The 57,091-nt window shown below is 45.2% G+C and carries 60 protein-coding genes and 4 pseudogenes (1 of these 64 cut by a window edge); 38 read left to right on the top strand and 26 right to left on the bottom strand.

What is annotated here, in order from left to right; genetic code table 11:
* The 8 genes from NYG90_RS03300 to NYG90_RS03335 all read right to left on the bottom strand — a co-directional run.
* Nucleotides 1–1,128: hypothetical protein (locus NYG90_RS03300; protein WP_285264699.1), on the bottom strand; the 1,128-nt coding region annotated here is incomplete at its 3' end.
* Between the two features lie 314 nt (nt 1,129–1,442).
* Nucleotides 1,443–1,646 carry a type II toxin-antitoxin system HicA family toxin gene (locus tag NYG90_RS03305; protein ID WP_285257799.1) on the bottom strand — a complete coding sequence of 68 codons (204 nt, stop codon included), beginning with the start codon at nt 1,644–1,646 and terminating at the stop codon, nt 1,443–1,445.
* Entirely contained in the window at nt 1,639–1,857 is a 219-nt protein-coding gene (locus tag NYG90_RS03310) for a type II toxin-antitoxin system HicB family antitoxin (protein WP_115011687.1), read from the bottom strand. The genes NYG90_RS03305 and NYG90_RS03310 overlap by 8 nt, the downstream gene beginning before the upstream one ends.
* Nucleotides 1,858–2,326: 469 nt before the next feature.
* Entirely contained in the window at nt 2,327–2,482 is a 156-nt protein-coding gene (locus NYG90_RS03315; RefSeq protein ID WP_285264700.1) for a hypothetical protein, read from the bottom strand.
* A 561-nt stretch (nt 2,483–3,043) separates the two neighbouring features.
* Nucleotides 3,044–3,916 carry a hypothetical protein gene (locus NYG90_RS03320; protein WP_285264701.1) on the bottom strand — a complete coding sequence of 291 codons (873 nt, stop codon included), beginning with the start codon at nt 3,914–3,916 and terminating at the stop codon, nt 3,044–3,046.
* 8 nt (nt 3,917–3,924) lie between these two features.
* Nucleotides 3,925–4,467 carry an LPP20 family lipoprotein gene (locus tag NYG90_RS03325; protein WP_285264702.1) on the bottom strand — a complete coding sequence of 181 codons (543 nt, stop codon included), beginning with the start codon at nt 4,465–4,467 and terminating at the stop codon, nt 3,925–3,927.
* 10 nt (nt 4,468–4,477) lie between these two features.
* Nucleotides 4,478–4,954 (bottom strand): LpoB-related protein, encoded by a 477-nt coding sequence (locus tag NYG90_RS03330; RefSeq protein ID WP_285264703.1) that lies wholly within the window; start codon nt 4,952–4,954, stop codon nt 4,478–4,480.
* Nucleotides 4,951–5,463: a hypothetical protein gene (locus NYG90_RS03335; protein WP_285256905.1), complete on the bottom strand. Its 513-nt coding sequence runs from the start codon at nt 5,461–5,463 to the stop codon at nt 4,951–4,953. The genes NYG90_RS03330 and NYG90_RS03335 overlap by 4 nt, the downstream gene beginning before the upstream one ends.
* Before the next feature lie 177 nt (nt 5,464–5,640).
* Here NYG90_RS03335 and NYG90_RS03340 point away from each other — a divergent pair, with 177 nt between their 5' ends.
* The 5 genes from NYG90_RS03340 to NYG90_RS03360 are packed head-to-tail and all read left to right on the top strand — an operon-like array spanning nt 5,641 to nt 8,627.
* A complete protein-coding gene (locus NYG90_RS03340; protein WP_285256906.1) occupies nt 5,641–6,132 on the top strand; it encodes a copper chaperone PCu(A)C in 492 nt (163 codons plus the stop codon).
* A 3-nt stretch (nt 6,133–6,135) separates the two neighbouring features.
* The gene (locus NYG90_RS03345; protein ID WP_285256907.1) at nt 6,136–6,699 is read left to right on the top strand and encodes a hypothetical protein; all 564 of its coding nucleotides are present in this window, start codon (nt 6,136–6,138) and stop codon (nt 6,697–6,699) included.
* Nucleotides 6,700–6,724: 25 nt separating this feature from the next.
* The gene (locus tag NYG90_RS03350) at nt 6,725–7,279 is read left to right on the top strand and encodes an SCO family protein (RefSeq protein ID WP_181814259.1); all 555 of its coding nucleotides are present in this window, start codon (nt 6,725–6,727) and stop codon (nt 7,277–7,279) included.
* Between the two features lie 8 nt (nt 7,280–7,287).
* Nucleotides 7,288–7,827 (top strand): thioredoxin fold domain-containing protein, encoded by a 540-nt coding sequence (locus NYG90_RS03355; protein WP_285264704.1) that lies wholly within the window; start codon nt 7,288–7,290, stop codon nt 7,825–7,827.
* Nucleotides 7,824–8,627 (top strand): pyridoxine 5'-phosphate synthase, encoded by an 804-nt coding sequence (locus tag NYG90_RS03360; RefSeq protein ID WP_285256909.1) that lies wholly within the window; start codon nt 7,824–7,826, stop codon nt 8,625–8,627. The genes NYG90_RS03355 and NYG90_RS03360 overlap by 4 nt, the downstream gene beginning before the upstream one ends.
* Before the next feature lie 55 nt (nt 8,628–8,682).
* Here NYG90_RS03360 and NYG90_RS03365 read toward each other — a convergent pair whose 3' ends face one another.
* Entirely contained in the window at nt 8,683–9,072 is a 390-nt protein-coding gene (locus NYG90_RS03365) for a hypothetical protein (RefSeq protein WP_285256910.1), read from the bottom strand.
* Nucleotides 9,073–9,141: 69 nt separating this feature from the next.
* On the opposite strand from NYG90_RS03365, the gene NYG90_RS03370 reads away from it, so the two are divergent.
* Nucleotides 9,142–9,633, top strand: coding sequence for a hypothetical protein (locus NYG90_RS03370; protein WP_115012051.1), 492 nt, complete (start codon nt 9,142–9,144; stop codon nt 9,631–9,633).
* Between the two features lie 12 nt (nt 9,634–9,645).
* On the opposite strand, the gene pseC is transcribed toward NYG90_RS03370, so the two are convergent.
* Genes pseC through accB form a run of 4 tightly spaced genes read right to left on the bottom strand, consistent with a single transcriptional unit; the run spans nt 9,646 to nt 13,417 of the window.
* Complete coding sequence (gene pseC, locus NYG90_RS03375; RefSeq protein ID WP_285256911.1) at nt 9,646–10,815, bottom strand: UDP-4-amino-4,6-dideoxy-N-acetyl-beta-L-altrosamine transaminase; 1,170 nt, start codon at nt 10,813–10,815, stop codon at nt 9,646–9,648.
* Complete coding sequence (locus NYG90_RS03380) at nt 10,815–11,537, bottom strand: hypothetical protein (RefSeq protein ID WP_285264705.1); 723 nt, start codon at nt 11,535–11,537, stop codon at nt 10,815–10,817. The genes pseC and NYG90_RS03380 overlap by 1 nt, the downstream gene beginning before the upstream one ends.
* A 56-nt stretch (nt 11,538–11,593) precedes the next feature.
* On the bottom strand, nt 11,594–12,940 hold the full coding sequence (locus NYG90_RS03385; RefSeq protein ID WP_285264706.1) for an acetyl-CoA carboxylase biotin carboxylase subunit: 1,347 nt from the start codon (nt 12,938–12,940) through the stop codon (nt 11,594–11,596).
* Nucleotides 12,941–13,417 (bottom strand): acetyl-CoA carboxylase biotin carboxyl carrier protein, encoded by a 477-nt coding sequence (gene accB, locus NYG90_RS03390; protein ID WP_285256913.1) that lies wholly within the window; start codon nt 13,415–13,417, stop codon nt 12,941–12,943. It lies immediately after the preceding gene.
* Nucleotides 13,418–13,551: 134 nt separating this feature from the next.
* Here accB and dcd point away from each other — a divergent pair, with 134 nt between their 5' ends.
* Nucleotides 13,552–14,118 (top strand): dCTP deaminase, encoded by a 567-nt coding sequence (gene dcd / locus NYG90_RS03395; RefSeq protein WP_115012056.1) that lies wholly within the window; start codon nt 13,552–13,554, stop codon nt 14,116–14,118.
* Between the two features lie 108 nt (nt 14,119–14,226).
* Here the strand turns inward: dcd and NYG90_RS03400 are convergent, their stop codons facing one another.
* From NYG90_RS03400 to NYG90_RS03435, 8 genes are all read right to left on the bottom strand, one after another.
* On the bottom strand, nt 14,227–15,015 hold the full coding sequence (locus NYG90_RS03400; RefSeq protein WP_285264707.1) for a histidinol-phosphatase: 789 nt from the start codon (nt 15,013–15,015) through the stop codon (nt 14,227–14,229).
* A gap of 3 nt (nt 15,016–15,018) precedes the next feature.
* On the bottom strand, nt 15,019–15,351 hold the full coding sequence (gene rsfS, locus NYG90_RS03405) for a ribosome silencing factor (protein ID WP_115012058.1): 333 nt from the start codon (nt 15,349–15,351) through the stop codon (nt 15,019–15,021).
* 19 nt (nt 15,352–15,370) lie between these two features.
* Nucleotides 15,371–17,188 carry a nicotinate-nicotinamide nucleotide adenylyltransferase gene (locus NYG90_RS03410; protein ID WP_285256916.1) on the bottom strand — a complete coding sequence of 606 codons (1,818 nt, stop codon included), beginning with the start codon at nt 17,186–17,188 and terminating at the stop codon, nt 15,371–15,373.
* Nucleotides 17,172–17,618 carry a nickel-responsive transcriptional regulator NikR gene (gene nikR, locus NYG90_RS03415; RefSeq protein WP_434062727.1) on the bottom strand — a complete coding sequence of 149 codons (447 nt, stop codon included), beginning with the start codon at nt 17,616–17,618 and terminating at the stop codon, nt 17,172–17,174. Before nikR ends, NYG90_RS03410 begins: the two co-directional genes overlap by 17 nt.
* Nucleotides 17,608–18,429, bottom strand: coding sequence for a glutamate racemase (gene murI / locus NYG90_RS03420; RefSeq protein ID WP_285256918.1), 822 nt, complete (start codon nt 18,427–18,429; stop codon nt 17,608–17,610). The genes nikR and murI overlap by 11 nt, the downstream gene beginning before the upstream one ends.
* Entirely contained in the window at nt 18,416–19,717 is a 1,302-nt protein-coding gene (rho, locus tag NYG90_RS03425) for a transcription termination factor Rho (protein WP_115012062.1), read from the bottom strand. The genes murI and rho overlap by 14 nt, the downstream gene beginning before the upstream one ends.
* Nucleotides 19,718–19,881: 164 nt before the next feature.
* Entirely contained in the window at nt 19,882–20,517 is a 636-nt protein-coding gene (sodB, locus tag NYG90_RS03430; protein WP_285256919.1) for a superoxide dismutase [Fe], read from the bottom strand.
* A gap of 275 nt (nt 20,518–20,792) precedes the next feature.
* Nucleotides 20,793–22,688 (bottom strand): DUF1561 family protein, encoded by a 1,896-nt coding sequence (locus tag NYG90_RS03435; RefSeq protein WP_285256920.1) that lies wholly within the window; start codon nt 22,686–22,688, stop codon nt 20,793–20,795.
* Nucleotides 22,689–22,935: 247 nt separating this feature from the next.
* On the opposite strand from NYG90_RS03435, the gene NYG90_RS03440 reads away from it, so the two are divergent.
* From NYG90_RS03440 to NYG90_RS03475, 8 genes and pseudogenes are all read left to right on the top strand, one after another.
* A complete protein-coding gene (locus NYG90_RS03440; RefSeq protein ID WP_115012065.1) occupies nt 22,936–23,619 on the top strand; it encodes a F0F1 ATP synthase subunit A in 684 nt (227 codons plus the stop codon).
* Between the two features lies 1 nt (nt 23,620).
* A complete protein-coding gene (locus NYG90_RS03445; protein ID WP_115012066.1) occupies nt 23,621–23,830 on the top strand; it encodes a hypothetical protein in 210 nt (69 codons plus the stop codon).
* A gap of 27 nt (nt 23,831–23,857) precedes the next feature.
* Nucleotides 23,858–24,017: pseudogene (gene tatB / locus NYG90_RS10575) on the top strand (Sec-independent protein translocase protein TatB); the annotation flags it as partial.
* A gap of 815 nt (nt 24,018–24,832) precedes the next feature.
* Nucleotides 24,833–25,597, top strand: a complete 765-nt coding sequence (gene tatC / locus NYG90_RS03455) for a twin-arginine translocase subunit TatC (protein ID WP_285256922.1) — start codon at nt 24,833–24,835, stop codon at nt 25,595–25,597.
* Entirely contained in the window at nt 25,597–26,931 is a 1,335-nt protein-coding gene (locus NYG90_RS03460) for an S-adenosylmethionine:tRNA ribosyltransferase-isomerase (protein ID WP_285256923.1), read from the top strand. Before tatC ends, NYG90_RS03460 begins: the two co-directional genes overlap by 1 nt.
* A gap of 7 nt (nt 26,932–26,938) precedes the next feature.
* Nucleotides 26,939–28,120 carry a 16S rRNA (guanine(527)-N(7))-methyltransferase RsmG gene (gene rsmG / locus NYG90_RS03465; protein ID WP_285256924.1) on the top strand — a complete coding sequence of 394 codons (1,182 nt, stop codon included), beginning with the start codon at nt 26,939–26,941 and terminating at the stop codon, nt 28,118–28,120.
* The gene (locus NYG90_RS03470; protein ID WP_285256925.1) at nt 28,108–28,401 is read left to right on the top strand and encodes a PP0621 family protein; all 294 of its coding nucleotides are present in this window, start codon (nt 28,108–28,110) and stop codon (nt 28,399–28,401) included. The genes rsmG and NYG90_RS03470 overlap by 13 nt, the downstream gene beginning before the upstream one ends.
* A gap of 20 nt (nt 28,402–28,421) precedes the next feature.
* The gene (locus tag NYG90_RS03475) at nt 28,422–28,877 is read left to right on the top strand and encodes a hypothetical protein (RefSeq protein WP_285256926.1); all 456 of its coding nucleotides are present in this window, start codon (nt 28,422–28,424) and stop codon (nt 28,875–28,877) included.
* Nucleotides 28,878–29,132: 255 nt separating this feature from the next.
* Here the strand turns inward: NYG90_RS03475 and NYG90_RS03480 are convergent, their stop codons facing one another.
* From NYG90_RS03480 to NYG90_RS03490, 3 genes are all read right to left on the bottom strand, one after another.
* A complete protein-coding gene (locus tag NYG90_RS03480; RefSeq protein WP_285264708.1) occupies nt 29,133–29,918 on the bottom strand; it encodes a MetQ/NlpA family ABC transporter substrate-binding protein in 786 nt (261 codons plus the stop codon).
* A 38-nt stretch (nt 29,919–29,956) separates the two neighbouring features.
* Nucleotides 29,957–30,625 (bottom strand): methionine ABC transporter permease, encoded by a 669-nt coding sequence (locus NYG90_RS03485; protein WP_285257085.1) that lies wholly within the window; start codon nt 30,623–30,625, stop codon nt 29,957–29,959.
* A 308-nt stretch (nt 30,626–30,933) separates the two neighbouring features.
* Nucleotides 30,934–31,953: a methionine ABC transporter ATP-binding protein gene (locus NYG90_RS03490; protein WP_181814260.1), complete on the bottom strand. Its 1,020-nt coding sequence runs from the start codon at nt 31,951–31,953 to the stop codon at nt 30,934–30,936.
* A 308-nt stretch (nt 31,954–32,261) separates the two neighbouring features.
* Between NYG90_RS03490 and NYG90_RS03495 the strand changes: the two genes are divergently transcribed.
* The 22 genes and pseudogenes from NYG90_RS03495 to NYG90_RS03595 all read left to right on the top strand — a co-directional run bounded on the left by NYG90_RS03495 (nt 32,262) and on the right by NYG90_RS03595 (nt 54,462).
* On the top strand, nt 32,262–33,005 hold the full coding sequence (locus NYG90_RS03495) for a (Fe-S)-binding protein (protein WP_115012074.1): 744 nt from the start codon (nt 32,262–32,264) through the stop codon (nt 33,003–33,005).
* A 13-nt stretch (nt 33,006–33,018) separates the two neighbouring features.
* The gene (locus tag NYG90_RS03500) at nt 33,019–34,464 is read left to right on the top strand and encodes a LutB/LldF family L-lactate oxidation iron-sulfur protein (protein ID WP_285256927.1); all 1,446 of its coding nucleotides are present in this window, start codon (nt 33,019–33,021) and stop codon (nt 34,462–34,464) included.
* Nucleotides 34,457–35,170, top strand: coding sequence for a LutC/YkgG family protein (locus NYG90_RS03505; protein ID WP_285256928.1), 714 nt, complete (start codon nt 34,457–34,459; stop codon nt 35,168–35,170). The genes NYG90_RS03500 and NYG90_RS03505 overlap by 8 nt, the downstream gene beginning before the upstream one ends.
* A 38-nt stretch (nt 35,171–35,208) precedes the next feature.
* Entirely contained in the window at nt 35,209–36,366 is a 1,158-nt protein-coding gene (locus tag NYG90_RS03510) for a metallophosphoesterase (protein WP_285256929.1), read from the top strand.
* Nucleotides 36,367–36,513: 147 nt separating this feature from the next.
* Nucleotides 36,514–38,931 carry an outer membrane protein assembly factor BamA gene (bamA, locus tag NYG90_RS03515; RefSeq protein ID WP_285257086.1) on the top strand — a complete coding sequence of 806 codons (2,418 nt, stop codon included), beginning with the start codon at nt 36,514–36,516 and terminating at the stop codon, nt 38,929–38,931.
* A 15-nt stretch (nt 38,932–38,946) separates the two neighbouring features.
* Nucleotides 38,947–40,008, top strand: a complete 1,062-nt coding sequence (locus tag NYG90_RS03520) for a dehypoxanthine futalosine cyclase (RefSeq protein WP_285256930.1) — start codon at nt 38,947–38,949, stop codon at nt 40,006–40,008.
* Nucleotides 40,009–40,070: 62 nt separating this feature from the next.
* A complete protein-coding gene (locus NYG90_RS03525; protein ID WP_285264709.1) occupies nt 40,071–41,342 on the top strand; it encodes a M16 family metallopeptidase in 1,272 nt (423 codons plus the stop codon).
* A complete protein-coding gene (locus tag NYG90_RS03530; RefSeq protein WP_285256932.1) occupies nt 41,332–41,670 on the top strand; it encodes a hypothetical protein in 339 nt (112 codons plus the stop codon). The genes NYG90_RS03525 and NYG90_RS03530 overlap by 11 nt, the downstream gene beginning before the upstream one ends.
* Nucleotides 41,667–43,094, top strand: a complete 1,428-nt coding sequence (gatB, locus tag NYG90_RS03535) for an Asp-tRNA(Asn)/Glu-tRNA(Gln) amidotransferase subunit GatB (protein WP_285264710.1) — start codon at nt 41,667–41,669, stop codon at nt 43,092–43,094. The genes NYG90_RS03530 and gatB overlap by 4 nt, the downstream gene beginning before the upstream one ends.
* 302 nt (nt 43,095–43,396) lie before the next feature.
* Nucleotides 43,397–46,756, top strand: coding sequence for a helicase-related protein (locus NYG90_RS03540; RefSeq protein ID WP_285264711.1), 3,360 nt, complete (start codon nt 43,397–43,399; stop codon nt 46,754–46,756).
* Entirely contained in the window at nt 46,753–47,226 is a 474-nt protein-coding gene (locus NYG90_RS03545; protein WP_285256935.1) for a hypothetical protein, read from the top strand. The genes NYG90_RS03540 and NYG90_RS03545 overlap by 4 nt, the downstream gene beginning before the upstream one ends.
* A complete protein-coding gene (locus NYG90_RS03550) occupies nt 47,207–47,440 on the top strand; it encodes a hypothetical protein (RefSeq protein WP_285256936.1) in 234 nt (77 codons plus the stop codon). The genes NYG90_RS03545 and NYG90_RS03550 overlap by 20 nt, the downstream gene beginning before the upstream one ends.
* Entirely contained in the window at nt 47,437–50,532 is a 3,096-nt protein-coding gene (locus NYG90_RS03555) for an Eco57I restriction-modification methylase domain-containing protein (protein ID WP_285264712.1), read from the top strand. Before NYG90_RS03550 ends, NYG90_RS03555 begins: the two co-directional genes overlap by 4 nt.
* A 193-nt stretch (nt 50,533–50,725) precedes the next feature.
* Entirely contained in the window at nt 50,726–51,400 is a 675-nt protein-coding gene (locus tag NYG90_RS03560; protein WP_181814262.1) for an NYN domain-containing protein, read from the top strand.
* Nucleotides 51,401–51,446: 46 nt separating this feature from the next.
* Nucleotides 51,447–51,563 (top strand): annotated as a pseudogene (locus tag NYG90_RS10580) (class I SAM-dependent DNA methyltransferase); the annotation flags it as partial.
* Nucleotides 51,564–51,824: 261 nt separating this feature from the next.
* Nucleotides 51,825–52,403: pseudogene (locus NYG90_RS10585) on the top strand (TaqI-like C-terminal specificity domain-containing protein); the annotation flags it as partial.
* Nucleotides 52,404–53,038: 635 nt separating this feature from the next.
* Nucleotides 53,039–53,358, top strand: a pseudogene (locus NYG90_RS03570) (type II toxin-antitoxin system RelE/ParE family toxin).
* A complete protein-coding gene (locus NYG90_RS03575; protein ID WP_285256939.1) occupies nt 53,355–53,621 on the top strand; it encodes a helix-turn-helix domain-containing protein in 267 nt (88 codons plus the stop codon). Before NYG90_RS03570 ends, NYG90_RS03575 begins: the two are co-directional and overlap by 4 nt.
* A 49-nt stretch (nt 53,622–53,670) precedes the next feature.
* Complete coding sequence (locus tag NYG90_RS03580) at nt 53,671–53,805, top strand: hypothetical protein (RefSeq protein ID WP_285256940.1); 135 nt, start codon at nt 53,671–53,673, stop codon at nt 53,803–53,805.
* A 116-nt stretch (nt 53,806–53,921) separates the two neighbouring features.
* Nucleotides 53,922–54,188: a hypothetical protein gene (locus NYG90_RS03585; RefSeq protein WP_115012088.1), complete on the top strand. Its 267-nt coding sequence runs from the start codon at nt 53,922–53,924 to the stop codon at nt 54,186–54,188.
* Nucleotides 54,185–54,307 (top strand): type II toxin-antitoxin system RelE/ParE family toxin, encoded by a 123-nt coding sequence (locus NYG90_RS03590; RefSeq protein ID WP_285256941.1) that lies wholly within the window; start codon nt 54,185–54,187, stop codon nt 54,305–54,307. Before NYG90_RS03585 ends, NYG90_RS03590 begins: the two co-directional genes overlap by 4 nt.
* 8 nt (nt 54,308–54,315) lie before the next feature.
* Entirely contained in the window at nt 54,316–54,462 is a 147-nt protein-coding gene (locus NYG90_RS03595; RefSeq protein ID WP_285256942.1) for a type II toxin-antitoxin system mRNA interferase toxin, RelE/StbE family, read from the top strand.
* A gap of 148 nt (nt 54,463–54,610) precedes the next feature.
* Here the strand turns inward: NYG90_RS03595 and NYG90_RS03600 are convergent, their stop codons facing one another.
* Nucleotides 54,611–54,988, bottom strand: coding sequence for a type II toxin-antitoxin system VapC family toxin (locus tag NYG90_RS03600; protein WP_285256943.1), 378 nt, complete (start codon nt 54,986–54,988; stop codon nt 54,611–54,613).
* Nucleotides 54,972–55,250, bottom strand: a complete 279-nt coding sequence (locus tag NYG90_RS03605) for a hypothetical protein (protein WP_285256944.1) — start codon at nt 55,248–55,250, stop codon at nt 54,972–54,974. The genes NYG90_RS03600 and NYG90_RS03605 overlap by 17 nt, the downstream gene beginning before the upstream one ends.
* A 629-nt stretch (nt 55,251–55,879) precedes the next feature.
* Here NYG90_RS03605 and gltX point away from each other — a divergent pair.
* Nucleotides 55,880–57,091 carry the 5' portion of a glutamate--tRNA ligase gene (gene gltX, locus NYG90_RS03610; RefSeq protein WP_285257088.1) on the top strand. 108 nt of this gene lie beyond the right edge of the window, so 1,212 of the gene's 1,320 nt are visible here — the first part of the coding sequence; the start codon lies at nt 55,880–55,882; its stop codon lies off the right edge, out of view.

The raw sequence follows: 57,091 nt of genomic DNA on the forward strand, positions 1-57,091 counted from the left end.
GTTAGCAAAGGCAGAATCTGTGCCATTGACAAATGTGCTGCCACTGCCGCCAGCTTTTAGCACGACATTGCTAAGTGTGCCGCCATTGTGGGTGAATGTGCCACCGGAGAGATTAGCAGTAGTGATTTGCCCAGCATATTGAGTAAATGCTCCGCCTTGGAGATTGAGTGTGCCTATCTGTCCGCCATCACCTGATGGACCAAAGCCACCGCTAACAGGTCCATAGCCTTGGTAGTAGTGCCCGCCGGTTATGTTGGCGACTCCTACTTCTTCGGTTTTTTGATAGACACTACCGCCGCTTTGATGAAGGGTATTTATCACAATAGAGCCGGGAGCTTCTTGTATGACTAGCTGGCTATCGGCTCTGTTTTGGTTGAGTGTTTGGATTGTTAGGGAGCTATCACCATTTGTAGTAAGGCTTAGACGATCAGCAGCGTTGTTGATAGTATCAATACTGCTATTGCCGCCTAGCTTTACTTCAAACATTACATCACCGATGACATCAAGGGTTGTAACATTGAGATTGTTGCTATTAACCAAATTGAGCCAAGGAGAATCCCCCTCGCCAACCTTTTTAAGATTGAACGCAAGGTGATCCACTCGTGCATTGTCTGCAAACCAAAATCGTTTGCCGCTAAAGCCTCCGGGACGATAGGCAACAGCTACGCTTGCGTAAGTGTAATGCGATACATCTCCATAGCTGCCTCTATCGCCAAAATTCCAATTACCACTCATCGAACTATTTGTGGCACCTTGTTTATTAGTAGTCTGCCACATAATGTTATAGCAGTTGTTGTGGTGTCGCCCATCAACATAGCCGCGACAGGTTCTGCTCTCAAGTTGCGAGAGAAGATTACTTGGGTCATTTGCAGGTATGGTGGATGCCGACATTACACCACTAAGGGCAAAAAAGCACGCTAGGCTTAAGCTTAAGCGAGTAGGCTTTCTGTCATTGCGAGACACTGCGGCAGCAGTGGCGTGGCAATCCAGCGCTTTTTTGTCATTGCGAGACACTGCGCTAGCAGTGGCGTGGCAATCCATAGAATCTGCACTAGCAGAATAGTCATTGCTAGCATTGCTAGAATCCGCTTGCGCGGATTTGTGGATCGCCACGACTTGCTGGCGCAAGTCTCGCGATGACGGAGAGAGGGTGTTGGAGCTAGAATCTAAAGCGGATTGACCAGGAGTATTTAGAGAGAGATTATTTCCCCCCCCCCCGTTTATTATGCAGAGGATTATGTGCGCTAAGTGCTTGCATGGTATCTCCTTGGATAAAAATAGTCAAAATATGAGAGCCACATTGTAGCCAAAATCAAAAAAAAAAAAAAAAACGGCTTTTGATAATTTGATTATAAATTTAGGCATTATTTACACATTGTTTGCAAAAGTGGATTCTAGGGGGTAAAAGTTTGGGGGTGAAAAAAAGGGGGGTGGCAGACTATCTACTCTCTAGCAGATTCTATAATGGCAAAAAGCTCTTTAATGATTTTTGGGTGTAAAGTCTTACCTGTATGATGTGGCAGAACCATTCTATAAGAGTTTTTTATATAGATTCTGTGGCTACCCTTTTGTCTTGCGATAATAAAGCCTTCTTGAAGCAAAAGCTTTTCAGCCTCTTTTGCTGTAAGTTTTGGTAGTTCAGGCATTGGCTAGTTCTATGGGGATAATGGCTGTATCTTTAGCCTGTATATGTCTAATCTCATCTAGCTGCAAACTCTCCATATACAATGCTGCTGCTTCTTTGATATTGCTAATGGCTTCTTCATAGCTATCCGCTTGAGTTACACAGCCACTAAGCTCAGGCACAAAAGCAAAGTAACCATTCTCATCTTTTTGGATAATGGCATTTAGAATCATACAAACTCCTTATGGCGAAACTGAAGCGGATTCTAGCATAAGTTTTATTATTCAAGTCAAAAACTTCAAGTCAAAAACTTATGGATAAGACATAAGACAAAGCCAAGTTTGGATTCCAATGTGGGATTTTAAAATGTGGTAGTATTGCGATTAGAGATTGCCCAAAAGGCAAAAAAAATAAGAGAGTGCGACCTCTCTTAGAGTAACCTACTTCGAGAATAAAGGAGGTTGCAATGAGTAAGATTTGGCTAAAATCTTAGTCGGCATTATACTGCTATGTATAGTGGTAGTCAAGTGCTACTAGGATAATCCATAGCCTACCTTGATCGTTAAGGAGATGGGCTAGTCTTACTCTACTCTCTTACTTAACGCGTGCTTCACTCTTGTTTGATTTGTTTTGCTTTCTTTGCTTTACTGCTGCTTGGACTTGGCTTTCTTTGCTTGTTTGGCTTTGTTGTTATTTTTGTTTTTATGGATTACTAAAGAAGCTGCGCTTTGCCACGCCACTAAAGTGTCTCGCAATGACTATAAAAAGGGCGTTATATGAAAAAGTGGATTCTAGGTGGCAGCAAGTAATCCCACTCAAAAGGCAGGGGCATAGCCCCCACGCCTTAGCGTTTAACATTTAGCCTAAATCTTAGCCCAAAGAGCTTGAAATTTAGATACAATGCGAACCTAAGGCGTTTGCTATGTTTTTTCATAACAAAGCCTTTTGAAGTGGATTTGCCCCCTATCTTGGGGGCGTTGTATTATAACACTCTCTCTCAAACTCTGCTACGACTTTGCTACAAATCTGCTTGATTCTTGTGTTTTACTCTTGACTTTGTGTTGGATTATTAAGAAGCTGCGGCTTGCTTTTTGGATTGCCACGCTTTGTCTTGCGCCAAAGCTCGCAATGACGGGAAAAAGCGTTTAGGTTAAAAAGTGGATTCTAGGGGATTGGTAGGATTGTATGCTAGAATCCACTTTTGAAAAACAAAAAACACAAAATACAAAACGAGGATTCTAGGGAAGTCTGCTTGCGGAAAGATTTTTGAGAATTGTCATTGTGGGATTCTAAGATTTAGATGAAAAGTGGGGGCGCGGCGGCAAGCGAGCGAGACAAGACTTGTGGTCTATCGAGCGAGAAAGCCGCAGGCTCCAGCATTTAGCTAAAAGCTGAATCCCACGGCTAGCGCGCTCTATATCATTTACCATTGATCCACGCGCTTAGGAGTTTGTAGGCTCTGGTATCAGCCCTTTTGCTAAACTCACTTATAGCAGCGGCACGATCTTTAGCATATCTATCATCAAAGCTACCGGTATAGATACTATTGCCCCGGCAGTCTAGCAGCTCTATTTGAAGTGCTACTTGAGTATTGTCATAATCGCCATCAATGAGCAAATCGACTTTCACAACAGAAGCGCGATCATCATTTGCGGGCGATACCTTAAAAAACTTGCTAAACTCCTTACTAAGCTTGCTTTGCAAAATTCTAGCTTCACTAAAGCTTTCACTATACTCTATCACTGCTGCTGGCTTCTCTAGGAGCAGTTTATTTAGCTCGGCGATTTTGACATCGCCTATACTGCTGCCACCAGAGGCATTTAGCACATCGCGGTAGTGTATCGCCCTATCAAGCGCGCTTTGCAGCTCTCTTTGGTGCTTTGGATCAAGACTGCAAGTAGCATCATAGGAGATAGATTCTAGGGCTTGGCGTTGCTTTTGTGTGTAGCTTTTGATGAGATCGCTTTTGCGGATTCTCACTTCTGCACTCCACGCGTTGCCCTCTTGCTTTGTTTCAAAAAACTTCTCCACATCTAGCTCTATATCCTTAGATATGGCATTAGTGTTTAGCTTGGCACTTGAAGTGATCGTGCTATCGCTTCGTATTTTGCTTGACTCATAGCTTGAGCTGACGCTTATTAGCACCTGCTGTGAAATATCGTGCAAGGCATTGCGCTTGGCTTCTGCTTCTGTGAGCCCGACTCCTTTGCCGATGAGTAGATCCTGCCCTAGTGGGTTTGTGGCACTATATGCAAGCCCCACAAACGCCGCGCATATAAGCAGCCGCTTCATATGCATTCCTAGTTAGCTGGTGCAGTTAGGATAGACTGCAGCATAGAGTCTGTCGCACTATCGATATATTTGCGATATTTTTCCTCTGCATTTTTATCCATTTGTAGCAGCACCCAATATTCATCTTTATCACTTACAAAGGCTTCTTTTTGCGAAGTGCCGGGCAGTTTGTTTGCCGCGCCTTGTTTGAGCTGGTTGAGAGAGTTTGTAACTCTTTGGTGGTTCATTTTGTTATCTGCTAGCTCGCTATGAGTTTGTATGGTTTTCTCATATTTGCTATCGACATAGGCATAAATCTTTAGAATCATACTCTGCCTAGCAGCTGCCATAGCTTCTTGCCTAGCGAAGTCCAAATCCCCACCTACAATAGGCGCGCTCCCTACTGCTTCAAAGTCCCCTACACTGCCGGATTTGCCTAGCACCCACGCAGGCGCACCCTTTAGCCCGTGCTTCTCTTGCGCGACTTTGCCAATGCCACCGCTAGCACAGCCTACAATGCCTAATCCAGCAACCGCTACAACACTTGCTAATACAATACTTTTAATTTTCATTTTTGCTCCTTTATTTTAGTTTGACGATTTGCTCTTCAGCGTCCCATAGCTCTTCGCCGGTGTGCCTGTCTGTTAGATTAAAGATCAAAAAGTAATCTCTCTGCTCTTTTTTATTGACTCGAGTTACCTTTTCGATGATTTTGCCACCTAGGCTGATTTTGGCTAGGCGTTGGCTGCCCTTTTCAGCGACATCAAGCTGGTTTATCTCTTCATTATCTCGTTGTTTATGCGTATTGATTCGAGTATTTACACGCCTTCCGCTTCCAGCACTTGTCCGTGAAATTTTATACTTTTTCGCATTTCGCAAATCTCGCGTGATAAGAGCCGCTAATCGCTCGACATCAAATTCTTGCATAGTGTCATTGATAATATCTCCCACTTCTAAAAACTCGCTGCCATCGGCATTTACGCCATAAGTTTCTAGGAAGTTATCCACAAGCTTTTTGGCACTCACTTCAAGATCTTTGCTATCTAGCCCAGCACTCACAAGACCCCTTTCTTTAGGATCAAGAACGGAAACCTCTTTCCCACCACCTGCTTTTGCTGCTTTTCTATCTTTTTGGCAAATGTCTCTTTTGCTTGATTTTGCTTATCGTGGGCGCGGTTTAGTGCTGGGCGTGCCTTTTGCGCATCATCTTGGCTGCCGTAGTTATATGCTGTGTATAAATCTAGCAGCACGCTCTCATACACATAAGGGCTATAGCCTGTGTTTAGTAGCTTTTCTTGCGCTTTTTCTATGCCTTCATCAGCACTTTTTAGCAGCTTTGCCGCCTCCTTGCTCTCCCCTAGCCAAAAGGCATTGACACCACTTTGATAGTCCCATAGCACACCCTTGCCACCTTTGGCGATTTTGAGCGCATTTTCCTTATCTCCTTGGTAAAACGCTTCATTAAACTCCGCCATATTGACCTTGCCGCCGCACGCACTTAGCAGCAGTGCCGCACACACACTAAGACCAACGCCTAAAGCACCTTGTAATGCAACTTTTGTCTTCATTTCTATCCTTTCATTTTCTTTTCAAGCCTATTTCTAGGGAACTTGAATTGCAATATTGTCGTTTTTTTTTTTTTTTGAAGATTTGCTTAAATGGCAAGGATTTTGACTAAGTGGCTTGCTTGATTTTTAATAGGCTTTGTTATACCATAGCCACCTACCCAGAATCTAGGAGTGTGTATGAAAAGACAGGCAAAACTCTCACCAATTTTTCTCGCCCTAACGCTATGGCTCGGGGCTTTGCACTGCAGTGACGCAGCTAAGCAAGATAACGCTCAAAATAACGCCATTGAAGCCAAGGATTTCTACGCATTTGCCACAATTGATGGCTCAAATATTAGCGCAGCCTTTGGCACATTAAGCAACACAAGCGAGCAGCCCATAGCACTGCAAAAGGTCATCATCAAAGGCAAAATCAAAGGCGTAGCAGAGCTACATCAAACAACCAATGATAATGGTATGATGAAAATGCTCCCGGTAGATTCTATTGCAATCCCTGCCAAGCAGAGCGTAGAGCTTGCTCCGGGTGGGCTACACATTATGCTAATCAATCTTCCAAAACCCCTTGAAGCAGGCAAAACAATCGCTTTAAAGCTTACCTTTGATGATGGCACGACACTAGATCTACAAGTCCCAATCCAAGCGCGTCAGGCACACAAAGGCGGGCATTAGCCAATGGCTTATAGAGATAAGCACCTAACCAAAAAGGGCATTATCACAATCATCGTGCTATGCCTATGCGCACTTGTCATTTATCTCATCTGGGGCAAAGGCTCTTTATATCTCTTGCAATCTAGCCCTGAGCCTAAAGCCACGATAAGCAAAGAATCCACTCAAGACAAGCAAGAAGACAACACACCCAAAAAGCAAGATAAAGAGTCGCGTCTATGTATGCTTAATGATGGCAAATGTCAAGTGATATTTATGCAAGATTCTGGCGAGCAGCAAGAGCATATCAAGGTCTCCATAGAAGCCATACCGCGCAATATTATCTCCCTAGAGTCTGTCGTATTTCGCGTAGAAGGCGCAGAGCTATCAAATCTTACCGGTAAAATCATCGGGCTAAATATGGATATGGGTGAAACTATCGTGCGCTTTAATAAAGTCGATGATCTATTGTATGAAGGGCGTGCGATTATGGCTAGCTGCACACAGGAAGTAATGCAATATCGTATGTATCTAAGCACCCAAGATGGCGCAACAGAAGCGGTGGATTTTGATGCCAAGCGCAAAGAATAGCCACAAACACACAAAAGGTAAAGCTATGTCAAGAGCCATTGGTATCGTTGCTGTGGTGGTGTTTGTCGTGGGGCTTGGTGTGTGGAGTGTGCAGAAATACCACTCCTATCACTTCAAAGCCCAAACCACAAATGGCGAAGTCTCTATGGATACATTCTTGGGCAAATACAAAATCGTGTATTTTGGCTATATGTCTTGCCCAGATGTCTGCCCAGCGACTTTGGGGCTTCTGCAAGAAAGCTTGCAAGATCTACAAGATGAAACAGACCTTAGCGATGTGGTGGTGCTCTTTATCACGCTTGATCCTAAGCGCGATAGTCTAAAAGCCCTAGATTCTTATGTCAAGCATTTTTACCCCAATGCCTATGGCTTGCGCTTTGATGAGCAAACTTTGCAAGAAGTTACCAAACGCTATGGAGTCAAATATGAGATAATCCCCCTTAAAGATTCTAAGCTTGGATATAGTATCGCTCATAGCTCTTCACTCTATCTCTTTGACAAGCAAGGCTTCTTGACACAAGAAGTAAGCAACCTTGCCACGCTCAAAGATGATTTGCTAAGCTTTTTTGCTAATCATTAAGGCATAAAATGCGCTGGCTTGGGATTGTGCTTGTGCTATGCTTCTTAGCTAGCTGCGATGATCACAAAGGTGAAAAAGTGGATTCTACTAACTTAACTAGCCTTAGTGCGCTAGAATCTACACGCTTAGATTTTGACACAAAAGACTCTAAGCGTGTAGCCCTGCTCTTTTACTCCGCTACTTGCCAGCCGTGTAAAATCCTACAAGACAATCTCTCACACAAAAGCCTAGAGAATCTAGCTAGCTCCTATGCGATCTATCCTATCGATCTCTATGCGAAATCCCCCATCACCGCGCCCTTTAACACGCCTATTGATATAAAATCACTGCGCAAGATTTTGCATATTTATGCCACACCTACGATGGTGTTTTTTGACACGGCGCATTCAGTGGTATTTACACATATCGGTGTGCTTGGAGTAAATGACCTAGCATTATTATTCACACTTCTACCTACACTCCCAAGCACCCTGCAAACTCAAGAATCCAAGCAGCAATGGATCGCATCTCATCTTACGCAATCTCGTGCTAGCAAAGGAGCATTATGAAGCTACCGGATTTAGGATTAAACATCGATCATATCGCCACACTTAGACAGGCTAGGCGTATCCACCAGCCAGACCCGCTTGAAGCGGTTTTTATCGCCAAAAATGCCGGTGTGCAGCAGATCACCTTGCATTTGCGTGAAGATCGCCGCCATATCCACGAAGATGATGTCGCGCGTATCATCACAAGCTCTCCGCTGCCTGTGAATGTCGAGTGTGCGAGCGATTTAAGCAAGGGCGGAGTCGTGGAGATCCTGTGTGCTTTGCGCCCGCATAAAATCACCCTTGTCCCAGAGAAGCGCGAAGAAATCACCACCGAAGGCGGACTAAATATGCGCTCTAGCACGCTTGCTGAGACAATAGAGCGCTTTAAGCACCACAATATCCCTGTGGCAGTCTTCATCGAGCCAGATAGAGAAGCAATCCACCTAGCCAAGGAGCTAGAAGTTGATGGCATAGAGCTACACACAGGCGTGTATGCCCACTGCTATGATCTTTTGCACTCCTGCTTGCCACATAGCCATAACACCACGCAAAGCCCACAAACACGCCAGCTAGCTTTGCAAATAACCCAAACCCTGCAAGCCCTAGAGTCCGCCGCCACACTCGCGCACTCTTTGGGGCTAGAAGTGTTTGCTGGACACGGGCTAAATTATGAAAATATCGCGCCTATACTTGCTCTCCCATATATTAGCGAGCTAAATATCGGGCATAGCATTATCGCGCGTGCTGTTATGGTAGGACTCTATCAAGCTATCAAAGATATGCAGCAAGCCATAGCAAGAGCTAAGGCGTGTCTCTAAGCTTTAAAGATATTTGATTCTTTATGCGCTTGTGCTTATCAAGCCTAGACCAAGCCTACCAGCCCCTAAGTAATGCGTGGCATTTCATACAATTGTGATTTAGCTCTTGGAATGCTTCATAAGCGCGCACTTTGTCATTATCGCGCAAGAATTTTTCTAGTGCCACGCGATTTTCGATGATGTTATTTAAAAATGATGTAATAATGGGTGAGTAATTGAGTGTTTTTTCATCTAAAAACACTTCGATATTGAATTTCTGCAACGCGCTAAAATCCTCTTTATGCTTGCTAATCCCCTCTTTGACTATGTCAAATTTGTTTAAGAAGAATCCCTTTTGGATAAGATCAGAGTCTCTCTGTAAATACTGCATAATCTCTATGATATTGGATTCTAGTGCGCTAAGTGCATTGCACAATATCGCGACTAAGGCTATCTTGCGGAGCATTATTATCCTTTGTGTGGAGATTTGTTATTGTATAATGAAGTGTGTAAAAAAAGCTTGAAAAGGACCAAAATGCTTGGATATGTGGTAGCAATAGTGATAAATATTTGTATGGCGTTGGGGTTGTCTGCATTGCTCAATATGCGAGCAGGCATAAGCTTTGAAGTGGCATATTTCTCCACTTTACTTATCATCATAAGCTCTTATTATGCTCTACAAAAGCGACTAGCAAGAGAGCTGCGAGCATATACAAATCCGGATTCTACTCCAGATTCTACTCTGGTGCAATCCACAAGCCCTACACCCGATCAAAACCAAAGCGATAAGCCATCAAGCACAAATGCGCCTGTGTCAAAATTTATGCTAGGGGTTCAGCTATCATTTGGTCTCTATCGCTTGCTATCTTATATCATTGCTGGGCTTGCTGTGGTGATCTTAATTGACCTAGAAGCCTTTCATATCCTAGGCTATATCATAGGCGTGCTACTATGTCTAGGCAGTGTTATTATCCTGCGTGTGCATCACATTCGGCGAAGTTTTGAGAAACATTGGGGTGAAAATTAGCCCTAGTGGCAATTAGCAGCTCTTGCGTGCTTTGGCGCATAGATCAAGTATTGTGTCTATGCAGTATTGCACTTGCTCATCGCTCATTGCTTGATGACAGGGCAAAGACAGCTCCGCATAATACCAATCAAGCGCGTTTGTCCTGCTATCACGCCCACTGCTATCTTTGTGTAGCCCTTTTGCATTAGCATAGAGCTCATAGAGAAATATCGGCTTATAATGCACCTGCACGCCTAGCCCGCGTGCTAAGGCTTGAGCAAAAATCTCTTCTTTAGCGCAGTAAAGATCTTTATCAAGCAAGATGGGGTAGAGATGATTTGTGCTTGTGTGATTGCTAGGGATTATTGGGTGTGTGGGCGTGAAGTAGGGATTATCCGCGAATGCCTTATCATAGATTCTAGCTATCTCTTCTCTACGCGCCAAAAACTGCTCAATCTTGCCCAGCTGCGATAGCCCAAGAGTGGCTTGCAACTCGTTTAGACGGAAGTTAAAGCCTACTTGCGCCACTTCTGTATCCCAAAGCCGCTTTTTCACCACGCCGTGTGATCGTGTCAGCTTTGCTTGCTCATAGATTGTTTTGTCATTGGTGCTAATCGCGCCGCCTTCAGCAGTGGTGATAGGCTTAATGGCGTGGAAGCTAAAGATACTCACATCAGCAAAGCCCCCAATCTTGCGTCCATTGACACTACCGCCAAAGGCGTGCGAGCTATCGGCTATGAAGCGGAGATTATGCTCTTTGGCGATAGCTTGCAGGCTATCGACTTTAACACTATTGCCAGCAAAATCCACGCTCACAATCCCTTGCAGCCTATCTCTATCGCTAGAATCCACTTTTTCAATAATGCGCATAATGGATTCTGGCGTGATATTGCCATCTGCCCCAATATCAGCAAATATCGGCTCACAGCCACAAGCAAGCAGCATATTTGCTGTGGCGACAAAGCTTATGGGCGTGGTGATGACAAGGGCGTTTTGACTAAAGCAGGCGCGGTAAGCCGCATAGAGCGCAGAAGTAGCGGAGTTAAAACTCACCACATAGCGCACGCCTAGAAAATCTGCAAGAGCCTGCTCAAATGCCTCTACTGCTTGCCCTTGCGTGAGCAAAGGCGAGCGCAAAGCCTGTGCCACGCGGGCAATATCATCATCATCGATGAGTTGTGTGCTATAAGGGATAGTTTGCATTATCGTAGTAGGTGCAAAACCCTATCAAGCGTTACACCACTGCTGCCTTGGGCGGCTTTAAATTCTTGGGCATTAAGCTTGCTAGAATCTAGTTTTGCATAGCTAGAATCTGTCTTTTGCACAGAGTCTAATCGCTCATCAAGCGCACTTTGGACAAGCCTTTTTGCCTGCTTGGCATAGGATCTTTGCTCGCTTAAATCCTTAGCATATCGCTTAAGATTCTCTGGCTGCTTGACATCTAGCGTATTTGGCGAGAGCTTTTTGGCATTGAGATTGCTCTCTGGTATGTCGGCATAACTTTTTGTAAAGACATTTTCATCACCAAACATCGCTGTATCAAAAGTCTTTTGCATTTGCTCTTTTAGCCCATCTGCTTTGTTTGTGAGATCTTGCACAGCTTTGCTTTGTGTTTCAGTGCTACCTTGCAGGTCTTGGATCTTTAGGGCAAGCTTTTGGTAGGCTTTGTTTTGCGTCTGCAAGGAGTGGATAGATCGTATCATTACTTCAAGTGAGCCTATGGTGGTGTTGGCATTCTTGATCGTTGTGGCTAGATTTTTTGCAGATTCCTTGCCGAGCTTAGAGCTATTAGAGATCTCTTTTGTGGATTCTAGTGTCCCAGACTGCTCACCCTGCTTTGTGCTAGCCTTTGCCTGCTTGCTTCTTTGGGTGTCGCTATCTTTTATGAGACTTGTGGCTACTGCATTTGTGTTTGCTACTTTCACACTTCTCTCCTATGCGCACTTTTCTTCTATTGCAAAGTCTGCTACTACTCCATATCTTACTCGAGATATTTTGTGTGGATAGCAGACTTTAAGAAATCGGCATTACTCATCATTTTTAAATGGAAAGGTATGGTAGTTTTAATCCCTTCAATACTAAATTCTTTAAGCGCGCGGCGCATTCTAGCGATCGCCTTGTTGCGATCCTCACCCCAGACAATCAGCTTGCCAATCATTGAGTCATAAAACATCGGCACGACATAGCCGCTATATGCGTGGCTATCAAGCCGCACATTTGCCCCACCGGGTGCTATCCACTGCGTGATCTTCCCAGCACTTGGGTAGAACTTCACAGGATCTTCAGCCGTGATCCTACACTCTATGCTATGCCCTTTGCATTGGATCTCTTCTTGCTTTGGAAGCTGCTCACCCTCTGCTATGCGGATCATCCACTCCACTAAATCAAGCCCGCTCACCATTTCACTCACCGTGTGTTCTACCTGCAAGCGCGTATTCATCTCCATAAAGAAAAAGTCTTTGTTGTTAGAATCTAGCAGAAACTCAAATGTCCCCGCCCCCACATAGCCGATGTGTTTAGCGGCTTTTACCGCCGTCTCAAGCAGCCTTTGGCGCACATCATCACTTAGCACCACGGCGGGCGTTTCTTCGATGAGCTTTTGCTGGCGGCGTTGGGTAGAGCAATCGCGCTCACCGATATGCACGACATTGCCGTGTTTGTCAGCAAGAATTTGCACTTCGATATGTTTTGGCTTGTTGATGAATTTTTCCATATAGATTGTGCCATCGCCAAACGCACTTAGAGCTTCAGACTCTGCAGCTAGGTAGAGATTTTTCAGCAGTGATTCACTCTCTACGATCCGCATACCCCTGCCGCCCCCACCTGCCGCAGCTTTTAAGATCACAGGATAGCCGATTTGCTTGGCGACTTCTTGGGCGTGATTGGCATCTTTTAGCGCACCATCGCTACCTTCAATCACCGGCACGCCTGCATCTTTCATCACATCTTTTGCCTTAGATTTATCACTCATCATTACCATTACATCACTACTTGGTCCAATAAACTCTATCCCGTGATGCGTGCAGATCTCGACAAAGTGCTGATTCTCACTCAAAAAGCCATACCCCGGGAATATCGCATCGGCATCTACAAGAGCCGCAGTGCTCATAATCGCTGGGATATTGAGATAGCTCTCCGCACTTTTTGCCCCACCTACGCAAATTTTCGCATCGGCTACATCAAGATAATGCGTATCTTTATCCGCCACTGAATAAATAGCGATTGCCTGCTTGCCCATCTCCTGTATCGTCCGTATAGCTCGAAGCGCGATTTCACCGCGGTTTGCGATCAAAATGCGCTCAAGCTTTTTTGTAGCTACCTTTTTCATCTATACTTTTTCCACTTTGATAAGATGGCTACCAAACTCAACCGGCTGCCCATCGCCTGTTTCTATCGCTAGAATCTTGCAGTCAAACTCCGCTTCAATTTCATTCATAATTTTCATCGCTTCAATGATCCCTATTGTCTGCCCCTTTTTGATGACATCGCCGACTTTGACATAGGGGTCTGCATCAGGGCTTGGGCGATGATAAAATGTCCCAACCATAGGAGAAGTGATAAAATCCCCACCCTTGCTAGCACTCGCGCTAGATTCTGCTGGCATAGGGGCAGAAGTGGATTCTACTGCTTTAGGCACGCTAGCTTGTGGGGCAGGCATAATTGCTTGCGTCTCTAGAGCAACAGGAGCTGACACTGCATTTTTATCAAGCTTTAGTTCAAAATTTTCTTGCTTTAGACTAAGCCTTGCGATTTGCGAGCTACTATTGAAAATTTCAATAAGCTTCTTGATTTCAGCCAAATTCATCAAAAATCCTTTAAAAATGAAGTAAATTTTGTATAATAGCACACTTTTAAGCCCAAAATTGCTTAAAAATTGCGTTTTATATTGATGGCACTGCAAGACATTCTCACAACTAAATTTTAAGGCAAGGAAGAAATATGGGACTCAAATCAGATGCGTGGATACGGCAAATGAGCCTAGAGCATAAAATGATCGATCCATTCTGCGAGAAGCAAATCGGCAAAAATGTCATATCTTATGGGCTTTCAAGCTATGGGTATGATATTCGCGTGAGCGATAAGTTTATGATTTTTAGCAATGTGGATTCTATGGTCGTAGATCCCAAAAATTTTGATGAAAACAATGTCATCACCAAAACCGCTAAAGATGGCTTCTGCATAGTCCCGCCTAACTCTTTTGCCCTAGCACATACGATTGAGTATTTCAAAATGCCCCGCGATGTGCTGGCGATCTGCCTAGGCAAAAGCACTTATGCAAGATGTGGGATTATCGTCAATGTAACGCCATTTGAGCCAGAGTTTGAAGGGCATATTACCATTGAGATCAGCAACACCACGCCCCTACCTGCCAAAATTTATGCCAATGAGGGCATAGCTCAAGTGCTATTTCTCCAAGGCGATGAGCCTTGCGAAGTAAGCTATAAAGACAAAAATGGCAAATATCAAGGGCAAAGAGACATCACACTGCCTAGAATCTTGCGCTAATAGCCCATAAATTATATAAAAAGCTCTGTGCTTGCTAGCCCTGCTCCTAGCACAAGCTAGAATCCACCTTATCCCACACCATTCTCACGCGCAATTCTCGCACCAACTTCACAGCGCACACGCTATGGCACGCCTTTTGCGATAGATCATACACTCTGTATAGCCCACCGATCTAGCCAGCTCTAAGCACTGCTCATAGCCAGCCCCTACCTGCTCCAAGCTATGGGCATCAGAAGAAAAGGTGATAGGGATCTTATATGCAAAAGCACGCGATAAAATCTCCCTGCTAGGATAAGCTTGGGCGATTGTCTTGCGCAGTCCTGCGCTATTTATCTCTATACTCATTTGTGCTTTAGCGATAGATTCTAGGGCGGATTCTAGCTCATCGCTCACGCACTCTGGCATTGTGTATCCAAAGACCTTTAGCAAGTCCAAATGCCCCACGATGTGAAACAGCCCGCTATCAGCCATAGCCTTTATCGCTCTCAAATACTCTCGCCAGCATTGCACCATATCGCGCTTGGCATACTCTGCTATAAAGGCTGGATTATCAAAGCCCCAAGTATCTAAAAAATGCACCGAGCCTATGAGATAATCCACTCTCGCTTCTAGCACGCTTTTTTCTAGCAGATATTCCCTCCCTTTGATAAAATCCACTTCAAGCCCGCATAGCACTTCAATCGCGCCTTGCTCCGCTTGGGCTATCTCCCCAATCTCTGCAAAATAGGATTCTAGCTCATTTGCCCCCATACGATAGGCTTCATCAAACTTCATCGGCGCGTGGCAGGAGAATCCATACACGCCAACCCCAAGCTCCTTTGCTCGCTTGATAAACTCACTCGGGCTGCCACTTGCGTGCTTGCAGCGCGGCGTGTGATTATGCAAATCTACGCGCATAGCCTACCCACGCACAAAGTGATCGCGCAAGAACTCTTCAAGATTAAATCGCTTGCGCGTATTGTCTGTGAAAATATGCACCATAATCTCCCCCAAATCCGCGATGATCCAGTCTTCACTCTCCTCATCTGTGTGGTAAAACTTCTCATCTTTACACGCAGTTTTTAAGTGATCAAGCAAAGCATAAGAATGCTTGCCAGCTAGTGCCGTAGCAATCACCACACTATCGGTGATATACTCACTCTCTTCTACATCAAAGATCTCAATATCTTGGGCTTTTTTCTCATCAAGGGCTGCCGCTATGGCTTGCGTGCGTTTAGCTAATGCTTGATTCATCTTGCTCCTTTTGGCAAATTTAGTGGGTATTGTAGTATATTTTCTGCACGCTAGAGGCGATGCTTGGCGGGATCCAGTGCGCTACTTGCTCAAACTCTCCGCACGCTAGGGCGGCGCGGATTTGCGTAGAAGAGATGGGGAAGCCCTTCAAGCATAAGGGGGTATCAAATCGCCAAAGGCTAGAATCCACTTTTGGCGTATCGGTATTTTTATCGCTAGAATCCACTTTTTTACAAGGGCTATTTTTTCTGTCATTGCGAGTCGCTGTGATAGCAGCGGCGTGGCGATCCATAGTGTTTGCGGCAGCAAAAATGGGAGTATCACTAGAATCCACTTTTTGTAATGTTTGTATGTTTTGTGCGTTGTTGTCAAAAGTGGATTCTAGGGCGTGTGTCCTTGTTTGTGTGGATTGCCGCGCGGACAAATCGGCTCGCAATGACGATAAAAAAGCTTCATCACTAGAATCCACTTTTTTATTTTCAGCTTGTTTTGTAAAACCGCTTTGGGATTCTAGCCCACAAGCCAAATCCCGCACAATCGGCACAATCCTAGCAAGCCGCACGATCTCACTAGCCTCTCTCCAGCTAGGCAAAGACTCTAGCGCATCGCTGCCTAATGCCAGCCCAATCCCCCCATATTTACTAGCATAATGCCGCACATACTCAATGGCATATACCACGCGATTAGCTCGCGCCTCAAAGTCGCTTATCTCCACGCGTTTCAACCCTGCGCAAAGCTCTCTTAGCCACGCTATGCGCGTATGTATCGGTGCTGTTGGCTTATGCTTGAAAGGATTGCAAAAAGCAGGGATTATAATCACGCGCTTATAGCTAGAATCTAGTTTTTTAATAATCTCTAAATGCCCTAAATGTGGCGGATCGAAGCTGCCGCCAAAAAGCACCACCATAGGGTGTGTTTTTTGGCTGGCGGCTTTTTCTCTTTTTGGCGTTGGCTTTTTGCGATACATTGTAGATTCTGCGGCGCGAGCTTGCTCATTTACGCCTAGTAAAATCCCTTCGCTCGCGCCTTGAAAACAAGGGACACCGCTCGGCGTTAGCCGATGTTTCTTTAGAAAACTACAATCTCTCATCAAAAATCCTGCCGCCTGCGACTCGCTTACATCTTGGGCTTTATCCCTAGAATCCTCTTTTGGCGTTGGCTTTTTGCGATACATTGTAGATTTTGCGGCGTGATTATCAAACACACTTTCAGCCTGTTTGTTTTGCGGTGTTTTTACATTTTTGGCGTTTATCCTAGAATCCACTTTTAGAATTTCGGCGTTTTTATCAAAAGTGGATTCTAGGGGTTGTGTCTTTGTTTGTGTGGATTGCCACGCCGACAAGTCGGCTCGCAATGACAATAAAGCCGATTTTTCAAAACCGCCCCGATTATATTCTTCAAGGATTCTAGGAATTGCGGTGGGGCTGTGGGAGCTTTGCAAACTTTGGGGAAGCTTAGCGACCTTGGTGGTCGTGCCTTTCACAAAACAAGGGACACCGCTCGCCGTAGGCGATGTTTCTTTAGTAAATTTTTCAATCTTGTCAAATTGCCTACCCAAGACCGAATCCCCTACAAAGCCACTTTGGGATTCTAGGATTTCTAAAGAAACTGCGCTTCGCTTGTTTTGCGATGAGAAATCGGGGTTTTTACTAAAGAAACCTGCTTCGGCTTCGCCTTGCACCGCTTCGCTTGTTTTCGAGCCGCGCAAGGAGATAAGACTCGAGTGTCTATCGACGAAGCGCGGCGAAGAAATCCCCGATTTATCGCGCAAAGCCGAATCCCTACCACCCAAGACCGAATCCCTCGCCCTAGAATCCACCCTACTGCTCTGTATCAAAAGTGCTAGCCCTAGTAAGCTTACTAAACTTCACCCCCCTAAGCCCCGCCATATCAAGAGAAAATTGCTGTATCTGCCTGCCCACTCCACGCAGGATAATCGTCTCAAGGCAGTTATGTGCATCGATATGAATATGCGTGGTGCAGAGGATCTCTAGCCCATTGTGGCTGGCGTTATGTCCTAAATCGATGATTTTTTGGTTTAGCTCTCTTTGGTGGTGGTCATAGACGATGACTAGCACTGCGGTTTGGGTGCTTGTGTCATCTTGCCATTGCTCTTGGGCGAGCTTCTGGCGCACAAGATCACGCACAAGCTCAGATCGCGAGGTATAGCCCTGCTTGATAAATCGCGTATCCATAGCCTCTAGCAAGCTTGGCTCTAAAGAGATAGAAAATCGCACGACTTTATGATTGCTCATACTACTCCTTATGATATAGCCACTTTTGTGCGCGCTGCTTTAGCCCGCCCACATCGCTTGAAGCGAAAAACTCTATTGCCGTTTTTTCATACGCATTTGGTGTAAGCGAAAAATGCTCCACCAAATACTCCACGATCGCATCGCCAGAGTGGATAAGCGTGCTTTGATGATGAAAATACGCGCTGATTTCCTTAGCGATAAGGGGGAAATGCGTGCAGCCTAGGATAATCGTATCAGGAGCCCTGCCACCTAGCTCGCTTGCTTGCAAAAATGGGCGCAAGTAGTGATCTAAGCAGGCTTGCAAGATAGCCGCACCACTTGGTGTGCGGTAGCTGCCCTCCTCTACGATTGGGACAAACAGCCCTGTCGCCACCGCGCAAAGACGCGAGAATCCGGCTTCTTGCAGTAGCGTTTGATAGCGCGCAGAAGTGATAGTCGCTTGTGTGCCTAGGATTAGCGTGCTAGAGTCTAGGGCTGGATTGGCGTTAATCCTAGCTAGCACGCCTGGCTCTATCACACCGATAATGGGAAAGCTCGCGCAAGATCGCATAGCCTCTAAGGCATAAGCACTCACGGTATTGCACGCCACAAGCAGCATATCTACCTTTTGCGCACGGAAAAACTCCAAGCACTCTAAGGCAAAGGTTACAATGGTCTTTTCATCTTTGACACCATAAGGCACGCGCGCCGTATCGCCAAAATACACCGCACTCTCAAACAAAGTGGATTCTAGGACACTCTTTGCGACACTAAGCCCCCCCACCCCACTATCAAAAATCCCCACTCGTTTAAGCGATCCCACAGCGTGCCTACTCTTTTTCATTCATTTTGTTTAAAAATTCTTCATTATCTTTTGTTTGCTGCATTTTGGCATAGATGAAAGATAGGGCTTCTATATCGTCCATTTGCTGCATCACATTGCGCAGCATCCACACTTTTGTGAGCTTGTCTCTGCCAAGTAGCAAGTCATCTTTCCTTGTGCCAGATTTTAGAATATCAAAGGCAGGGTAGATTCTGCGATCTGCGATATTGCGTGCTAGCACGATCTCGGCATTTCCTGTGCCTTTAAACTCTTCAAAGATCACCTCATCCATTCTCGAGCCTGTGTCAATGAGTGCTGTGGCGATGATAGTAAGGCTGCCACCTTGCTCGATATTTCTTGCTGCCCCGAAAAATCGCTTAGGCTTATGCAGCGCGTTTGCATCCACACCCCCACTTAGCACCTTGCCGCTAGCTGGCGTTACAGCATTATACGCGCGAGCAAGCCGCGTGATAGAATCAAGCAAAATCACCACATCTTTGCCATTTTCTACCTCTCTTTTTGCCCGCTCTAGCACAAGCTCTGCTACGCGGATATGGCTGCTTGAAGGCAAATCAAAGGTCGAGCTATACACGCTGCCTTTCACGCTACGCTGCATATCAGTAACCTCTTCAGGTCGCTCATCAACTAGCAGCACCATAAGCTCTACTTCTGGGTGATTAGCACTAATGCCGTGGGCTAGCTCTTTCATAAGTTCTGTTTTACCCGTGCGAGGGGGAGCTACGATCAAGGCTCTTTGCCCCTTGCCAATGGGGCTAAAGAGATCAAGCATTCTGCCTGTAACCTTTGTGGGCTGGTATTCTAAGCGGAGCTGCTGGGTGGGGAAAAGTGGGGTGAGATTATCAAAAAGGGGGCGGTTCCTCATCTCTTCTAAAGACATATAATTCACTGCTTCAATCTTTAGCAGCGCGTAGTAACGCTCCTGCTCTCTTGGCAAGCGCACCTGCCCTGTTACAATATCGCCATTACGCAAGGCGAAGCGATAGATTTGTGTCTGGCTTACATAGGTGTTGTTTTTACTATCGGTAAATGTCTCATCAATAGCGCGTAAAAAGCCATAGCCATCTTGGGTAATCTCTAAAATCCCAGTGAAGAGTATGTAGCCACCTTGAGAGACTTGGGTCTTTAGGATTTCAAACATCAAATCTTGTCGCTTAAATTCTTGGGGGTTGTCGATTGAGAGGCTTTGGGCGATGGCGATAAGCTCAGCTATTGGCTTGATACTTAGCTCTTCTAGCTTGTAGGCTTCTACGGGGATATGCTGCTGTCGTTTATTGGAATGCTCTGCCATTAAAAGTCCTTAAACATAGAGATTGAGTGTGTAGGCGCGAGATAAGCACGGAGACACAAATTCTAAAATCTATTTGGAGATAAATAAAAAGTAGAGTGAGATTGTAGCGAAAATCACGAAAAAATCAAGACCAAGCGCATTGGGCGTAGCCCAATGCCTAGGGGCTATTTTTTATGCAAGCCATTGATATAAAAGCGGATAGATTCTGTGGCTTCTTTCTGTGCCCATTCAAACGCACTAGAGACAAACGCCCAATTGATATGGCTAAAAAACTTCTCTAAATATGCAGGACGCGCGTTTTTGTGATCGATATAGTAGGCGTGCTCCCACACATCGCTCACAAGCAAAGGCACTTTATCATCAGTGATAGGCGTGGCAGCATTGCTTGTTTGGACAATTTCTAGCTTGCTAGATTTTGGGTCAAGCACCAGCCAGCACCAGCCAGAGCCAAAGAGTGTAGTAGCAGATTGGATAAACTTTTCTTTAAAGCCTTCCACGCTGCCAAACTCCTTTTCTATCGCGGCTTTTAGCTCCGCGCTCATCTCGCTTGACTTTGGCGCGATGCAGTCCCAATAGAAGTCGTGGTTATACACTTGGGCTGCGTTGTTAAACACACCGCCACTAGACTTTTTGATAATGTCATAAAGCTCGGCATTTTCAAACTCTGTGCCTTTGGTTAGGTTGTTAAGGTTATTGACATAGGTTTGATGATGCTTGCCATAGTGGAAGTCAAAAGTTAGTGGGCTTAGGAAGTCTCCAAATGCATCTTTTTCATAAGGTAATTTGCGTAATTCAAACATCGTATCTCCTTGTTATAGTTGTTGTGTAGCGATCGCTCGCACTAGGGATTATAACACAACTACTTTAACCTAGATTCTACTAGAATCTAGCACCCACACAGCTTGCCTTGTCTCTTTGGTATTGTGCAAGCTAGCATTAGGCTAGTAAAAGTGGATTCTAATAATACGCGCTTTTAGTCATTACAAGCAGACTGCAAATCCGCTTGACAATGGGTTGTTGTTTGAGTGATCTCCACAATCCTAGATCGTTAATCTTTCTACTTAATATTAAAGCTTCATTGTAGCACGCATCGCCCACTAGAGCATTGATTGACACTTGAGCTAAGTGGCACAGCAGCACTGCCGTGCCTATTATCCCCTTCTCCTGTGCAGTTGCTGTTTGAGATAGAGATATTTAGCGGATTTGGGTCAGGCTGGGTGATCTGCAAATGTGCCACAGCTTCAAGCACTCTACCTCTTGGCGTTAGCACTCTAATGGCTTCTTGGACATTGCGTGCGATAGAGTTTTGACGGATATAGCTTACATATTGGGTGAAAGTCATATTAGGTAAATTTGTGGGGATAAACATCAATCCATCTTCCATCCTTAGCGCAGGCAAGGCGTGTCCATAGCGATTGCCGCCTGCATCGCGCGTATAGGTGCTTACAATCCATAGTGAGCCTAAGGGGGCATTAAGCATTGTTTGTAGCATTTGCTCCCTTGCTTCAGGTGCCTCATTAAGAGTAGAAGCTCTCCACACAAAGCCCGGTAGCATTGTCTGTGCCATTGCTTCAAAATTGCGCATTATGCTTAGGTGGTAGCTCTCTCTATCTTCTAAAGCAGGTCGGGTTACCACAAGCTCGCCTAAACGCGCAGCAAGAGCTGGGTAACGGGCGCGAAATGAAGTAAAGGGGCTTGTGTGTGGTGCAGTGTCAAAGAAATATCCCCCGCTTGATAGAGCGTGCGTGCTGTGAAAGCTCTCTAGCTCTGCGATGATTTGGAAGCTTTGTAGCAAGCAGACACCACACACTCCAATCCTCTCCACACGCCCATCGCTTGTAGCTCCTATTTGGTAAAATCTCTTTATCCACTCTTCATTGAGCCTAAAGCTTGGCGGCAGAGATCGAGTAGCTCTTTTATGCTGTGTTTGCGCAAGATGTTTAGCCCCGGGAGCTGGGCAAAAGGAGAGCATATCGCCTAAATTGCTATCGACATAGCGACTCCACCGCTCTATATCAGCATTGAAGAGAAACAACGATTTTGGCGCATTGGTGTGATCTCGCTCGATGAAGCTAGGCTTTGCCGTGTAAGGCACACCCCAATTTGGACCATACTGCGTAAGGCGCAAGAAATTGCCATCTCTATCGCGCAGCGCACCTTGCGAGCCAGATAGGCGGAAAAACTCCCAGTAAATACTCTCCTTTTTTGCAAACACCTTGTCATTGCAAGATGCCCACACTATCCAATTCCAATCTTGGTGCTTACCCTGTCTTGAAGCCATACAGACAAGCCCACCTGTGTTTGGGTTATATTGCGCGATATGTCCGTTTTCTGGATTGTAGATAAGCTCTACTAGGCTATCTTGGAAGCTTTGATTGTTTTGTAAATAGTAGAGCGAAAATTGCGTAGGTGAGATGAAGCTCCACCCGATAAAAGTTTTTATACTAAGTGTCGGTGGCGCGGCGATAGTGTCAATCCATTGTTGCATATCTTTTAGCGTGTGGTTATAGGCTTTTTGCTTTGCATTGATATGGACATACCATTGATAATCTTGCACCCTAAATGCCAAATCCATTGTATAGAAAGCACCATCTTTAATGAGCCATTGCTGATTTTTGTCATTTAACACGCAAGGGCGAAGCAGGAGATTGCCACTCCCTTTCTTGCTTTTAATCACACTCTCTGGCGCAGTCATACAAAGCCAGATATTATTGACATTCCACGCCACTCGGTGGAAAACATCATAGCGTGCAGGCTTTGCCCTTGAGCAATGATCTAGATAGATATACCCCTCCGCCTTGCCAAAGCTTGGCGTATAGCAGTAGGTTTGATTATCGTGGGTGGTGATTTGGATTTTTGTGTCTTTGGGCGTGTGGGCGAGCTGCTGCTTGGCAGGACTAGCAAAATTTAAGCAAAATGACAATGATAGTAGTAGTGTAGGGACTATGATGTGTTTAATGAATGTTTGCATACAAGCTCCTTGTAGATATAAACTTTGCAATATAGCTTGTTGCGTGATGAAAAACAATGCCTAAGAGTGTATTTCACGCTCCAACACGCATAGAAGTAGCAGCCACACCTAGCCACTACCATAAATCTATATCTATACTATATTTTATTTTGGGCATATACTAGAAAATTATAAATTTTAATAAACTCTTGAGAAAAATTTCGGCACAATCTAGCCCAACTTCACACAAACAAAAAAGGACTTTGCTATGGAAGATAGGCTCTTTACATTTGCGGGGATGATCAATTCTGACCACCACTTCATCACAGCGTTTTATACGATTTTATGCGCGATTGTGTGCGTATTTATGGCAAAGCTTGCCACTCGCAATATGCGCGTGATCCCTGGTGGCTTGCAAAATCTCTATGAAGCGACCATTAGCGGTATGCTCTATATGGCAAAAGATGTCATCGGTGAAGAAAAAGCACGCAAATACTTCCCGCTTGCTGGGACGATTGGATTCTATGTGTTTTTCTGTAACATCATCGGTATGATTCCGGGCTTTGAAGCCCCTACGGCTGCGTGGGATTTCACACTTGTGCTAGCACTAGTGGTGTTTTTCTACTACCATTTTGAGGGTATCCGCACACAAGGCGTGATCCACTATTTCGCGCATTTTATGGGTCCTGTGAAGTGGCTAGCTCCGCTTATGTTCCCCATTGAGATCATCTCCCATCTCTCTCGCATTATCTCGCTTTCTTTCCGTTTGTTTGGAAATATCAAGGGCGATGATATGTTCTTGCTCGTTATGCTTATGCTTGTGCCTTGGCTTGTGCCTGTTGTGCCTTTTGCGATTTTGGCATTTATGGCGTTGCTGCAAGCATTTGTCTTTATGATCCTTACTTATGTGTATCTTGCTGGTGCGGTGCTAGTCGAAGAAGAAGGACACTAAATTGCCCAAGCTCCCTACGATCCTTGACTTTTTTAGCGGGCTTTTTGTCGGCGTGGGGATTGGCGGGGCGGTGCTTGTGTTTTATCTCGTGTATGCTTTGACAGGCTTGATGTTTTTAAGCGCACTAGCTGGGCTGCTTGTGGGCTGTGTGTTTGTGTTTTTTTCTCTTGTGGCGAAGTCTTTGAGTATCCTGCTAAAAAAATCTATATAGATTTTAGAGTGGCATTAAGGTTTGCGTATGTTTGGTATGGGATTTTTTGAGATAGTGGTGATTGCCATCGTGGCGATAATCTTCCTAGGTCCAGATAAGCTCCCGCAAGCCATCATCGATATGGTGAAATTCTTCAAAGTGGTCAAAAAAACTATCCACGATGCCAAGCAAACAATCGATAGCGAGCTACATCTCTCCACCTTGCAGCAAGAAGCATCAAGCTACCACCAGCATTTCACCTCGCAAATCGATAACATCACCAAAGATATTCAGCTACAAGAAATCAACGATATTTTTCAAGATTACAAAGCTCTCCCCCAAAGCCAATCCCAACAAAGTGAGCCAAAAGCCCTAGAGCCTAGCTCATCATCTCTCCTACCAAGCCCAGCCCAAAATCTAGCCAAAACAAAGCAAGCCAAAAGAGCTGATTCTCCCAAAGCCCAGAATCTAGCCACGCAAAAAGCCCAAAAAACGCCCATCAAATCTCAAGCCACCAAATCCGCCAAGCCCAAGCCTTCTACTAGAAAATCCGCCAAGCCTACCAAAAGCCACCCCAATCTCCCAGAATCCATAATATCCTTTCATCAAAAAGCACAAAAAGTGGATTCTAGGATTTTTCATAACACCGATATTTTTACTCCCACAAACACTATGGATTGCCACGCCACTGCTACGCAGTGTCTCGCAATGACAGAAAAAATTGCTGTAAATAAAAAAGTGGATTCTAAAGAAACTACACAAGGTATAAAAAAGCCGCAAAACAAAAAGGCTGAAATCGTGCTTGATAGCGACTCGCAGGCGGCAGGATTTTTGATGAAAAATCGGGGTTTTCTAAAGAAACATCGGCACAGCCTAAGCGGTGTCCCTTGTTTTCAAGGCGTGGGCAAAGGGATTTATCTAGGCGTAAATGAGCAAGCACGCGCCGTAGAATCCACGATTTATCGCAAAAAGTCCAACGCCCACACCCAAACAAAAGCCAACGCCAAAAAGTGAGCCCCATCAATGTTTGAAGAGCTAAAGCCCCATATACAAGACTTGCGCAAGCGGCTTATCATCGCGCTTGCTAGCGTGATTGCCGCATTTATCGCGTGCTTTGCCTTTTGGAAGCAGATTTTTGCCATTGTGAAGCTCCCCATTGAAAGTGCATTTGCCAACAATGTGCAAGGCACGCTAATGCAGCTAACCCCGCTAGAGGGGATATTTTCCGCGATGAGCTTGTCATTTTTAGTGGCGTTTATGCTCTCTACGCCTATTATCTTTTGGCAATTGTGGCTCTTTGTCGCTCCGGGCTTATATAAAAATGAAAAGAAAATCATCTTGCCATTTGTGGGCTTTGGCACATTGATGTTTATCATCGGTGCGCTCTTTGCCTACTATATTGTGTTTCCCTTTATGCTTAAATATATCTTGCTCTTTGGAAATGATATGTTTGAAGCCAATATTTCTGTGGAGAGCTATGTGGGGTTTTTTATCCGCGTGGTGCTGGGCTTTGGGCTAGCGTTTGAGCTGCCTGTGCTAGCGTATTTCTTGGCTAAGGTGGGGGTGATCACTGATGAGAGTTTGAAGGGCTTTTTCAAATACGCGGTGGTGATTATCTTTGTAGTAGCAGCTATCATCACGCCCCCTGATCCTTTCTCACAGCTACTTATGGCTATCCCACTTGTGCTTCTCTATGGGCTTTCAATCCTTATCGCTAGAGTTATCAATCCAGCCTCAAAGCCCCTAGAATCCAGCGATAAGAGCGATCAGGATCTTACGCAGTCGTGATGTTTGCCCTATCAAGCTATGACTACGCCTTGCCAAAGCACCTAATCGCCAATGCCCCTATCTACCCCAGAGAAGCTGCCAAACTGCTTGTCTATGAGCGTGCCACGGGGCATATCACGCACACCACTTTCGCGCATTTGCTAGAGTTTATCCCCAAAGACTGCATAATCGCCCTAAACAACACCCGCGTGCTAAAAGCTAGAATCTATGGCAAAAAGCTTGGCGCACAAACCACGCGCGAAATCTTTTTCCACCGCTTTATCCGCGCAGATGAAGCCAAAAGCCTAGAGCCACCCCTCCTAGAATCCACCTATAAGCAAGCCCTAGAATCCATCTCCACACATCTACAAGCCCCCCTAGCACACTCCATCTCCCTAGATTCTAGCTGCTTAGATCCTAGTGCGCTAGCACTCTGCCAGATCCGCGGTAGAGTCAAGCTTGGCGACATCTTTGCCTGCGGGAGATTCTACGCGCAAGTGGTAGGCGTGCTAGATAATGGCTATCGCATTACGCGCTTTTTGCTCCTAGAATCCACTTTTGCAAAAGTGGATTCTAGGAGCAAAGTAGATCCTATGGATTGCTTTGATAAGTCAAAATCTCGCAATGAGAGCAAAAACACGATGAGTGAAAAAGCGGATTCTAGCAACGCCAAAATTCTAGCCCAATCCTCCAAGCAAAAGCCAACGCCCACTACTACCCTAGCCCCTCTAGACCAAGCAGCCGCGCTCACAATGCTTGAAGAAATCGGGCATATCCCCCTGCCTCCCTATATCAAAAGACAAGCCACCAGCGATGATACAAGCGACTATCAAAGCCTTTTTGCCACGCAAGCAGGTGCGATCGCCGCTCCCACAGCCTCACTGCATCTATCGGCTTCTATGCTAGAGTCCTTGCAAGAGCGCATTGCCTATTTGACCTTGCATATCGGGGCTGGGACATTTGCTAGCGTGGAGGCTAAGGACATTCGCGAGCATATAATGCACACAGAAGCCCTACATATCACAGCCAAGAGCCTTGAGAAGCTCCTAAATGCCCCATCGCGCCTATGTGTAGGCACAAGCACACTAAGAAGTGTAGAATACGCCGCTAGACTTTACGCACACCACCCCAAGCCCTACACAGACCTACACGCCCAATGCGATATTTTCTTGCACCCGGGCAATAAGCCTTGCTATGTGGAATATCTCTTGACTAATTTTCATCTCCCCAAATCCACGCTCACAATGCTTGTAGCTTCTATGGTGGGCTATGAGCAGTGGCGCGAGATTTATGAGCAAGCCATCGCTAGAGAGTATCGCTTCTACTCCTATGGCGATGCTATGCTAATCCTTTAGGCGCGCTATGCTGGAAAACGCCATTGATCTTACCCCCTATGTGCTGGATCCTAGGGGCTTTGACACACGCGCCCTAGCCCATTGGCTAGAATCCACCCTAGCCACGCCCAATGCCGCCGCGAAAGCCGCGCAGCTAGAGCTTTATGCCAAAACGCTGCTTGAGTGGAACACCTCACATAATCTTAGCGGCGCGCACACGATGGAAGATATGCTTAGACAGATTGTGGATTCTGCTTTGCCATTGCGCGTGATAAAGCCCTTTTCTCGCTGTCTTGACATAGGCTCTGGGGCTGGGCTACCGGCACTTGTGCTAGGTATTTTGCGCCCTGAGTCGCACTTTATTTTATGTGAGCCTAGAAAAAAGCGGGCGGCGTTTTTGCGCATTGTGGGACATAAATTAGGGCTTAGAAATCTCCAAGTGCAAGCCACGCGCATAGAGCATTTAGCTCTGTCATATCAAGCCGATCTTATCACCTCTCGCGCAAGTCTGCCAAATGACATAATCTTTGCTACTACAAAGCCGCTTTTGCAGCCAAATGGGGCGTATTTGCTATACAAGGGGGAGCGGAGCTATCACATCGGTTTAGTTGATGGGGATTCGGCTTTGCGCGATAAATCGCCGATTCTGCGGCGGGGGCTTGCTCATTATCGCCTAGATAAATCCCTTCGCCCCCGCCTTGAAAGCGGCGATTTCTCATCGCAAATCCTAGAATCCCAAAGCGGCTTTACAAAACAAGCCCAAAACCTAGAATCCACTTTTGAAAGCCCCACCGCAAAACAAGCGACAGCGGTGCAAGGCGAAGCCGCAGCAGGTTTCTTTAGAACTCCTAGAATCCTTGAGAAAGAAAATCAAGCCGAGTGTGAAAAATCAACCAAAAATAAAAAAACTACTGACATTCAAAAAGTGGATTCTAGCAAGCAAGCCCATTTTCTGTCATTGCGAGAAAATCCGCAAGGATTTTCGTGGCAATCCATACAAAAATATCCCAACACCCTAGAATCCACTTTTCAGCAAAACTCCTACAGCCCCACCGCAAAGCGATGTTTCTTTAGAAAACAAGGGACAGCGGTGCAAGGCGGGGGCACGCAAGCAGATTTCTTTAGCAAAAAGCCAACACCAAAAATAACCCTTTACCGCTATAATGCCAGAATCTATGTATATAAGGAACTCGCGCAATGCTTAGACTAATCGCCGCACTTTTGCTACTGCTTGCCATTATTTGGCTTGCCCTATCACTCCTAGCCAAGATCAAACGCCTCCTCTCTAGCTCTATAAGCTCCACAAGCACGCCCCAAGAAAAAGCCCAAGAAAAATCCCAGCCAAACCCTAGAATCCACACCGCACAAGACAGCCAAGAAGCCAGCCACGATCTAGTCGCCTGCGCACATTGCAGAATCTTTTTGCCCATAGAAGAGGGCATTAGATACCAAGGGCAGTATTACTGCTCTAAATCCTGCTTGCCAGAGTAGCAAGACTACAAGGAGTAGCAATGATCATCATAGGCTTGCATAATGCCATCTACCCCACGCGCTTTGTCCATATCAGCGACCTAGACTCTCTGCGTGCCTTTCATAGTGAATGCTCCACTGCTCAAAACGCGCCAAGTCCCCTAGAATCCACTTTCGCCACACCATCCCCCCCCATTGCTCAAAAGCTTGTCGCGTGGTTTGACCTCCACGATGATAGGGACTTTGCCCTTTGCTTATATGCTAGGGATAATGCCCTAGAGTTTGCCTTGCGCACGCATAGTGTGGCAGAGTTTCTTAGCGGTGCGCACTTCTTGCCCAAATATCTCCTAGTGGATTCTACACCTAAGCTCTATCAAACCCTAGCTGATGACTATCTCCTAGATCCTAAAGTCCTATACATCATCACTGAAGCTAGCCAGATAGAAGAGTGCGCTTTGCAGGGCGTTGATGGCGTGGTGTTTGCGGATTTGCTTTAGCTGGGATTGGGTTTTTTTAAGCGGATTCTAGCCACACTGAAGCTGCCAAATTCTGCGCTAGCTACAATCATCTAAGTAGCGCAACAAGCACACAACCTTAAAAAGCAAGATTTAGAGCAAAGGTGGGAAATGGAGAGAGAGAAAGAGAGAAGCGAGCCTGCTAAGCTCTCTATCTCTCTTAAAAAGCGTATCCCAAGGGCAAGCCTAGAATCTAGTTTGAAAAATAGATTCTAGAGCAAGATCGATGGGCGTGGATTAAAATGCTGGGACAATCTCACCTTTGTAGGTTTTTTCTATGAAGTCTTTCATTTTGTCGCTTTGCATTGCCTTTTTTAGCTCTAAGATTGCTTTGTTGTTTTCATCGCCAGTGCGCACGACAAGGATATTGGCATAGGGCGAGCGAGAATCTTCTAAAATCAACGCATCTTTGGCACTAAGATTTGCTTGCAAGGCGTAGTTGCCATTAACAATAGCTAGGTCTGCATCTTGCAAGGTCTTTGGCAGCAAGGCTGCTTCAAGGGCTTTGATTTTAAGCTTTTTGGGATTGTCAATAATGTCTGTTTCTTTCGCGCTTAGATTGCTAGGGTCTTTTAGCTTGATGAGTCCGTTGTTATGGAGCAAAATCAGTGCGCGTCCGCCATTTGTGGGGTCATTGGGGATAAGGATAGTCGCGCCATTTTTGAGCTCTTTTATGTCTTTTATACGCTTAGAATATCCACCGATAGGCTCGATGTGGATTTGCGCTATGCTCACTAGATCAAGCTTCCTATCCGCGCTAATCTTGTCTAAAAATGGCTTATGCTGCATAAAGTTAGCATCAATGCTTTTTTCATTAAGGGCGATGTTGGGCAGAATATAATCGGTAAATTCCACCACTTCAAGCTCGATCCCAGCCTTTTGCAAATCTGGGGCGATAAAGCGCAGCATCTCTGCTTGAGGCACAGGGGTCGCGCCGACTTTGAGCTTTTCTGCATACGCTAAGGCACTAAGAGATAAGGCTATGCTTGTAGCTACTAGCATTTTTGATAGGGTGATTTTCATCACAAACTCCTTGAAATATGTAAGATTGAGCGAGTATTCTAGCGCATTTTTCGCGCTTTTGCGACCAGAGTATCGCCTAGCCCTTGCACAAATTGCACAAGCACAATAATCACAAGAGAGGTAACAAGCAAAATATCTCCTTGATAGGCTTGGAAGCCAAGCCGTATCGCCACATCGCCAAGCCCTCCAGCCCCCACAGCCCCGCCCATAGCAGAATACCCTATAAGCCCGATGATCGTGATGGTCGTGGCATTGATAAGCCCGGGCTTTGCCTCTGCTACCATCATTGTCATCGTGCGCCATTTGCTAGCCCCCATACTGAGTGTCGCTTCTATCAAGCCTTTATCGATTTCTTCAAATGCACCTTCAAAAAGCCTAGCGATAAAGGGGATAGCCGCGATACTTAGCGGGATCACCGCAGCAGTCGCGCCAATGCTCGTGCCTACAAGGGCGCGTGAGAGTGGTAATAGCAAGATGATAAGAATGATGAAAGGAAAGGAGCGCACGATATTGACAATAGAGCCTAAAATCGCATTAAGCGTGGGGTGAGGGCAGATCCTGCCTTGTCTTGTAACGCTAAGGGCTATGCCAAGAGGCAGTCCAAAAAGCGTGGCAACAATCGTAGAGAGAGCGACCATATAGAGTGTGTCGTAAGTGGCTTGCGAGATTTGGTCGTAATTATAAGCGATACGATCGCTTAAAGCCATAGCCGTGCTAGAGTCTAGCTCAACCACTGCCCCATATATAGCCATAATGCCTGCTTGCAAGCCTTGCCTACACAGCTCATCAAAGGCTTTAGCACTAGATTCTAGGGCACTCCAGATTCTATCTACCATAGCACTAGAATCCACTTTTAGCCACTGCGCGATTTCTACGCACATCGTGGCAAGATCGCGCAAAAGCGGTGCGACACAGAGCAATGCCAGCAACACAAACGCAAGCACTATGCCAAAACGCGCTAAAAAAGCTTGTATTGTTCTCATCTCTCCCCTTTGTATTCTTGTCTTATCCTACACTACGACCAATCATCAAAATGCTCTACAAGCAGCTGCTTGCCTTTGAGATAGGCGATAGCTTGCTGATTTTTAGCTTCATCTGCGCCAAATTCGACAAACAAATGCCCCACTTTCATCGTGCTAAGAGGCTCGATATTTCCGGCTAGGATATTGACTTCTACGCCAAATCGCTTGATGACATCACTGATTAAAGGCTCGTTGATATGCTCCCCTACAAAGGAGATTTTATAGGCATTTTTACTCTGGGCTAGGACTTCTTGCTCGCTTACTGCTGGGAGATAGGATAAAAGCTCTTTAGTGATAGTGTGCTTTGGTGTGCTAAAGATTGTCTCCACACTCCCCATTTCTACAATCTCCCCACCGCTCATCACGCACATTTTATTGCAGATCTCACGCACGACCTCGATTTGATGTGTGATAAGCACGATAGTTAGCCCAAGCTGGGCTTGTATGGATCTAAGCAGCTCTAGGATAGATTTTGTGCTTTTGGTATCAAGTGCGCTTGTGGCTTCATCACAGAGCAAAATATCTGGGTGATTGCTTAGAGCGCGCGCGATCGCTACGCGCTGCTTCTGTCCGCCGCTTAGCTGGCTGGGGTAGAAATGCGCTTTTTCACGCAAGCCCACAATGGATAAAAGCTCATATACGCGCGTTTTTATCTGCTCTTTTTTCCAGCCGGCGATCTCAAGGGCAAAGGAGACATTGCCAAAAACATCGCGTGAAGAGAGAAGATTGAAGTGCTGGAAGATCATTCCAATTTTTTGTCGGCGTTTTTGCAAGGTGGATTCTGCTAGCTCTAAGATATTTTCGCCATTGATACGCACTTCTCCGCTTGTGGGCTCTTCTAGGCGATTGATTAGACGGATAAGCGTGGATTTACCAGCACCAGAGTAGCCGATGATCCCCATAATATCACCGCGATTGACTGATAAAGATAGCGGATAAATCGCTTGGAATCCATTGGGGTAAGTTTTGGTGATATTGCAAAGCTCTATCACAGGCTGTGTGCTACTATGCATACTAGAATCCTTGACATACTAAAATCCTTAAGAGATGCAACTTACGACTGCGACATAATTTATAATTTATGTAGTATAGAAGCGCGGATTGTAGCATAAGTATCTTGCAAACACAATGCGCTAGGCTGTATCCTACAAGATATGCAAATAGCTTTAAGCTTGCGTGCTGTGGGTGTTAAGATTTTTCCTAACACATAAGCAAATATGCGAAGTTTTCCCTACAAACTGCAAGAAATGCGTTAATATATATCCGCAACAACAAAGGACAAACTCTAAAGACTGCAAACTCTAAAGTTAAAGGAAGAATTATGCAAAGCACACCATCAAAGGTTTATTTTTTCTCTACCTGTATTGGTGCAGCAGCGTGCGCAGATACTTGTATCAACGCCATTAAGCTTCTGCAAAAAGAGGGGCTAGAAGTCATCGTCAAAAAGGATCAAACCTGCTGCGGACAGCCTAGCTACAACTCTGGCTACTATGATGAGACAAGGCAGGTGGCACTACACAATATGCGGCTTTTTAGTCAAGACTATCCTATCGTGCTAATCAGTGGCTCTTGCACGGGAATGTTTCGCATTGATTATGAAGAGCTTTTTAAAGACACAGAGCATTATGAAGAAGCCAAAGCATTTAGCGCGCGCGTATATGAGCTTAGTGAATATCTTAGCGAAGTGCTGCAAGTGCGCTATGAAGACAAAGGCTCGCCTGTGCGTATCACTTGGCATAGCAACTGCCACGCCTTGCGCGCAGCCAAATGTATCCCGGCGGCAAAATCCCTGCTAAAAAGCCTAAAAAATGTCGAGCTAGTGGAGCTAGAGAGAGAAGAAGAATGCTGTGGCTTTGGCGGGACATTTAGTGTAAAAGAGCCGGAAGTCTCTGCAGCTATGGTAAGCCAAAAGATCGCTGATATACAAGCGCGCCAAGTGGATTATCTCATCGCCGGCGATGCTGGCTGTGCGCTTAATATCACAGGGGCTATGCAAAAGCAAGGCGTCAATATTGACTATATGCATTTGTATGATTTTTTAGCACGCCGTATCGGCATAGCGTGAAAAAGGGGAGAAAATGAGCCACAACAACACCATTAAGGCACAATTCCACACCGCCATCAATGAAGGACTAGAGAATAAGCAGCTACGCACAAACCTACTCTCTGCTATGGACACCTTGCGAGCTAATCGCAAAAAGCTGCTTACCACACGCTTTATCCATTGGGAAAGTTTAAGAGAAAAAGGCAAGGAGCTAAAGCAAAACGCCCTATCCCGGCTAGATTCTGTGCTAGAAGAGTTTGAAAGCAATGCCACAAAAAATGGTATGAAAGTGCATTGGGCGCGAGATGGGCAAGAGGCAAATGAAATCATCTATAATCTTATGCAAGAAAAGGGTGTGAAAAAGATCCTTAAAGGCAAGTCTATGGCAAGTGAAGAAATCCACTTAAACCACTTCCTAGAATCTAAAGGCTTGCAAGCGATTGAGACGGATTTAGGCGAGGTGATTTTGCAGCTACTTGGTGAGAGCCCTGTGCATATCGTAGTCCCTGCTATCCACAAAAACCGCTATGAAATCGGCGAGCTTTTTCACAAAAAGCTAAACGCCCCGCTAGAGAGCGAGCCGGAAAAACTTAATGGCATTGCCAGAAGCTATATGCGCAATGAGTTTGAGACTTTTACAATGGGGCTTAGTGGGGTGAATTTTGCTATCGCAGAAGAAGGCGCGATCTGGCTTATAGAAAATGAAGGCAATGGTAGAATGAGCACCACCGCACCAGATATACATATCGCAATTTGCGGGATTGAAAAGGTGGTCAAAAGCTTTGAAGAAGCGGCGATCCTTGATACTATGCTAGCTCCTTCTGCGGTGGGAAGCGTGATCACTTGCTACAACAACATCATCACCTCTCCGCGCAAAAATGGCGAGAAAGATGGACCAAAAGAAGTGCATATTATCCTGCTTGATAACAATCGCTCTAATATGCTAAAAGACTCTCACTACTACCGCGCGATGAGCTGTATCCGCTGCGGCAGCTGCCTAAATCACTGCCCAGTGTATGATAAAATCGGCGGACACGCGTATCTAAGCACCTATCCCGGACCTATTGGCGAAGTCATCACACCTCAGCTCTTTGGGCTAAACACCTGCTCTCCTATGCTTGATCTCTGCTCACTTTGTGGGCGTTGCACAGAAGTGTGCCCTGTGAAAATCCCGTTAGCCGAGCTTATACGAGATTTGCGTAGCGAGCGCGTGGGACAAGGGCGTAAAAATATCATCGGCAATGATGGCAGCACGCAAAGCAGTGTAGAGCAGTCTCAAATGCGCACATTTGCTAGCCTTGCTACCAATCCTAGTAAATGGCGATTGGCTATGGCTATGGCGAAGTTTGCGCCACTGCTCGCGCCTTTTGCGAGATTTTTGCCTTTGCTAAAGCATTGGACCAAATACCGCAGCTTCCCCACAATCAACGCAGGCTTCCATAAAAAAGTCGCAAACTTGCAAGGAGTGATCTATGAGTAGTGCAAAAGAAGCGATTCTAGCGCGTGTGAGAGAATCTATCGCGCATAATCACACTATCCCAGCCTTTAGCGTGCGTTTTGGCAATGCGCTAAAGCTTGAAGAGCCAAGCACCCTAGAATCCAAAAAAGTGGATTCTAGTAGCAATCTTGTAGAAAATTTCATCACCAATCATACTAATAACAAAGCTATTGTCGTGCAAGCCACACAAGACACGCTTATAAGTGCAGTGCAAGACATCTTGCAGCAAGAAATAGCCCAAGGCGCGATCGCCCAAGGAGAAAAGCTTCTCTATAATCCAGACATCGCACTTGATGCACAGAGCTTGCAAAATATCACGCCTATCCCCTACACGCAAAGTGTCGATAGTATGCGTGCAGAGCTTTTTCATATCCCTGTTTCTATCGTGCAAGCGCGTTGCGGGGTGGCGGATCTTGGGATTTTGGGGCTAAGCTCTAATGAAAATGCCCCTAGACTCTCTTCACTTATTACAAATATTTGCATTTATCTTTTGCCAAAGGCTGCTATCGTGCGTAATATTTTCAATGGTATAGAAGCTATCAAAAAATATGAAAAAGATCGCAGTGGCTCTAGTGTCCTGCCAAGTAATATCATCTTTGTCGCAGGACCAAGCCGCACAGCAGATATTGAGCTGCAAACGGTTTTTGGCGTGCATGGACCTAGGAAAACTTATGCTGTGCTTTACTGATAGCAAGTAGAGTGCAGTTTATATTTTTAAGGATTATTATGGAAGATACCCCAGAATTTGCGCAGATGAATGGCTTTTTATTTCCATTTCTTGGCTCGCTGCTCTTTGTGGCGATCCATATTGTCATCTACTTTTTGCTCGTGCGCCATATCTCTAGCCGTAGCTATGTGCGCAGATTGTATAGCGCGATTTTGTGGATCAATCTTGGCTGGAGCATAGCATATATGTTTATGCGCTATACCGATACGCCTAAATGGCTTTTTATGCTCGCTTCTATATCGGTGGGCGTGGCGTTTTCATTTTTGATAGCAGCCCTTATCGCAGGGGCGATCAATGGCGCACTTATACTTATCCGCCATCATCACCTAGCCCCGAGAATCAAACGCTACATTCTAGCACTTTGCTGTGTGTATAGTCTCTATGCGGTGTATCACGGACTAGAAGATCCCAAAGTAGAAAAGCTCTCTATGGAGCTAGACAAGCTCTCTGCCCCGCTAAAGATCGTGCAGCTAAGTGATGTGCATATCGGCGGTCTTATGGACGAAGAGCGCGTGGCAAAAATCGTGTTTCTAGTCAATCAAACAGAGCCTGATCTCATCGCCATAACAGGCGATCTAGTCGATACAAGCCTAGCTAATGCAGAATCTAGTCTCGCGCTGCTAAAGGCACTTCGCGCGAAATACGGCGTGTATTATGTCTTGGGCAATCACGAGTATATCCACGATGTGCAAGATATGCTAGAGTATCTGCCATCTCTTGGTATCCGCGTCTTGCTCAATGAAAATCTCCCTATCGGCACACCACCACTCATCAATCTCGCTGGAAGCGCGGATCTTATGGGCGATCGATTGGGATTTTTGCGCCCAGATTTTGAAAAAACCTTCGCCAATCTCAACCCTGCTCTCCCCACAATCCTCCTAACCCACCAGCCAAAAGTCATCAATATCCTGCCAGAATCCCTGCTTGCTAAAGCCGATTTGCTACTTACAGGGCATACGCACGGCGGGCAGATTTTCCCCATCTCACTAGCAGTGCTTTTGCAGCAGCCCTATCTCAAAGGACTCCACCAAACAAAAACCGGCGGCTATGTCTATGTGAGCCAAGGGACAGGATTCTGGGGACCGCCTATGCGCACACTAAGTGATAGTGAGATCACACTCTTTGAGCTTTTGCCACCGCAAAATCCCAGCCAATAAGCCCCCATTTTGCTACATCTAGCTTGGGCTTTTAGCAAGGATTTTAAACACAATTACCTTTTTTATTTAGCTATAATACGCGTTTATTTATTTTCTTAAGGGTTTTTATTGAAACGACTATTAGCGAGCGTTTTTGTCTGCGCTTTTATCATTACAAGTGCATTTAGTGCCAAAATTACAGCTATACAATACCAAGGCTTGCAATCGCTCTCCACTATGCTTGCCACTGAAATCGCCAAAGTCAAAGTAGGCGATGAGCTAGAATCTAAAGCCATAGATTCTGCGGTGCTAGCATTCTACAATCAAGGGTATTTCAAAGATGTGTATGCGAGCTTTGATAAGGGTGTGCTGACCTTTCACTTTGTAGAAAAGCCGCGTGTGGCAAGCATTGAGATCAAGGGCTATGGTAGCGAGCAAGAGAAGCAAACACTCACCACGCAAATGGGGATCAAAAAGGGCGAGACTTTTGATGATCAAAAAATCGCGCGTGCCAAAGAAGTGCTAAAAAGCGTGCTGGAATACCAAGGCTACTATGGCTCAATCGTGCAAGAAGAGCTAAAAAAGGCAGATAACGCCGATGCGTATGCGATCATCTTTAATGTCAATCGTGGGGATAATATTCTCATTAGAAAAGCGCATTATGAAGGGCGCAAGAAGCTTAAGACCAACAAGCTAGAATCCTTAAGCGCAAACAAAGAGCGCGACTTTATGGGCTGGATGTGGGGGCTAAATGATGGCAAGCTACGACTCCAAGAGCTAGAATACGATAGCCTTAGAATCCAAGATATCTATATGCGCAATGGATTCTTAGATGCCAATGTCTCCGCACCATTTCTTACGACCAATTTCAATAATCTCTCCGCCCAGCTTTATTACAAAATCAATGAAGGCGTGCAATACCGCGTGAGTGATATAGAAATTAACCTTGATAATGATGTAGTCCCCATTGCCACCTTGCTAAAAGCCCTTAATGTTAAGAAAAAAGAGGTGTTTAATATCGAAGATTTACGCACAGATGCGCAAGTGCTAAAACGCCTTATCGCTGATAAAGGCTATGCTTTCGCCCAAGTGCGCCCAGATTTAGATAAAGATGAGCAAAATGCGCTAGTGAAGGTCATCTACCATATTGAGACAGGCTCTAAAGTGCGTATAGGCGATGTGCTAATCTCTGGCAACACACGCACAGGCGATAGAATCATACGGCGCGAGATTCTCCTAGCCCCCGGTGATGAATACAGCCTAAGCAAAATCACAGAATCCCAAAACGCTCTCCAGCGACTAGGCTTTTTTGATAGTGTCAAAATCGATGAAAAGCGCGTAAGTGAAGATTCTATGGATCTGCTCATAAGTGTGACAGAGGGGCGCACCGGGCAGCTGCAGTTTGGGCTAGGCTATGGGAGCTATGGCGGGCTTATGATCAATGGCTCTGTATCAGAGCGCAATCTCTTTGGCACAGGGCAGAGTGGGAGTATCTATGCCAATATCTCCACAGGGACAGGGCAGAGCTATAACTTCAACTACTATGGACAGACACGCAAGTATAATGGGCGACAATTCTCTGGGAATATCACGCTCTCAAATCCGCGTATTTTTGACTCGAAATTCTCCGCCTCTAGCAGTATCTATGGAAACTACTATATCAACTACATCTATATCGAGCAAAGCGGTGGATTTAGCCTAAATCTTGGGCGATTATTAACGCCAACTTTGCGCGTAAGCTTGGGCTATGATATTAACATCGTAAAGACCTATGATTTTACAAGCAATCTCTATGAGCAGTTTTACTCATCAAAAAATCAAATTTTCACTGATAAGGTTGCTCGCCCTGATTGCAAGCCTAGCGATAAAGATGATTGTATGACAGAAGTGCATAGGCACGGCTTGTGGAATGAAGACAACCACCTGCCCATCACTTCATCACTCACGCCTACGATCAATTTTGACAATACTGATGACTACTACTTCCCCAAAAATGGCGTGATCGCCTCTACTTACGCGCAGTTTGCTGGGCTTGGAGGCACGGTGCGCAATGTCAAAGTCTATGCCAAGCTTGGGCTCTACTATCACCTGCGCTCGCTTCTTGGGATTGATTTGATCGCGCGTTATAAAGCGCAAGGCGGCTATATCTTCCGCTTTGATAGAGAGGACTTCTTGCCCTTAAATAGCACCTTTTATCTCGGTGGTGTTACTACAATCCGTGGATTCCGCGCTGGCTCGATCACTCCGCGCAATATCGATGGGCTATGGGTAGGAGGCGATGGTATGTTTGCTAACTCGCTTGAGCTAAGTTATGGGATTTTAGAAGCAGCCAAAATGCGCTTGGCTCTCTTTGTGGATTATGGGCTTTTGAGCTTTAAGACAGCAAATGGCGTGGCGGATTTTAAGGGCTATGGGGTATTGGGGTCTGGAAGCTATGGGCTGGAGTGGCGTGCATCAGCTGGGCTAGCGATAGAGTGGATTTCTCCTATGGGTCCGCTTGTGATTGTCGTGCCAATCAAACGATTTAACCAAAAGGACGGAGACTATACCTCTAGCTTTGAGTTCTCTATGGGGACTAGATTCTAGCAGCAAGGAGTGATAATGGCACAATCTTTACAAAAGCGTTATAGCGATACAGAGATAAAAGAGCTTTTACAAAACGCATCGCTAAGAGAGCTGGGGGAAATGGCAAGTGCGAGAAAGCTTGCTTTGCACCCTGATAAACTCACGACCTTTATCGTTGATCGCAATATCAACTACACCAATATCTGCTGGGTGGATTGCAAATTTTGCGCATTTAAGCGCAGGCTTGGTGAAGAGGGGCAGTATGTTTTGAGCTTTGAAGAGATTGATACAAAGATAGAAGAGCTTCTAGCTATCGGTGGCACACAGATCCTCTTCCAAGGAGGCGTGCATCCAAAGCTTAAGATTGATTATTATGAAGAGCTTGTCTCACATATCGCGCAGAAATACCCCCAAATCACCATACACGGCTTTTCTGCCATTGAGATAAACTACATCGCCAAAGTCTCTAGGCTCTCTATCCCAGAGGTTTTAGCGCGCCTTAAAGCCGCTGGACTTAGCTCGATCCCGGGGGCTGGGGCGGAGATTTTAAGCGATAGGGTGCGTGATATTATCGCGCCTAAAAAGTTGGATTCTAGTGAGTGGATAGAGGTGCATAGACAAGCTCATAAGCTAGGCATTAAATCCACTGCTACGATGATGTTTGGCAGTGTGGATAATGATGATGACATCATCGAGCATTGGCGCAGGGTGCGAGAGCTGCAAGATGAGACAGGAGGGTTTCGCGCCTTTATCTTATGGAGCTTTCAGCCAGATAATACCCCCTTGCAACAAGAGCTTCCAGAGCTGAAAAAAGCAACCTCTAATCGCTACTTGCGCTTGCTTGCTTGCTCTAGACTCTACCTAGATAATATCGCTAATATCCAAAGCAGCTGGGTAACGCAAGGCAGCCATATCGGGCAGCTAGCTTTGCTCTTTGGGGCAAATGATCTAGGCAGCACAATGATGGAAGAAAATGTCGTAGCCGCCGCAGGTGCGCGCAATGCGATGAACCAAGAGGAGATGATAGCCCTTATCAAAGACATAGGCGAGCTACCGGCTAAACGCAACACAGCCTATGAGATTTTGGAGCGATTTTGATTAGTTTGGTGAGATTGGCTATTGGCATTATTGGTATTTCAAGCTTGCTATTAGGAGTTAGTATGAGTAAAGAAGCTACGCTTACGCACGCTAGCATACAAGGCGTGCAAATCCCTGTCATCTACGAGCATTCCGCGCTGATCCCAGCGGGCATTGTGCGCTTGGTGTTTCAAGGTGGTGGGAAGCTCCAAGATGGAGAGCTTATAGGCAGAGGCGCGGTGATAGAAGAGCTATTAGAAAAGGGGAGCAAAAAGCGCGGGAATCTAGGCTTTGCCAAAGCATTAGAGCAGCGAGCGATCACGCTTAGTGTATCAAGCGGTATGCAGACTTTAAGCTTTAGCCTAAACTTTTTGCAAGATGACAAAGAGCAGGCGATAAGCTTGCTTGGCGAGCTACTCCTAGACCCAAACCTAAGCGACACAGAGCTACAAAAGGTAAAAACAGCCATCACAGCCCAAATCCTAGCCAATCAAAACGACTACGATTACCTAGCCAAACGCTTGCTAAATCGCGTGCTTTTTGATGGCACGCCCCTAGCTCACCCAAAGCTAGGCACGCAAAAGTCCATCGCTAAAATCCGCTTGCAAGATGTGCAAAAAGCCCTAGAATCCACCTTGACACTACAAAGGCTTATCATTATCCTAGGAGGCGATATAGACAAAGAAGCCACTCTAGCCCTGCTTGAGCCAATTTTATCCAAGCTCCCGCAAGGCACGCCATATACAAAGCCTAGCTTTAGCGTGCGCAAAGAGCCCGCCACACAGACTCAATACGCCCCCACACAGCAAGCCTACATCTACTTTGGCGCACCGCTGCATTTAGAAGATTTAGAGCGCGAATCCCACCTAGCAAAAGTCGCTAGCTTTATCCTAGGCTCTGGGGGCTTTGGCTCTAGGATTTTAGAAGAAGTGCGTGTGAAAAGAGGGCTAGCATATAGTGCATATATCCACTACAATATCAACCCACGCCTCCCCTATATGAGCGGATATTTGCAGACAAAAGTGGATTCTAGCGATGAGGCATTAGAGGTGGTGAGAAAAACGATCGCAGAGTTTGTGGCAAAGGGCGTGAGCGCAGAAGAGCTGCAAGCGGCAAAGAGATTTATCCTAGGGAGTGAGCCACTGCGCAATGAGAGTCTATCGCAGCGGCTGGGGCGGGCGTTTGATGAATTTTATGCGGATAAGGGCATAGGCTTTAGCAAAAAAGAGCTAGAGAAAATCGCTAGCCTTGATCTCCCCACGCTTAATGCCTATATCGCCAAGCACACAGAGATACAGAATCTAAGCGTGGCGATAGTAACAGCAAAAGAGAAGAAGCAAAAAAGTGGATTCTAGGGAAAATGTGGATTGCCACGCGGTGCAAGCACCGCTCGCAATGACAGAAAAAAACGCCGCAAGTAAAAAAGTGGATTCTAGGTTTTTGACAACAACACCAAAATTTGAACGAGCCGCAGACTCACAAACGCTACAAGCGGAAGGATTTTGCGATGATTTTCTAAAGAAACCTGCTTCGGCTTTGCCTTGCACCGCTGCCGCTGGTTTTGGTGGCTTTCAAGGCGGGGGCGAAGGGATTTACCTAAGCGGTAATGAGCAAGCCCCCGCCGCAGAATCCGCCAAAAGCGCGCAAAAGCCAACGCCAAAACCAAAAAAGGAGAAACTATGAGTGCTTATGAAACCATCATTGGGCTTGAAGTCCATGTCCAGCTAAACACCGCCACAAAGATTTTCTGCTCCTGTGCCACAAGCTTTGGGCAAGAGCCTAATAAAAATGTCTGCCCTACTTGCTTGGGACTGCCCGGCGCATTGCCTGTGCTTAATCGTGAAGCGGTGAAAAAGGCGATTAGCTTTGGCACAGCAATCAATGCTACAATCAACCAAAACTCCATTTTTGCGCGTAAAAACTACTTCTACCCCGATTTACCCAAAGCCTATCAAATCAGCCAGTTTGAGATCCCAATTATAGGGCGTGGGGAGATTGAGATTGAAGTAAATGGAGAGCAAAAGACTATCGGCGTTACTCGCGCTCACCTAGAAGAAGATGCGGGCAAAAATATCCACGAGAGCGACTTTTCAAAAGTGGATTTAAACCGCGCTTGCACGCCGCTTTTAGAGATTGTCAGTGAGCCAGATATGCGAAGTAGCGATGAAGCAATAGCTTATCTTAAAAAGCTGCATTCTATCGTGCGATTTTTAGGCATTAGTGATGCCAATATGCAAGAAGGGAGCTTCCGCTGTGATGCCAATGTCTCTATCCGCGAAAAAGGGGATTCTAAGCTTTACACACGCGTAGAGATTAAGAATCTAAACTCCTTTAAATTTATCCAAAAGGCAATAGAATACGAAGTGGAGCGGCAAATTGAAGCGTGGGAAGATGGCAAATATGCAGAGCAAGTCGTGCAAGAAACGCGCCTTTTTGATACCGCAAAAGGCGTAACTCGCTCAATGCGTGGCAAGGAGGAAGCGGCGGATTATCGCTACTTCCCAGACCCAGATTTACTGCCTGTATTTATTGATGAAAAGCTAATGCAAGAGGGCAAAGAGATCCCCGAAATGCCAGATGAAAAAGCAGCACGATATGTCAAGAACTTTGGCATTAAGCCCTATGATGCAGGTGTGCTGACTTCTAGCCTTGAGCTTACACAATATTTTGAATCTATGCTTGATTCTGGTGCGAGTGCGAAAGGCTCTCTTACTTGGCTTACCACTGAGCTTCTAGGGCGATTAAAGGGCGAGAATACCCTGCAAACTTGCGGGATAGATTCTACAACACTTGCCACACTTGTTAAACGCATAGATGAGAGCAAAATCAGCGGCAAAAGTGGCAAAGAAATCCTAGATGTACTTGTGGAAAATCGCGGTGGCGATGTGGATTCTCTTATAGATTCTATGGGATTAGCACAGGTGAATGACGATGGCGCAATCCTAGCTGCCATAGATTCTGTGCTAAGTGCCAATCCTGATAAAGTCGCAGAATTTAAAAACGGCAAAGATAAGCTTTTTGGCTTTTTTGTAGGGCAGGTGATGAAAACAAGCAAGGGTGCAAACCCCGCCCGCGTCAATGAGCTATTAAAAGAAAAGCTACAATAACACCGCACATAAATCACAGGGGAGAATTATGCAAGATTATGCAAAGCTAACAACTAATAAAAATCAATTAGGGGGGGCAGCAGCAAAGTAGCAGCCCCAAGCTAGAATCCAGCCTAGAATCCACTTTTGATTCTGCCCTAGATCCACTTTCACCCCCTAAGCTAGCAGACCAAGCAGCCCTAAGCCCTAAAGCAAACCCCTATGCCAACTCCACTTGCACCACCAACAAACCTCCCAACACGCTAAAAAATCAATTCAAAAACGCCCTAGAAGACAAAAATATCTCCAATCTAGCCTTTCTTATGGGCTATTTTCGCGCAAGTGGCTTTATCCATTTGCACAATCTCATTATGGATTCTGGGGGCTATGGGCGATTTAGCTCTATCCGCTTGCTTGTGGGGCTTAATGTCGATGCGCTTGTGTTTGAGCTAGAGCAAACAAATGCCGATATAACGCGCCTAAATGACGCCAACAAGGCAAAATTCACCCAAGCCTTTATCAAAGCCCAGCAAAAATCCATACAAAAAGAGTCCTATGACAAGCAAGTGCAAGACTCTATCCAAGCCCTACAACACGCCCTAGAATCCAAGCAGCTAGAAATCCGTATCGTGCGGGAGAAAAACGCCCACGCCAAATTCTACCTCTTCTACTCCCAAGCCCAAAGCCACACCGATTCAAGCAAGCCACACTTCCAAGGCTCGCTGATTGTAGGCAGCAGCAATCTTAGCCACAATGGCTTAGAAAACAACTATGAGTTTAATATTCTCTCAAAAAACAGCGACAACCTAGCCTTTAGCCACTTTGAGTTTGAGAGTCTATGGGGCAGTGCGATTCCGCTGGATTCTAGCGATATAGAGAGGGCAAAAAGGGGGACTTATTTAGAGAAAATCCTAAGCCCCAAAGAGATGTATCACAAGCTTTTGCTTTGCCACTTTGGCGAAGTATTTTTACACACAGACTCCAGCATACAAGCCCTAATCGCTAGCGCGAACTACACACCATACAATTACCAAATCCACGCCGTGCAAGAGGGCATAGACAAACTAGAGCGATATAATGGCTTTTTCCTAAGCGATGTGGTAGGACTTGGCAAAACGCTCATCGCCTGTGTCATTGCCAAAAAGCTCCAGCTAGATAGCAAAATCACGGGCAAGATCCTCATCTGCGCACCAAAAGCCGTGCAGAAATCGTGGAAAAAGCATAAAAACGACTTTAAGATACTTGCAGAGATCACCACACACGATAGCCTACACAAGCTAGAAGACAAAGAGAGCTTTGAGCTTATCATCATTGATGAGAGCCACAACTTCCGCAATCAAGATGCCAACCGCTACAAAGAGCTGCAAAATCTCTGCCAATTCCCCTACACACGCACCCTGCCAAGCGGGCAGACCATCTCCACACGCAAAAGAGTGATCCTCCTATCCGCCACCCCGCAAAACAACTCCCCCACAGATTTAGAAACGCAAATCCACCTTTTCCGCAATAAGCGCGATACCACCATTGTAGAAAACCAAAGCCTAGAGAGATTTTTCAAAAAAATCAATGATGATTACGCCACACTTAATGCAAAGCGCAAAGAGCTTAACAGGAAGAAAAATGAAGACCTAGCCAATGGCTTACCCCCTTCTACCACAGCAGCAGAGATTGAAAACACAAAAGCCCTGCAAAAGCTAGGCGACACCCTACGCGAAAAGCTGCTAGCAAAGATTATGATCCGCCGCACCAGAGCAGATATACAAAGCAGCTATACTAAAGACAAAAATAAGCAAGGCTTGATATTCCCCGAGATTCTATCGCCAAGCGATTTGACCTACGACCTAGACTCTATCTCGCATAATCTCGCCACACAAACGCTACTTTTCCTAGCAGGCGAGCTAAATAGCATAGCCAAGCAATTTATAGGGGAGAAAAACGGCTACACCTACGCGCGCTACCGCATATACCCCAATCTCACCGAGCAGGGCAAGCAGAAGTTCCGCGCTGCCTATGGTGCTAAAAAAGATGATCGATTCTATAAAGACCAAGCTGCCCAGCTTGCGATATTTATGCAAAAGATTCTATTCAAACGCTTTGACTCTAGTATAAAAGCCTTCAAAGACACTTTAAAGAAGCAAATCCACTCTTATGAGCAAATGCTTAGCCAATTTCAAACAGATACAATCTATCTCCCCAAGCATAATGACAACAGAGAGCGGCTATACAGACTGCTAGATGAAGATAACGACCAAGCCTTAGAAGAGCTTTTAGAGCAAGGTAAGCTTCTAGCCTTGCACTCAAGCGACTTTCAAAAAGACTATGAAGAAAAGCTTAAAACAGATGAAAAAAATCTCAAAACCCTGCTTGAAAAATGGGAGCAAATCACCCAAGACCCCAAGCTTGATACGCTTAAAGACTTTTTATACTCCAAAGAGCCAGACCAAAAGATTGTGATCTTCACAGAAGCAAAATCAAGCAGCGAGTATCTCTATAGCCAGCTAGAGTCCCTCCCGCACTTACAAGGCAAACTCCTCCATATCCACAGCGACAACCGCGATGAGCTAGAATCTAGCATACGAGCAAACTTTGATGCCAACTACCCAGAAAATAAGCAGCAAAATGACAAGCGCATAATCATCACCACCGATGTCCTAGCAGAGGGCGTAAATCTCCATAGAGCCAATATCATCATAAATTATGATACCCCCTACAATTCCACGCGCCTTATGCAGCGCATAGGACGCATAAACCGCATAGGCACACCCCATAAGCAAATCCATATTTACAATTTCAAACCCACGCACTTTAATGACCACATTATAAACATCAATGCAATCGCCAGCCAAAAGATCCAAAGCTTCCACTACACTTTGGGCGAGGATTCTGCGATTTATGATGAGAGCGAAGAGTTTGATAGCAAAAAGCTCTTTAAAATCGTGCAAGACAAAGAGAAAGAGACTAGCAAAGACACAAAGTATCAAAACGACTTGCGCGATCTCTACTACAACAACAAAGCAGAGTTTGCTCGTATCAAAGCCCTCCCTAGCAAGTCGCGCTGCTTTATCCAGCTAGATTCTAGCTCCACAGATTTTAGCTCCACAAGCGCGCAAAGCTACGCCTACTTGAAAAAAGCTGTGAAAAACTTCGCCCCCTACCATATCCAAAAATCCCAAGACCTCTTAGAAGAAGCAGCCCCCAAGCCCTGCTTGTTTTATGAGCTAGCTGATTTTCTTAAAGCCCACATAGAGCGCAAGCCCTACAAGCCAAGCGATGATGAGCTAGCCCTGCACCACGCCCACACACAAGCCGCGCTAGATCACTATACCAAGCCAAGCTCGCCTACTTTGCCCTTTGCTAGCTCCCCAATTAGCCCTAGCAAGCAAGCCCACACCCTAAACCCCCAAGAGCAAAAAGCCCTATTCAAGCTTCGCCATATAAATGAGCTAGATTCTACGCTAAAGGCTAATCTTATCACCGCGGTGCAAAATGGCTCTCATCACAGCCTAGCCAAAGATATAAACAACGCCAAAAGCCTAGAAGACATTAAAGCCGTAGCCCACAACTACGGACTCACAATCCAAGCCCAAAGCGATGAGCCAAAAGATGAGCCACTAGAATCCACAGAGCTTGCAAAGCCAGATATTGAGCTAAGTATTTCTGCTTTCACAAAGGCGAAGCAATGAGAGCCCTAGAATCCCAAAACGGCTTTACAAAACAAGCCCAAAACCTAGAATCCACTTTTCAGCAAAGCTCCCACAGCACCACCGCAACTCCTAGAATCCTTGAAGAAGAAAATCAAGCTTCTCTGTCATTGCGAGCCGACAACGGCGGCGAAGCAATCCATAATCAAAAAGTGGATTCTAGCAAGCAAGCCCATTTCCTGTCATTGCGAGATTTTGCGCTAGCAAAATCGTGGCAATCCACACCACCAAAAACACAAACCCTAGAATCCACTTTTGATAAAACCGCCCAAAACTCGCTCTCCCTGTCATCGCGAGACTTCCGCAAGGAAGTCGTGGCGATCCATAGTAAAAAAGTGGATTCTAGTAAAGCCTATTCTGCTAACGCAGAATCTATGGATTGCCACGCGGACAAGTCCGCTCGCAATGACAGAAAAAACGCAGAGGCTGAAAATGTGTTTGATAGCAACTAGCAGGGCGAAAACGCCCAAAACGCGTTTGATAGCCAAGTCGCAGGCGGCAGGATTTGCCGATGATTTTGGTGGCTTTCAAGGCGGGGGCGAAGGGATTTACCTAAGCGGTAATGAGCAAGCCCCCGCCGCAGAATCCGCCAAAAGCGCGGCAAAGCCAACGCCCAAACCAAACAAAGCCAAATCCCAGAAAACCAACCAAAAGAGCAAACAATGACAACCCCCCTACAAACCTTCACCACCTCCCCCTACACCCTAGAGCATTTCAAAGACTTTATCCAGCAAGCTTTCCCACAAGCCCAGCTACTAGACTCCCCCACCACGCCCTACAAAGAAGGGCATATTATCCACGCCTACACCCCAATCTGCGATGAAATAGAGCTAGAATCTAGCCATATCCTGCAAGTCTATGCCTTTGAGACAAGCTCTACTCGTGCCAAAGTTACCCTACACCAAGAGCTAGCCAAAATCGCTAAAAATAACGCCTCCCATATCCTAGCGTGCTTCTACAACCCAAGCGATACAAAAGAGTTCCGCCTAAGCCTTATCACCACAGGCTTTGACTTTGAGGCTAATAAATCCACCCATAGCAACCTCCGCCGCCAGAGCTTCACTCTAGGAGACTCTATCCCCACCCACACCGCACAAAAGCAGCTAAAAGATCTCATAGACTCCAAAGCCAAAAGCAAAGACACCCTAGAAGAAGTCTTTTCCCTAGAGCCTGTTACAAAAGAGTTTTATGCGGAGTATAAAAAGCTCTATGACAGCCTATGCCAAACTCTCAACGCCTCCCCAGCCGTCATAAACGCGCTAAATGGCTACCAAGGCGTAAGCGGCGAGCAAGCCACCTCCGCCTTTGTCAAAAAGCTCTTAGGGCGCATTATCTTTCTGTATTTTTTACAGAAAAAGGGCTGGCTAGGCGTGGAGCAAGGCAAGCAATGGGGCAGTGGCGATAAGCACTTTTTCCGCACGCTTTTTGCTCGCGCTAAGAAGCAGGGGCAGAGCTTTTATGCCAAGCTTCTCTGCCCACTCTTTTTTGAGAGCCTAAACACAGAAAGAAAGGACGACTACAGCCAAGAGCTAGGCTGCAAGATCCCCTTCCTAAATGGCGGACTCTTTGAAGAAGCAAAGCTACCCGCCACGGAACACCACAGCTTTGATAGACATATCGCCATAGAGCAAGCCCTAGACAACACCCAATTTGAAGCGATTTTTGAGCTTTTTGACCGCTACCACTTCACCATAGAAGAATCCACCCCCGATAATGTCGAAATCTCCATCGACCCAGAAATGCTAGGCAAAGTCTTTGAAAACCTAATCGACTACAACAAAGACACAGGAGCATTCTACACGCGGCGACCTATTGTGCATTTTATGTGTAAAAACGCCCTGACTCGCTACTTGCAAATCCAGCTCCTAGGCAGCATAGCCCAAGCAGATCTAAGCGATTCTAGCGCGAAAGTGGATTCTAAGAAAACCGCCCAATGCCCAGAATCCACTTTTGATAAAACCGCTCAAAATGCAAGCGACTCGCACGACATAAAAGTAGAAAATGTGTTTGATAAAACACCGCAGGCGGCAGGATTTGCCGATGATTTTGTGGGTTGTCAAGGCGTGGGCGAAGGGATTTACCTAAGCGGTAATGAGCAAGCCCACGCCGCAGACTCCCGCAAAAGCGCGGCAAAGCCAACGCCAGAAATCAGCCAAGCAATCCATAATCTCATTTTCCACCAAGACCCAAGCCACCTACCCCCAACCACACAATCCCAAATCCTATCCCTCCTCCAAGAATGCACAATCCTAGACAACGCCATAGGCTCGGGGGCTTTCCCTATGGGGCTTTTGCTAGAGATTTTAGAAGCTATCCACGCGCTTTGCCCAGAGCTCAAAGAAGAGCAGCTAGCCAAGTGCAAACGCCAAATAATCGCCAATCAAATCTATGGCGTAGATATTGATGCTGATGCCATAGAGATAGCCAAGCTTAGATTTTGGCTCTCCATTGCCGTTGATGAGTCTAGCCCAAGCCCCCTGCCAAACTTAGACTTCAAGCTTATGCAGGGCAACTCCCTGCTAGAGTCCATCTGCTCTATCCCTGTGATAGAGAGCCTTGAGCAAGAGGAGCGCGATGGGCTTTTTGAAAAAAGAGAGACACACAGAGTCCAATCTCTCCCGCTTTTCAGCCGCGACCAAGCAAAAGACTTAACAAAGCTTTTCCTAGACTACTACGAGTCCCACACCCCCAAGCAAAAGCAAGCCCTAAAGCAAGAGATTCTAAAGATTATGCAAGATGTCTTCACGCAGCGCAAAGCCGATATAGACAGAGAAATACACTCCCTTATCAATGACCCAAAAGCCCAAGCCAGCCCAAAAGCCCAGGCACAAGCCCAAGCCAAATCCCTAGCCCTAGAAGACTTCAAAGCAGAGCTAGACTCCCTCTTGCACGACTATGCGCGCTATGACTTCCACACAGACAAGCTCTTCCTCTATCGCTTTTTCTTCGCTCCTGTGTTTGAGAAAGGCGGCTTTGACATCGTGATCGGTAATCCTCCCTATATCCGCCAAGAAAAGATCCCCCAAAAGCAAGAGATACTACAAGAGTTTGAAGCCCTGCGCCTAGAGCCGCAAGCCCCCATCAAGTTTAGCGACTCAAGTGCTGATATTTTCACCTACTTTTATGCCAAAGGCTTGGAGCTGCTAAAGCCTAGCGGGGTGCTAAGCTTCATCACTAGCAACAAATGGTGCCGCGCCAAATATGGGCAAAATCTACGCGAGCTGCTCCTACCGCGGCTAGATTCTCACTATGACTTAAATGGTATCAAAGCCTTTGAGTCTGCCACTGTGGATACCGCCATAACCACCGTGCTAAAGTCCCAGCCCCAAACTCTAAAGGATCAAGAGCCTAAGGAGGCAAAAGGATCTAAAGAGCCTAAAGCCCCTAGCCACAATCTCTACTTCCTAGCACTTAGTCAAAGTGGCGCGAGCCACCAAGCCCTGCTAAGCAGCAGCCCCTATCTCTCTGCAACCATCCACACCAAGCGCGTAAGCCTGCCTGCAAGCAGCCTAAGCGCAAGCTCCCTTAGCTTTGCAAATCCCGCCGCCCTAGCCCTTAAAGCTAAAATTGAAGCAATCGGCACACCGCTAAAAGAGTGGGATATTTCTATAAATTATGGAATCAAAACAGGCTATAACGAAGCCTTTATTATAGATTCTAAGAAACGAGATGAGATTTTAAGCAATTGTGATGATACGCAAGCTTCACTAAAGCCCTATCCACTTAGTCAATATGACCCAAATCTAGCTAGCGACTAGCCGCTCAAAGCCTTGCGTAAGCGATATTTAAGCGTGCTTTTGTGATAATCCCAGCCATAAAAGCACAGCTTAATCCCCCGAAGCATTGCACACCACTTAATTCGGTGCAATCAGGGATTAAGCTGTGCTTTTATGTTTATACTCTTTCCTTGATCTATGAAGAAGCACTATGAAACAGCACTTAGGAAGTCGTATGAAAAAAGTCGCAGTATTTATCGACTGGGAGAATCTGCGCCTAGACATTCACCATATCCAGCGCACGCATATCAATCGCCGCGATATTACTTTCAACTACAACAGCATTAGAGATATTACATTTCTTATCCATTCTTTTATTGACACAAGCGAAGATATTAGCAAAATCTTTTTCTACACGGCATTGCCACTTTCACAAGATGAGATAGATAAAAAAGCCAATTCTCTCCCCCAAGAAATTCAGAGTAAAATCACCGCCTATGCAAGCACTACAAGCGAGAAAATACGCAAAATACACAAGCAAGTAAGTAGTTTTATCAAGCATATTGCCTTTGAAGAGTATTTTGCGGTGCGATTAGGAGAGCTTAAAATCTCTGGTTTTGACCCAAATGGCAGACCCATCATAAGCCAAAAACAAGTCGATATGCTACTAGGGCTTGATATTTCCCACATCGCCTACCAAAAGCTAGCAGACAAAGTCATCATATTTTGTAAAGATACAGACATCACACCTGCACTCAAATGCGCCAGAGTAAATGGGCTAGAAGTCATCATCGCTAGTATAAAAGAGGGCTACAAAGTCGCTGATAAGCTTAGAAAACATAGCGATGTCCTACGAGAAAGAAGCCTAATCACTATCGCAAATAATCTCAAAGGAGTTTCAAATGACTAGCCCAAAGCCCATAATCGACAGAGAAAAAGGTGTCATATACTTAACAGAAAGGCAGCGCACAGAGCAGCTTATAAAGCCTATTTTGCGTGGCAGAGATATTAAGCGGTATAGCTATGAGTGGGCAGGATTGTGGATAATCAATACGCACAATGGCTATACAACTTGTCATACTGAGCGTGAGCTAGTATCTAAAAACATAGAAACTGAACTTGTCATTTTGAGCGATAGCGAAAAATCTAAAAATACAGAATCTAAAACTTGTCATACAAACCCTACCACTTGTCATACTGAGCGTAGCGAAGTATCTAGCATAGAATCTAAAAAAGATTTTTCGCCTTTTTCAAAGGCTCAAAATGACAAAGTAAAAAAGACTAAAAACGGCAATAAAAACAAACAAAGCGAAGTTTCTTTAGAAAATGACAAAAAACAGAAAATCCCACCCATTGATATAAACGATTATCCAGCCCTAAAAGCACATTTAGACACACATTGGGATAAAATCGCCAAAAGAGCCGACAAAGGGGAAACACCTTATAACCTTAGAAATTGTGCGTATTTAGAAGAGTTTGCAAAAGAAAAGATTGTGTATAGCGAGATTGTAAAAGAACCGCAGTTTTACTTAGATAACGGGGAGTTTAAATTTGGTAGCTTTTATGCAGAAGCAACGAGCTTTATCCTAAGTGGGAATGAAAACTTTAAACACTCTTTGCATTATCTTTTAGGAGTCTTGCATTCTAAACTTATCACTTATGCCTTTAAGGAATTTTATGCAGGTGGTGGGCTAGGTGAGAGTGGATATAGATATAAAAAGGCGTTTTTAGAGCGACTCCCAATTCCTAAAGTGGATTCTAAGACTGAAGCGGAGTTTATACAAATCGTGCAAGAGATACTAGAAAAGAAAAAAGTAGATTCTACTATCGACACACCGACACTAGAATCTAAATTAGACAACCTAGTCTATCAACTCTACAACCTAAGCGATGATGAAATAGAGCTTATAGAATCTATTGGGGGGGGGGTAATCATAGCCCTACTTCTCATAGCAGCCATTGATAGTAGGCTTCCCAACCTTACCAAACTGCTTATAGAAAATTTTGAGAAAGAATTATGCGAAGCCTTTAGATTCTGTGATGGGCTAAAACTCCCAAAAAGAGAGTATCAAGGGAAGATTTCGTGGCAACGCGTTACACAAGAGCCAAGTTTTATTATGGAATCTGATTATTACCTTTTAGATTCTATGGCATTTTTAACAAGCAAGTCAAAAGAGAGATTGTTATACATACTTGGATTTCTTAATTCTAAAACGATTTTTTATTATTTTAAAAATATAGGGCATTTATATGCTGATAAAGGCTTTTTGCTTTCTAATCAATATGTAGAAAAATTCCCTATCCCCAAAATCACAGAATCTAATAAGCCCTTGTGCGATGAGATTATAAAATGTGTAGAGCAGATTCTGTCATTGCAAGGCGAACCAGAAGCAATCCACAAAGACACCAAAGAGCTAGAATCTAAAATAGATTCTTTAGTCTATAAACTCTACAACCTAAGCAATGATGAAATTGCAACTATAGAATCCTAAGGCATTATAACTTTTATGTTATAATTTGCTTGGTAGCACAGAATAAGGGTTAGCAAATGTGGGAGATTGAAATCTATGATAAGAAAACTCAAAATACACTAGAGGCACTTCCTACAAGCATAAAAGTCCATATCTACCGAATCTTTGAACTTTTAGAATGCTTTGGTAATGAAGTCAAAGAGCCACATACAAAAAGTTTAGGTAATGGGTTGTTTGAGCTAAAGGGCAAGAGGGGATTGCTAGAGTGTTTTTCACATATAAAAAGCAAAAAGTTATCATAGTGTTTCACTGCTTTATTAAAAAATCACAAAAAACACCTAAAAATGAGCTACAACAAGCAAGAAAGATTCTATCTATAATAAAGGAGCAAGAATGACTTTCAAGGAGCTAAAGGCTAGAGCCTTACAAGATGATGAGTTTAAAAAAGAGTGGGACAATCAAAGTGCATTTTGGCAGATACAAAGGCAGCTTATACAAGCACGCATAGATTCTAATCTCTCGCAAGAGCAAATCGCACAAAGAATGCAAGTCAAGCAAAGTGCTGTCGCAAGGTTTGAAAAAGCAAGTAATGCAAATCTTAATACAATTATAAGCTATGCTAGGGCTGTGGGATTAAAAAAGCTTATGATAGAAGTGTAGGCTATATCCTAAGCGATGATGAAATCGCCACCATAGAAAAGGGGTAAAAATGGATTGCCACGCGAATTTTCAATCCGCTCGCAATGACAGAAATGCACTAGATTGCTTCACTGCGTTCGCAATGACAATAAAAAAGCGGATTCTAGCGACAATGCCCTTTTTCCGTCATTGCGAAGCCCTTTAGGGCTGAAGCAATCCATAAAAAACAAGCTAAATTCTCTTAACTAGGCTAATGGTTATTTTCTATAATTTGCTATATTTCCCAAGGAATAAGTAAAGAAGCCAAAAGGAGTGGAGACAATGATAGATTACAGCACTTACAGCGAGAGAAAACTACAAGGCGAGCTAAATGCCACAAGAGCAGCTATCTCAAAACTTCAAAGCCAAAAAGTAAAGCTAGATAAAAAGATAGAAAAAACCACGCAAAAAGAAAATGCTATCAAACAGGCATTGACTCAAAGGCTTATGCCAAATGATGAGACTATCAATGCTTTAAACAATGCCACAAGTATAGGCGTTTTTGATACCTTTGATGAAGCAAAAAAAGCTTTAATGAGCGATGATTGATGAGAAAAATCGACATCAAAAACACCTTTAAAAAAGATTACAGGAAAGTTTTAAAGCAAGGTTGGAGTGAGTGCGATATTGATGAAGTGATTAAGCAACTTGCAGATGATGATATTTAAACCCAGCATTGAGAGACCACCCACTAATCGGCGATTATAAAGACTTTAGAGAATGCCATATCAAAGACGATTTAGTAATTGTGTATAGGCGAAGTGTAGAGATTCTAAGCCTTTATCGCATAGGGCGACACCAAGATATTTTCAAAGGCTACTAATCAGCACAAAAAGTGGATTCTAGTGGATTGCTTCAGCGTTGCTAATGACAGAAATGCACGAGATGCCGCGCAATCGCTACCGCGCTTACTTGCAATGACAAGCTTTTAGATCTAGCGGCAATGCCCTTTCCCGCTCACTTGCGAGTCCTTAGCATTGATCCAAATCCCTATCAAAACTTAGCTTTTTATAGTGCTGCACTTTGCATTTAGCGCAAATAAGCGCATCAACAAAATCTATATGCTTATGCTCTATGATATTGAGCGTTTCAATCAATATGGCTTTATCTTTATTCACCACGCCTTCAAGGCAGAGGATAGTCTTTAAATCCTGCAAGACCTCAGCCTTATCAATCTTATAAAACTTTGTTAGGACAAAATACGCCTCCATAAGCACTTCGCTTAGAATCTCTGCTTGAATCTCGCCATTTTCTATCTGCCTAAAATACTCACTACTTACCGCCAAATGCTCATCATTATCGCCGATCAAAAAGCGGATAATGATATTTGTATCAATGAGATAGACCATATTTTTCTCCCAAAGCTTGAAGCAGAGCTTTTTGCTTTATATCTTGTAAATTTTCTAGGCTTTGCAAGGCTTTTTGCCCCCCTTGCACTTGATTTTTGTATTTGCCTGCAAGCTTTTTAGCGATAGAATTTTTCACTTGATTTACCGGATAGACAATCGCTAGCACCTGATGTTTCCTTTTATCCACAATCTGTATAGATTCTTTAAGGTTAGAAAAAATAGCCGTGTTTTTTTGAATCTCGCCAATGCCTACGCTAAGCATTTTTGCTCCTTTTATATAAAATACTTGGCATTATACATAAAGTTGTAAAACTTAGCCCCTGATAGTGTGGGTCTGTCTGCAAATACGCGAGATGCGCAAATACAAAAGTGGATTCTAGGGGGTGGGCGATTCAGTCTTGGGTGAGCAATTCACGCCATTGAAAAAATTTAGGGCAGTCACTATCGCCAAGATAGCTCCTACCCTAAATTTTTTCAAAGCACGCAAAGCCCCACCGTAAAGCGAAGCTTCTTTAGAAAACAAGCGACAGCGGTGCAAGGCGAAGCCGCAGCAGGTTTCTTTAGTAACTCTTAGAATCGTGCGGCAGTAAAGCAGGTTTTGTAAAGCAAACCAAGCTTTTTGAAGTAAAACAGGCTTTGTGAAAAAGCCCATTTTCTCTCACTCGCGAGCGAGTGAAGCGAGCGTGGCGATCCATAATCAAAAGTGGATTCTAGTGTAAAAGTGGATTCTAGGGGATTGCTTCAGCGTTGCTAATGACAAAAATGCACGAGATGCCGCGCAATCGCTACCACGCTTACTTGCAATCTTTAGCGATAGTAAGAGCATTAGTCGCTTTATGCTACAATGCGCGGCAGTTTCATTCACTATTTTACATCTCACAAAGGTTGTTTATGCTTCGTTTTGCCCCATCGCCCACAGGCGATATGCACATAGGAAACTTGCGCGCCGCGATTTTTAACTATATCCTTGCCAAGCAGCGTGGCGAGCGGTTTTTGATCCGCATAGAGGATACTGATGTCGCGCGCAATATCGCTGGAAGCGATAAAGAGATCTTGCAGATATTAACGCTCTTTGGGCTATTGTGGGACGATCTGGTCTATCAAAGTGGCAATTTCCCCTACCACAATCAGCTAGCCCAAAAGCTTATCGACAATGGCAAGGCATTTTACTGCTACTGCTCCAAAGACTTCCTAGAATCCAAAAAGCAAGAAGCCATAGCAGCAAAGCAGGCATTCCGCTATGATGATAGCTGGGCGGAGATCGAGAAAGACTCTGGTAAATCCCCTGTGATCCGCCTACGCAAATCCCTAGAGCCCATCACCTACCACGATAGTATCAAGGGCGAGCTACACTTCGCGCCAAATGAGCTAGATAGCTTTGTGATTATGCGAGAAGATGGCGTGCCTACCTACAACTTCGCCTGCGCGTGCGATGATATGCTCTATGATATTAGCGCGATTGTGCGCGGCGAGGATCATACAAGCAATACGCCAAAGCAGATTCTAGTCCATAGGGCATTAGGCTATGAAAAGCAGATAGAATACGCGCATTTGCCCATAATCCTAGGCGAGAGTGGCAAAAAGATGAGCAAGCGCGATAGTGCTTCAAGCGTGGCGTGGCTCTTGGAGCAAGGCTTCCTGCCAAGTGCGATTTGCAACTACCTAATCAGTATGGGCAATCACACACCTTATGAAATCTTTAGCCTAGAAGAAGCGATCGCGTGGTTTAGCCTTGAGAAAATCGCCAAAGCCCCCGTGCGCTTTGACCTAGCGCGGCTGCGCTTTGTCAATCACGCGCATTTATCGCGCCTTAGCGATAGTGATCTAGCGCTTTTGCTAGAGAGTAGCGATGAGTCTATGGGCAAGCTAGCTAGAATCTACCTAGAAGAAGCCAGCACGCTCAATGAGCTGCGCGATAAGATTAGCCCGATCTTCTCGCCAAAGGACATTAGCACGCTCTATGAGGGACAGGATTTTTCACAAGAATGCGCCGCCCTAGAAGAAGCGTTGCGTACGATCGCTGTCAATGCCCCACTAGAGTATGAGAGCTTCAAAGACCAAGCGATGCAAGCAAGTGGGCTAAAGGGCAAAGGCTTTTTCAAA

The organism is Helicobacter zhangjianzhongii, from assembly GCF_030249855.1.
In the GTDB taxonomy this organism is placed as follows: Bacteria; Campylobacterota; Campylobacteria; order Campylobacterales; family Helicobacteraceae; genus Helicobacter_B; species Helicobacter_B zhangjianzhongii.

Coding starts and splice junctions, on each gene's coding strand:
- pseC (WP_285256911.1), bottom strand. CDS start 10,815: ATGCAAACTATCCCTTATAGCACACAACTCATCGATGATGATGATATT.
- NYG90_RS03305 (WP_285257799.1), bottom strand. CDS start 1,646: ATGCCTGAACTACCAAAACTTACAGCAAAAGAGGCTGAAAAGCTTTTG.
- NYG90_RS03370 (WP_115012051.1), top strand. CDS start 9,142: ATGCTTGGATATGTGGTAGCAATAGTGATAAATATTTGTATGGCGTTG.
- NYG90_RS03600 (WP_285256943.1), bottom strand. CDS start 54,988: ATGGTCTATCTCATTGATACAAATATCATTATCCGCTTTTTGATCGGC.
- NYG90_RS03360 (WP_285256909.1), top strand. CDS start 7,824: ATGAAGCTACCGGATTTAGGATTAAACATCGATCATATCGCCACACTT.
- NYG90_RS03575 (WP_285256939.1), top strand. CDS start 53,355: ATGACTTTCAAGGAGCTAAAGGCTAGAGCCTTACAAGATGATGAGTTT.
- NYG90_RS03605 (WP_285256944.1), bottom strand. CDS start 55,250: ATGCTTAGCGTAGGCATTGGCGAGATTCAAAAAAACACGGCTATTTTT.
- accB (WP_285256913.1), bottom strand. CDS start 13,417: ATGAATTTGGCTGAAATCAAGAAGCTTATTGAAATTTTCAATAGTAGC.
- dcd (WP_115012056.1), top strand. CDS start 13,552: ATGGGACTCAAATCAGATGCGTGGATACGGCAAATGAGCCTAGAGCAT.
- NYG90_RS03460 (WP_285256923.1), top strand. CDS start 25,597: ATGTTTGCCCTATCAAGCTATGACTACGCCTTGCCAAAGCACCTAATC.
- NYG90_RS03585 (WP_115012088.1), top strand. CDS start 53,922: ATGATAGATTACAGCACTTACAGCGAGAGAAAACTACAAGGCGAGCTA.
- murI (WP_285256918.1), bottom strand. CDS start 18,429: ATGAAAAAGAGTAGGCACGCTGTGGGATCGCTTAAACGAGTGGGGATT.
- NYG90_RS03520 (WP_285256930.1), top strand. CDS start 38,947: ATGGCACAATCTTTACAAAAGCGTTATAGCGATACAGAGATAAAAGAG.
- NYG90_RS03435 (WP_285256920.1), bottom strand. CDS start 22,688: ATGCAAACATTCATTAAACACATCATAGTCCCTACACTACTACTATCA.
- NYG90_RS03470 (WP_285256925.1), top strand. CDS start 28,108: ATGCTTAGACTAATCGCCGCACTTTTGCTACTGCTTGCCATTATTTGG.
- rsfS (WP_115012058.1), bottom strand. CDS start 15,351: ATGAATCAAGCATTAGCTAAACGCACGCAAGCCATAGCGGCAGCCCTT.
- NYG90_RS03555 (WP_285264712.1), top strand. CDS start 47,437: ATGACAACCCCCCTACAAACCTTCACCACCTCCCCCTACACCCTAGAG.
- NYG90_RS03385 (WP_285264706.1), bottom strand. CDS start 12,940: ATGAAAAAGGTAGCTACAAAAAAGCTTGAGCGCATTTTGATCGCAAAC.
- NYG90_RS03325 (WP_285264702.1), bottom strand. CDS start 4,467: ATGAAAATTAAAAGTATTGTATTAGCAAGTGTTGTAGCGGTTGCTGGA.
- NYG90_RS03490 (WP_181814260.1), bottom strand. CDS start 31,953: ATGCATAGTAGCACACAGCCTGTGATAGAGCTTTGCAATATCACCAAA.
- NYG90_RS03440 (WP_115012065.1), top strand. CDS start 22,936: ATGGAAGATAGGCTCTTTACATTTGCGGGGATGATCAATTCTGACCAC.
- NYG90_RS03310 (WP_115011687.1), bottom strand. CDS start 1,857: ATGATTCTAAATGCCATTATCCAAAAAGATGAGAATGGTTACTTTGCT.
- rho (WP_115012062.1), bottom strand. CDS start 19,717: ATGGCAGAGCATTCCAATAAACGACAGCAGCATATCCCCGTAGAAGCC.
- NYG90_RS03500 (WP_285256927.1), top strand. CDS start 33,019: ATGAGCCACAACAACACCATTAAGGCACAATTCCACACCGCCATCAAT.
- NYG90_RS03550 (WP_285256936.1), top strand. CDS start 47,207: ATGTGTTTGATAGCAACTAGCAGGGCGAAAACGCCCAAAACGCGTTTG.
- NYG90_RS03505 (WP_285256928.1), top strand. CDS start 34,457: ATGAGTAGTGCAAAAGAAGCGATTCTAGCGCGTGTGAGAGAATCTATC.
- NYG90_RS03475 (WP_285256926.1), top strand. CDS start 28,422: ATGATCATCATAGGCTTGCATAATGCCATCTACCCCACGCGCTTTGTC.
- NYG90_RS03315 (WP_285264700.1), bottom strand. CDS start 2,482: ATGTTAAACGCTAAGGCGTGGGGGCTATGCCCCTGCCTTTTGAGTGGG.
- NYG90_RS03560 (WP_181814262.1), top strand. CDS start 50,726: ATGAAAAAAGTCGCAGTATTTATCGACTGGGAGAATCTGCGCCTAGAC.
- NYG90_RS03545 (WP_285256935.1), top strand. CDS start 46,753: ATGAGAGCCCTAGAATCCCAAAACGGCTTTACAAAACAAGCCCAAAAC.
- NYG90_RS03320 (WP_285264701.1), bottom strand. CDS start 3,916: ATGAAGCGGCTGCTTATATGCGCGGCGTTTGTGGGGCTTGCATATAGT.
- NYG90_RS03365 (WP_285256910.1), bottom strand. CDS start 9,072: ATGCTCCGCAAGATAGCCTTAGTCGCGATATTGTGCAATGCACTTAGC.
- gatB (WP_285264710.1), top strand. CDS start 41,667: ATGAGTGCTTATGAAACCATCATTGGGCTTGAAGTCCATGTCCAGCTA.
- NYG90_RS03345 (WP_285256907.1), top strand. CDS start 6,136: ATGGCTTATAGAGATAAGCACCTAACCAAAAAGGGCATTATCACAATC.
- tatC (WP_285256922.1), top strand. CDS start 24,833: ATGTTTGAAGAGCTAAAGCCCCATATACAAGACTTGCGCAAGCGGCTT.
- NYG90_RS03350 (WP_181814259.1), top strand. CDS start 6,725: ATGTCAAGAGCCATTGGTATCGTTGCTGTGGTGGTGTTTGTCGTGGGG.
- NYG90_RS03340 (WP_285256906.1), top strand. CDS start 5,641: ATGAAAAGACAGGCAAAACTCTCACCAATTTTTCTCGCCCTAACGCTA.
- NYG90_RS03335 (WP_285256905.1), bottom strand. CDS start 5,463: ATGAAGACAAAAGTTGCATTACAAGGTGCTTTAGGCGTTGGTCTTAGT.
- NYG90_RS03540 (WP_285264711.1), top strand. CDS start 43,397: ATGGGCTATTTTCGCGCAAGTGGCTTTATCCATTTGCACAATCTCATT.
- sodB (WP_285256919.1), bottom strand. CDS start 20,517: ATGTTTGAATTACGCAAATTACCTTATGAAAAAGATGCATTTGGAGAC.
- NYG90_RS03495 (WP_115012074.1), top strand. CDS start 32,262: ATGCAAAGCACACCATCAAAGGTTTATTTTTTCTCTACCTGTATTGGT.
- NYG90_RS03355 (WP_285264704.1), top strand. CDS start 7,288: ATGCGCTGGCTTGGGATTGTGCTTGTGCTATGCTTCTTAGCTAGCTGC.
- NYG90_RS03400 (WP_285264707.1), bottom strand. CDS start 15,015: ATGCGCGTAGATTTGCATAATCACACGCCGCGCTGCAAGCACGCAAGT.
- NYG90_RS03525 (WP_285264709.1), top strand. CDS start 40,071: ATGAGTAAAGAAGCTACGCTTACGCACGCTAGCATACAAGGCGTGCAA.
- rsmG (WP_285256924.1), top strand. CDS start 26,939: ATGCTGGAAAACGCCATTGATCTTACCCCCTATGTGCTGGATCCTAGG.
- NYG90_RS03480 (WP_285264708.1), bottom strand. CDS start 29,918: ATGAAAATCACCCTATCAAAAATGCTAGTAGCTACAAGCATAGCCTTA.
- NYG90_RS03580 (WP_285256940.1), top strand. CDS start 53,671: ATGGATTGCCACGCGAATTTTCAATCCGCTCGCAATGACAGAAATGCA.
- NYG90_RS03510 (WP_285256929.1), top strand. CDS start 35,209: ATGGAAGATACCCCAGAATTTGCGCAGATGAATGGCTTTTTATTTCCA.
- NYG90_RS03485 (WP_285257085.1), bottom strand. CDS start 30,625: ATGGCTTTAAGCGATCGTATCGCTTATAATTACGACCAAATCTCGCAA.